The sequence below is a fragment of the Pedobacter ginsengisoli genome (assembly GCF_030244015.1).
Classification (GTDB): domain Bacteria; phylum Bacteroidota; class Bacteroidia; order Sphingobacteriales; family Sphingobacteriaceae; genus Pedobacter; species Pedobacter ginsengisoli.
The window spans coordinates 230,686-288,356 of the sequence record NZ_JASSYX010000004.1 but is presented as its reverse complement, the minus strand read 5'-3'; the positions used below and the strand labels follow the sequence as shown (position 1 = coordinate 288,356).

Here is a 57,671-nt window from a genome sequence, read left to right as displayed (position 1 = left end):
GGTAAGCTGGCGGGTATGGTCATTGGCCTGAAGGACAACATTTCGTATAAAGACCACAAAGTATCCGCTTCGTCAAGAATGCTGGAAGGATTTGTGTCGCCTTATTCGGCGACGGTAACTGAGCGGCTCCTTGCTGAAGATGCAGTGATCATAGGCAGGCTGAACTGTGATGAATTTGCAATGGGTGGCTCCAATGAGACTTCTTATTACGGGCCGGTAAAGAATGCGGCGGATACCGAAAGGGTAGCCGGCGGGTCATCAGGCGGTTCTGCTGTTGCGGTACAGGCTGATCTTTGTCTTTCGGCACTGGGCACTGATACCGGCGGTTCTGTAAGACAGCCTGCTGCTTTTTGCGGAAATGTCGGTTTTAAACCTACTTACGGCAGGATTTCACGGTATGGCGTAATCGCTTATGCCTCTTCATTTGATCAGGTGGGTACGATCACATCCTCTGTAAGTGATGCGGCTTTGCTGCTAGAAGTACTGGCGGGTGCCGATGACTATGACAGTACGGTTTCCAAGCTGCCTGTTCCTTCTTATTCGGATGCTTTGGGACATGGCGGCAAGAAGAAGATCGCTGTTTTAAAGGAAACACTAGAAAGTGAGGCGTTGGATCCGGATATTAAGACAGCCATCCTGAAAGCTATTGATCTGTTCAGGGCGCAGGGCCATACGGTAGAATATGTTTCTTTTGACCTGCTGGACTATTTGGTGCCGGCATATTATGTGCTGACGACTGCGGAAGCATCGTCTAACCTGTCGCGTTATGACGGGGTACATTATGGTCACCGCAACCTGGAAGCTACCAGCCTTAACGAGCTGTACAAGCGTTCGCGGGCAGAAGGTTTTGGAGAAGAAGTTAAGAAAAGGATTTTGCTGGGCACTTTTGTGTTGAGTGCCGGGTATTATGATGCTTACTATCAAAAAGCACAGCAAGTGAGGCAGCTGATCAGGGAGAAAATGGAACAAATGCTGGATAGTTTCGATGTGATCATAGCTCCTGTGACTCCCACCCCGGCATTTAAAATAGGCGAAAACATGCATGATCCGCTAGTCATGTATATGGCGGATATATTTACGGTACTGGCGTCGCTGACAGGAATTCCGGCGGTAGCACTTCCTTTGGGCAATAATGCTGGCGGTTTGCCGTTAAGTATTCAATTAATGGCCAGGCACTTCCATGAGGAGGTACTGTTGTCATTGGCTCATGAGTTTTTAAATGAGCCCGTAATTTAAACCAAAACCAATACCGTAATATCAGCCTATGAACAAAAAAATACGCTATGTATCCTATTGCATTCTGGCTTTAGTAAGCTTTTCGGCGGTTGCCCAGCAACCAATGCTTCCTTTGAACGATACCACTTCCATGCCGGAGGTAGTAGAACTCCCGAAGTTCAGTAACTACAATTATGTGTATAAGAACCGGTTGGATTCGATCCAAAAGACCGTGCCCCTGACCTATAATCAATATGTTCAGGATTATATAGACATCTACAGCGGCCGCAAGGACATGATGGGCAAAATGCTTGGCCTTTCAGATTACTACTTCCCAATCTTTGCAAAGGCTTTGAAGACATTCAATATCCCGGAGGAAATTAAATATCTGCCGATCATAGAGTCGTCCATGAATCCCTATGCGGTATCACGGGTTGGAGCTACGGGGCTTTGGCAATTCATGTTTGCAACGGCAAAGGGTTATGGGCTCAACATGGACAATTTCGTCGATGAACGGAAAGATCCTGTACAGGCGAGTTATGCTGCTGCTGCTTATTTTAAAGATGCTTATGAAGAGCTTGGCGACTGGCTGCTGGCCATTGCGGCATATAATTGCGGAATGGGCAATGTCAAAAGGGCGATGGAGAAATCCAATTCTATGGATTTTTGGGAACTAAGAAGGTATTTGCCAAAAGAGACCAGGAATTATGTGCCTGCTTTCATCGCTGCGGTTTATGTGATGAATTGTCCTGATCAGCATCAGATACAACGGGCACCCTCACCTTTTGAAAAATATACAGATACAATACAGGTGAACCATTTTGTGTCTATTCCTGCGCTGGCTGAGGCGCTGGACATGGATCTGGATGTGTTGTGCAGTCTCAATCCTTCTTATAAAAAGAAGATTGTGAACGGTACGGAGTCTTCGCCAAAGCGGCTGGTCATTCCGAGGATCAGTCTGGAAGATTTTACCAGTATCTATGAGATTCTGAATGAGGATAGCGGCACCGGCAGTATGCGGGTAATCCTTGCTTCAAACAGCGACAGAAAAACTGTCAAAAAACCCCGGACAAAATCCAGGCCTGCTTTCTTTTATCATAAGGTCTCACCAGGTCAGAATCTGGGTGCCATAGCGAACAAGTATCATGTGGAGGTTCAGGACCTGAAGGTTTGGAATAAACTCAGGGGGTCGACAATTGTGCCGGGGCAGAAACTGAAAGTTTATGAAACCTCGAGTGAGGACGACGACCGCGGAGCGGAAAAGGGCTGATTTATCTGCTGTTTTTTCTGTTCACTTTGTTCATTTTAGCTGTAAGGAGTAATTCTTCAGGCACATCTTCGTTCCTTTTTTTACTTTAACGGCTAATAAAAGAATTGTAACTTTGCCGCTTGACATTTGATCATTTATGAGTAAAATTAACAGGAAGCAGGATGCTTTAGATTACCACTCGCAGGGTAGGCCGGGAAAGATACAGGTGGTACCTACCAAACCTACGAATTCTCAAAGAGACCTGGCGCTTGCTTACTCACCGGGTGTAGCAGAACCCTGCTTAAGAATAGCTGAAAACAAGGACGATGTTTATAAATATACTGCAAAGGGTAACCTGGTAGCCGTGATCAGTAATGGTACGGCTGTACTGGGTCTGGGAGATATTGGCCCGGAGGCAGGAAAGCCGGTAATGGAAGGTAAGGGGCTGTTGTTTAAGATTTTTGCGGATATTGATGTGTTTGACCTGGAACTGGATACTAAAAATGTTGACGATTTTGTCAAGATTGTAAAAGCCCTGGAGCCTACGTTTGGAGGGATAAACCTGGAAGACATTAAGGCGCCGGAGTGCTTTGAAATAGAGCGCAGATTAAAGGAGGAAATGAACATTCCTGTGATGCACGATGATCAGCATGGTACTGCCATTATATCGGCAGCTGCGTTGCTGAATGCCTGTGAACTGCAGAAAAAGAAAATGGATAAGATCAGGATCGTGGTGAACGGTGCAGGTGCGGCCGCCATTTCCTGTACCCGGCTCTATGTTTCCCTGGGTGCTAAAAAAGAAAATGTTGTGATGTGCGACCGTTCTGGCGTGATCAGGGATACGCGGGAGAATCTGGACGATATTAAGGCCGAATTTGCGACATCCAGGAAACTGGATACACTGGAAGAAGCGATGAATGATTCAGATGTGTTCATTGGCCTGTCATCGGCCAATTGTGTAACTGCGGATATGCTAAAGTCAATGGCTAAGAATCCGATCGTGTTTGCCATGTCTAATCCTGATCCGGAAATAGCTTATGAACTGGCTCTGGGTTCGCGTAAAGATCTGATTATGGCTACCGGCAGATCAGATTATCCGAACCAGGTTAATAATGTACTGGGTTTTCCATATATATTCCGGGGGGCGCTTGATGTGCGTGCTACGGGCATCAATGAGGCCATGAAAATTGCCGCTGTAAAGGCGATTGCTGAACTGGCCAAAAAATCTGTTCCTGAAGCAGTGAATATGGCGTATAATCAGAATAACATTAAGTTTGGCAAGGAGTATATCATTCCAAAACCGATGGACATGCGGCTGCTGACAAACGTGTCTATCGCTGTGGCAAAAGCTGCTATTGAGTCGGGTGTTGCCCGTAAAGTGATCAACGACTGGGATGCTTATGAGGAAGAGCTGAAGCGCAGGCTGGGTAGCGATGATGCCATCATGAGGGCCATTACCAATAAGGCAAAATCTGATCCTAAACGTGTTGTATTTGCGGAGGCGGATAATTATAAGATACTGAAAGCGGCACAGATCGTTAAGGATGAAAATATTGCCATTCCTATTTTACTCGGGAACAAGATGATCATTCAGAAGATCATTGAAGAAAATGCGCTCGAGCTGGATGGGGTTGAGATCATTGACTCGTTTGAAGAGCCTGAACGCATGAATAAATATGCTGAAGCCTTGTATCAAAAAAGGCAGCGGAGAGGTGTGACCTTGTTTGAAGCGACCAAGCTGCTGCGTGACCGGAACTATTTCGGTGCGTTTATGGTGGAATTTGGTGAGGCGGATGCCATGATTTCAGGGCTGACCAAAAACTATGCAACCACAATAAAGCCTGCGTTGCAGGTAATCGGTACTGAAGACGGCGTGAACCGTGTGGCGGGTATGTACATGATGATGACCAAAAAGGGACCTGTCTTTTTTGGGGACACTACGGTGAATGTCGATCCAACCGTTGAGGAATTGGTAGACCTGACCCTATTGCTGGAGCGGGCGGTAAGCAAATTTAACATACAGCCGAGGGTCGCATTGCTTTCATATTCCAATTTTGGTTCCAACGAAGGAATCGTGCCTGAAAAAGTGAGAAAGGCGGTGAAAATCCTGCATGATAAACATCCGGAGGTCGTGGTCGACGGGGAGATGCAGGCAAATTTCGCGATCAATAATGACTTGCTAAAGGGCAATTTTCCTTTCAGCAGGTTGATCGATGCTCCTGCAAATACTTTGGTGTTCCCGAACCTCGAATCGGGCAATATTGCCTATAAGCTGCTGCAGGAACTAGGAGAGGCGGAGGCTGTGGGACCTATTTTGCTGGGATTGAAAAAACCGGTGCATATTGTGCAGCTTGGCAGTTCGGTAAGGGAAATTGTGAATATGGTGACCATTGCGGTACTGGATGTGCAGGGAAAGGCGCAGGATGCAAATCCAAAAAGAGGTAGTATATTAAGACGGATTTCTAAAAAGTAAGTTATGTACGAATATATAGATGGTAGACTGACTTTTAAATGCCCTGCATATATTGTTGTGGAGGCCGGAGGTATAGGTTATCACATCAATATATCATTGAATACGTATAGTAGCCTGGGAGATGCGGAACGCTGCAAAGTGTACGTCTGGCTGCATGTAAAGGAAGATGCCCACACGCTTTATGGTTTTGCTGATGAGGGAGAGCGGAGGTTATTTCTGCACCTGATCTCGGTATCGGGCATCGGCCCGAACACTGGCCGGATGATGCTTTCATCGATCACACCTCATGAGATCCAGACGGCAATCGTGAACGCTGATCTTCCGCTCATCCAAAGGATCAAGGGAATAGGTGCGAAATCTGCTCAAAGGCTGGTGCTGGAACTACAGGATAAATTAAAAAAAGAGGGGTCGGGATCATTGATTGCAGCACCTTTGAGAAGTACAGTAAAGGAGGAGGCATTGTCTGCTTTAATTATGTTGGGCTTTGCGAAGCCGGCGTCTGAAAAAGCGATTGATGGTGCTGTGAAGTCGGGTGGTCAGGAACTGACAGTTGAACAAATGATAAAATTAGCCTTAAAACACTTATAACTTACCCTTGAAACACTTATTAACGCTAATTCTCTTTTTACTGGTCTGCCTTGGTGGGAATAAGACCTTTTCACAGGTTGTCCCGCCGGGGAACGGTAGTGATACGACAAGAAACCCCTTTAGTCTGAAGGAAAAACAGCGTCTGGGCATCAGGTCGCTGAAAAGCCCTTTTTCTCCCCTGCCTGATAACGTAAAACGTGAGGTGGAATATGATGCCGTCAACAAACGTTATGTGATCAGACAGCTGATAGGAGACAGGATGTATGCACCGCCGCAGTATCTGACTGTGGAAGAGTACCAGCGGCTGATCAGCAGTGAGATCAAAAGAGAGAACTGGCGGCAACTGTCCGACCAGGAGATCAATGATGTGAGGCGGACCGGGATCATACCGAGTTTGCAGATCAACAGCAAGGCGTTTGAACGGATATTTGGTGGTACTACTATCAATATACAGCCGAGGGGGGAAGCAGAGCTTACTTTTCTTGGCAGGATCAACCGGAATGAAAACCCGCTGTTTAATGAACGTCAGCGTGTTCAGGGAAATTTTGACTTTAACCAGCGCATCCAGATGGATGTGATCGGTAATATCGGTACAAAGCTGAAGGTGAACATGAACTACAATACGGAAGCTCAGTTTGACTTTGAGAACCAGATCAAACTGGACTATACCGGAGGCGAAGATGATATCATCAAGAAAATAGAGGCGGGTAATGTAAGTTTGCCGCTGAATACCACCCTGATCAACGGTACACAGGCGCTTTTTGGAATAAAAACACAATTGCAGTTTGGCAAACTGATGGTGAATACGGTGTTTACACAGCAAAAATCGCAGTCCAAAGAAATCCAGATCAATAATGGCGCCCAGCAGAATGAGTACCGGATCAGTGCGGATAACTATGAGGCAAACAAGCATTATTTCCTGGCGCAGTATTTCAGGGACAACTACAACAGGGCCTTGTCAAACCCGCCTACCATTACTTCTGGTGTGATCATTACTAAAATAGAGGTATGGATCACGAACAAGGCGGGCAGTACACAGGACTCAAGAGATGTACTTGGTTTTATAGATCTCGGTGAAAATAAGCCGTTTAATACTGCGCAGATCAGTGGCGCCGGTTATTCGGCATTGCCTTCAGGTTTTGATAACCCGCAGTTTCCAAAAGCTTCCAATAATTTGCTGGAGTTACTGCCACCGGATGCGAGGCAGACCAACTCGAATGCGGTCATTTCATTTTTCCAGGCCAATAAAGGAACTGATAATTTTGCCAAGCTAACATATGCGCGGAAGCTGGCAGACAGGGAGTTTACTTTCCATCCTAAACTGGGATATATTTCATTAAACAATGCACTGAACACTGATGAGGTACTGGCAGTTGCTTACCGTTATACTTATAATGGAGTGGAATACCAGGTTGGGGAGTTCTCTACTGATGTCCCTTTTGACCAGGCTTCACCAAAAGTGCTGTTTGCCAAGTTGCTGAAGAATGAAACTACGAAGGTGAACCTGCCGACATGGGACCTGATGATGAAGAACATTTATTCGATAGGAGGTTATCAGATCAGTTCACAGAACTTTAAACTGGACATCTTCAGGATAGATGAAAAAACGGGAGTAGAAAGACCTGTAATTACCGAGGGCGAGAAACTTGATGTTTTTAAAAAGCCGCTGAGGGATAAATTGTGGATCCAGGTGGTCGGGCTGGACCGCCTGAACCAGCAGGATGAAGCGAAACCTGACGGGATTTTTGATTTTGAGGCGGAAAATAAACCTTTTGGCGTCAATACAAACAGTTCGCTGGATGGATCATCCATGAACAACGGGAATATTGGCAATAATGGCTCGAATGCCAATGCACTGCTGACCAATGCGACAAATGGTTATGTGACCATTGACCCGCTCAATGGCCGGATCATTTTGCCGCTTGTGGAGCCATTTGGTAAAGATCTGGCCGACCAGTTTTTGCCGTCGGAACAGGCGTTTAAAGACAAGTATACTTATACAGCGTTGTATGATTCAACAAAAGTGATTGCCCAGCAGCTGTTCCAGAAACAGAACAGGTACATCATCAAGGGAAGCTATCAGTCGGAGATCTCTTCTGAATTTAGTTTGAATGCAATCAATGTTCCTGAAGGTTCGGTGAAGGTTTTTGCCGGTACGATTCCTTTGCAGGAGGGTACTGATTTTACTGTAGATTACCAGGGCGGGCGTGTGAAGATATTGAATACAGGTATATTGCTTTCGGGTCAGCCGGTCAGGATCTCTACAGAAAACAATGAGCTGTTTGGTCTGCAGCAGCGCTCACTGTTTGGTACCCGGCTGGACTATAAGGTCAACAATAAGCTGAACCTTGGAGGTACGTTTATGAACCTCACAGAAAAACCGCTGACCCCAAAAGTGAATGTGGGTGAAGAACCAATATCCAATACGATCTGGGGGATGGATGTGAATTATAGTTCGCCTTCGAGGTTTCTGACGAAGCTGGTGGACAAGCTGCCCCTGATCTCTACCAAGGCGCCTTCCAGCCTGACTTTTTCAGGAGAGTTCGCCCAGCTGGTTCCGGGGCACCCCAATGCGCTGAACTTCGGCGGCAAAAAAGGCGGGGTGAGTTATCTGGATGATTTTGAAGCTTCCAGGTCTGTAATAGACCTGAAAAGTGCGGTTGCCTGGCAGCTGTCCGGAACTCCGCAATTGTTTCCTGAGTCTCAGGATATTGACAAATTGAGTTATGGATACAACAGGGCACGCATCGCCTTTTATAATATTGATCCGACATTTTACAACAGGAACGCGAGTACGCTGCCTGCCAACCTGAGAAATGACCGTACGGAATTCTCTAATCATTATGTACGCGAGATCATTGAGCAGGAGGTGTTCCCTTTTAAGGAGACCAGTACCGGACAATCTATCAGCCTGCCTACGCTGGATGTTGCTTTTTACCCGACGGTAAGAGGACCTTATAACTTTACGCCCACTGGTTTTACGGCCAATGGCGCACTGACCAATCCCAAATCCAGATGGGGAGGTTTGTTCAGACGAATTGAAACCAATGATTTTGAAGCACTGAACATAGAGTTTATCGAGCTTTGGGTAATGGACCCAAACATCTACAAGCCGAACTCTGCGGGTGGTGACCTGTATTTTAATATTGGAAATATTTCTGAAGATATCCTGAAAGACGGACGCAAATCTCTCGAGAATGGCTTGCCTGCTGATGGTGATGCTTCGAAGTATGATGAAACGAGCTGGGGAAGGGTGCCTAAGCTGCAGCCGGTTGTCCAGGCATTTGACAATGATCCGAATGCAAGAAGGATCCAGGATGCGGGTTTGGATGGCTTGTCCAATCCGGATGAGCGGGCGAAGTTTGCCGCGCAGATCAACCAGATCAAAGCCCAGCTGAATCCTGATGCTGCTGCTGCACTGGACAATGACCCGGCATCTGATGATTATTCCTATTACAGGAGCAGGGAACTGGACCAGGCAAATGCCGGCCTTTTGAAACGGTATCAGAAATACAATGGCCCGGAGGGCAACTCCAAAACACCACAGCAAAGCCAGGAGGATTTTGGTGTGGATAATTCTGCTTCGACATCCCTGCCGGACGGCGAGGACATCAACAGGGACAACAACATGACCCAGAGTGATGAATATTTCCAGTACAAAGTTTCTATGCGCCCGGCTGACCTGATGGTGGGGCAAAACTTTGTGACGGATAAGGTAACCTCCCAGGTAAAGCTGGCAAATGGCTTAACGCAGCCTGTGACCTGGTACCAGATCAGGATCCCTCTGTCTCAGTACCAGCAGAAAGTTGGAAATATCCAGGATTTTAAATCTATCCGCTTTGTCAGGATGTTCATGACAAACTTCGCGGATACTACGGTATTGAGGTTTGGAAAAATCCAGCTGGTAAGGGGGGAATGGAGACAATACAATGCCAGCAATGATGCGGATAAGGTGATCGTTGATCAGTCATTGGTGCCGGTTGGTGCAGACAACTCGACGATCGAGGTAGCTACTGTGAACATTGAGGAGAACGGGAAACGTACACCTATCCCTTATGTAATTCCGCCTGGCATTGAAAGAGAGCGGGATTTTAGCAATTACCGTGGTGATACCAGGCAGAATGAACAGTCTCTGGCGGTAACGATAAGAAACCTCCGCGATGGATACGGCCGGGCGGCGTTCAAAACTTCCATAAACGATTTCAGGTCTTATAAGCATCTGGAGATGTACATTCACCTGGAGGCCCTGGGCAATACTGTGCTGAACGACAATGATGTGAATGCCTTTCTGCGTATCGGAACTGATAACCAGGATAATTATTATGAATACACGCAGCCGCTGAAGGTGACCAATCCGGGAACCAGCGATCCGTATGCCATCTGGCCCGATCAGAATAAGCTGGATATTGCGCTTGAGGTCTTTCAAAATGCCAAGCTGGCAAGAAACAAGGCTTTGCTGAACGGTCAGCCATGGCCGGTAAATATTCCATTTGATTATATAGAGAACGGCAGGACCATTACCATAAAGGGACAGCCGGACATGAGTAAGGTGCGGGTTTATATGATGGGGGTTAAGAATCCGTTGAGGAACGGAGCCAGTCCGGGCCGTGACGATGGTTTGGACAAGAATGCTGTGATCTGGTTTAACGAGCTGCGTCTTACTGAATTTGATGAACGCGGCGGCTGGGCGGCTACGGCAAGAATGAATGCGCAGCTGGCCGATTTTGCGGACGTGAACGTTTCGGGAAGTAAATCGACTATTGGTTTTGGTTCGCTGGAGAAAAGGGTGAGTGAACGGAACCGGGCGGATAATGTTTTCTTTGACATTTCATCAAGCATGGAGCTGGGTAAGTTCCTGCCAAAGAAAAGCGGGATTAAGGTACCGATGTTTGTGAGCTATTCCAGCCAGGTCAGTACGCCGCAGTATGATCCGCGCACACCGGATATAGAATTGAAAAATGCACTGGATGCGGCAACTAAAGCGGAGAAAAAAGAGATCCTGAATTACGCACAGGACTATACGACACGAAATAGCATCAATTTTACCAATGTCCGCAAGGAAAGAACGGATCCTGATAAAAAACCACAGCTCTGGGATGTGGAAAACCTGAATGCGAGTTATGCGTATACGAAGTTCGCGCACCGGGATTTCATCAACCAGAACAACATACAGGAGACTTACAGGGCCTCACTGGCTTATAATTATTCCGGGCAGTCAAAAAGCTACCAGCCTTTTAATAAGATCATTAAATCGAATATGCTGGCCCTGCTGAAGGAGTTTAATTTTAGTTTGCTGCCGAGTTCAATCAACTTCAGGATTGACGTGGGCCGTTATTATTCGGAGAATAGCCTGAGAAATAATGATCCTAACAATTCTATCCCCATCAATACGACATTCAATAAGAACTTTTTGGTGACCAGGGTTTATGGTATTTCCTGGAACCTGACCAGGTCGCTGACACTGGATTTTGATGCGACCAATTATTCCATCATTGATGAACCCGAGGGAAGGATCAACGGAACAAAGCGGGATACGCTGTGGCAGAATCTCAAAAAACTGGGACGGACCACAGATTACAGTCACAATATGAACGTGACCTACAACCTTCCGGTCAACAAAATCCCTGGCTTGGACTGGATAAATGTGGCCACTCGCTATGGCACCAACTTTAACTGGCAAACTGAACCACTCTCTACTTTGAGAAACCCTGCCATAGACCTGGGCAATACCATTCAGAACTCAAGAATCATACAGATCAATCCGAACCTGAATTTTGCAAGCCTGTACAATAAATTTGGCTTTGTGAGAAAAGCAGGGAAGGACGGTAATGGGCCAGGTTTTCTGATCGGCCTGCTGACCGGTGTTAAGAATGTTGTGGGTGCGTATACGCAAAATAAAGGAATATTCCTGCCGGGCTTTCTGCCACGGACAAGTTACTTTGGATTGGATGAAGCAACAGGGGCTCCGGGACTCGGATTTGTTTTTGGCAGTCAGCGTGACATCAGGGACATGGCCCTGAGCAAAGGCTGGATCACAGCGGACACGCTTCAGTCCCAGCTTTATATCAATACACTTAGGGAAGATCTGAGTTTTACGAGTTTGATAGAGCCACTTAAAGACCTGACGATTACCCTGACGGCAAATAAAAACAGAACGCTGAACTTTTCTACCAATTTAAGGTATGATCCGAATGCACGCGAGTTTCAGAACCAGAGCCCGTACACTCAGGGTGACTACAGCGTGTCTTTCATTACCCTCAGAACTGCTTTCTCTGAAGGTTCCGGCAATACTGTTTCAAAACTTTACAACCAGTTTATGGCCAACAGGCAAGTGATCTCCCAGCGTTTGGGAGCGCTTAACCCCAATTCATCAGGCTCCTCATCGGGATTTGCAGATGGTTATGACAAGGCATCACAGGATGTAGTTGTTTCTTCATTTTTAGCGGCTTATTCTGGAAAGAATGCTTCGTCTGTGAGCTTAAATTCATTCCCGAGGATTCCATTGCCTAACTGGCGCATGAACTACCGCGGGTTAACCCGGATTCCATTTCTTGCTGACAGGTTCAGCTCCATTGACATCAGGCATTCCTACAGGTCGGTATATAGTGTGAATGGTTTCAATTCGCTGATCAGGTATGGTGAAACGAACGGAAAAGTAAGCAGCAGGGATGTGAATGGAAATTTTCTTCCGCAATATCAATATTCACAGGTGACCATAGCAGAGCAATTTGCTCCTTTAATTGGAGTGGATACGCGGTTTAAAAATAACCTGACGGCAAATTTCGAACTCGGCAGGTCGAGGATGCTTGGACTGAGCCTGGCCAACAGTCAGCTCGCCCAGTTGTCTGAAAATAACCTGATCTTTGGGCTGGGTTACCGTACCAATAAGTTCCGGTTTCCTTTTGGTCTGTTTAAAGGGTTGAAAACAGATAACAACATGGACTTTAAACTGGATATTGCCGTGAGGGATAACAAGACAGTGATCTACAGACCGGACATTACGGAAGCGGAAATTTCATCAGGTGCGCGGAACATCACCTTCAGGCCAAGTGTTGATTATGTGCTGAACCAGCGGTTTAACATTCGTTTGTTCTACGACTCAAACATTACCAAACCCTATACTTCACAGACGTTTAATACATCTTTCAGCAATTTTGGATTTAGTTTGCGGATAACACTGAATTAGGATTGTTATACATCTGCAGATTAATTACCTTTGACCGCGAAGAGCCGGACCTGGCTTTTGCAATGAATTAACTTAAGATAATATAAACTAGGACAAATGAATTTCCCATCAGAATTAAAGTACACTAAAGACCATGAATGGCTTAAAGTAGAAGGTAATGAAGCCTTTATTGGCATTACTGATTTTGCACAGCGCGAACTGGGCGATATTGTTTATATCGATATCAATACCGTTGGCGACGAAGTAGGTAAGGATGAGGTTTTTGGGACTGTAGAAGCCGTTAAAACTGTTTCTGACCTGTTTATGCCGGTTACAGCAACCGTGCTGGAAGTGAACGCTGCTTTAAATGACAATCCTGAACTGGTGAATTCCGATCCTTACGGACAGGGGTGGATGGTAAAAGTAACCGTTTCAAATGCAGCTGACATAAATGGCCTGCTGGATGCAGATGCCTATAAAGCACTGGTAGGAGCGTAAACTGATGAACAAAATCCAAGAATTAAAATACCAGAGCTGGGCCATATTCTGGACGGTGGTTATTTTAATACTCTGTAATATAAAAATGCCTGATTCTTCCAGATCAGGCTTTTTTTTTGAAGGTTTTGACAAAATGGTGCACCTGGGGTTTTTCTATGTGCTGACGATATTTCTTTTTTATGGAAAGATCCGGCATCAGCACAATTACAGCTTTCGCTCACTGACCATATTTAAGGTCATCCTGATCGGTGCATGCCTGGGCGGGACCATAGAATTACTGCAGTGGAAAATATTTACTTACAGGTCCGCTGAATGGTGGGATTTTGGATGTGACATGCTGGGTGTTTTTATGGGCGTATTTAGTTTTGTACTTTTACATAAGTCCAACTATAATAAACCCTGATCTAAACCGATGACCCAATGAAAAGACGATTAATAGTATTGGTATTGCTGCTTTCCGCAGGCATATTGAGTGGCTGCGGTATTTTTGGTGGCGGCTGTAAATGTCCGAAAGTCAGTTATAAGAGCTATCCTTATCAGTAAGCTCCCACTTTTTCCTGACCGGATGATATTCCTTTCTTATTTGGATTTATTATAGATAAAGGCTAACTTGCAGGCCAATTCACATCATTATATACAGATGAAACTTTCGCAGCTGAGCCCCGGACAACGGGCAACCATAGTATCGTTTACAGATTTGGATATGTCCGTTAAATTAATGGAAATGGGTTGCTTGCCAGGTGAGGAGGTAGAGGTTGAGCGTTTTGCGCCAATGGGCTGTCCTATCGCTATCCGCGTTGCGGGTTATCAGCTTTGCCTGCGTAAAAGCGAGGCATCTATTATTATAATTGAACAATAACTTGGCTGGAAATATAAAAATTGCATTAGTTGGAAATCCCAATACAGGTAAGTCTACACTTTTTAACCTGTTAACGGGATTAAATCAAAAGATAGGGAATTTTCCGGGGATCACAGTTGACAAGAAACTAGGCTACTGTAAGCTGCCCGGTGGCCGGCAGGCAGAGATCACCGACCTGCCGGGAACTTATAGCCTGTATCCTAAAAGTAAGGATGAACGCATCGTACTGCAGGTTCTCGCGGATTCAAATAATCCGAGCCGTCCCGATATCGTTGTGGTAGTAGCTGATGCGACCAATCTCAGAAGGAACCTGCTCCTTTATACGCAGGTTGCAGATTTAGGCATACCCACCATCCTGGCATTGAACATGACAGACATGGCAAAAAAGGAAGGGATTGACATCAATATCCACAAGCTATCTGAAAGACTGGGTGTTCAGGTTGTCCCTATATCCGCAAGAAGCAATACTGGCATAAATCTGCTGAAGCAGGCCATTGACAATACCACCAGCATCGCAACACAGGCTGAGGGTGCGGATCTGCACCTGATGGCACCGGAGGCTATCGAAGCTGCCAGGGAACTGTTAAAAACAAACAATAACTATCTTGCCCTGCAAATGCTTCATCAGCATGAACCGCTCAATATTTTTTCAAGCGGAGAGCATGCGGCTCTTGAGCAGATAAAGAAAACACATCATTTTGAATCTTCAAAGCTGCAGGCTGCAGAAACTATAGCCCGCTATCGTTATCTGGGAACAGTGCTGAGCGGAGTAATTGAAGACACTGGTGCGGTGAGGAAATTTGTCATCAGTGACAAACTGGATGCCGTGCTGACCAACAGGTTCTGGGGTTTTCTGATCTTCATCGCTATTCTTTTTTTTGTTTTTAACTCCATCTTCTCCTGGTCAACCTATCCGATGGATATGATTGAGTATGCGTTTGTGTGGCTTACAGAATATGGCCATCAGCATTTACCGGATGGCCTGCTTACCAATTTATTGCTGGACGGCGTGCTCGCTGGTTTGGGTGGAGTCGTCATATTCATCCCTCAGATTGCTATTTTATTTGCCTTCATTTCTATTCTTGAGGATACAGGATATATGGCAAGAGTGACCTTTATGATGGATAAAGTCATGCGGAAATTTGGCATGAGCGGAAAATCCGTAGTGCCCATGATCGGGAGCCTGGCCTGTGCCGTTCCCTCGATCATGAGTGCCAGGAATATCGAAAGCTGGAAAGATAGGATTATCACCATAATGGTGGCCCCATTGGTCAGCTGTTCGGCCAGATTGCCGGTTTATACCTTGCTGATCTCCCTGGTGGTTCCCCAGAAAATGCTTTGGGGATTTATCAATTTACAGGGGCTTACCCTGATGGGGATGTATGTGATCAGTATCCTGGCTGCGGTATTTGTCGCGTTCATTATGAAGTTTATCATCAAGGCTAAGGAAAAATCCTATTTTATTATGGAGCTGCCTGTTTACCGGATGCCGCGATGGACCAATGTGCTGTATACCATGTATGAGAAGTCAAAGACTTTTGTCTTTGAAGCGGGTAAGGTGATCATTGCCATCTCTATTGTGCTGTGGGTCCTGGCAACCTATGGGCCATCGGAAAGATTTGAAGCCATAGACAAGAAATATGCTGCTATAGAAGCAAAAAAAGACAGCTCGCAAGTAAGTACACTTGAAAGGGATAAAGCTGCTGAGCGGCTTGAGAATTCGTATGCCGGTATTTTAGGCCATGTGATAGAGCCAGCCATCAGACCCCTTGGCTTTGACTGGAAAATAGGCATTGCATTAATTACTTCGTTTGCAGCCAGAGAGGCATTTGTAGGGACAATGGCCACAATTTACAGCGTTGATAATGACGGAGAAGTAGCAACCATCAGAAATAAAATGAAAGGAGCGAGGAACCCCGACACTGGTTTGCCTGTATTTACATTCGCTACTGCATTCTCTTTAATGCTGTTTTATGCATTCGCCATGCAGTGCATGAGTACCGTGGCCGTGGTATTCCGCGAGACGAAATCATGGAAATGGCCTGTCATTCAGCTTGTATATATGACAGGTATGGCTTATGTAGCCAGCCTGATTGCCTACCAGCTTTTGAAGTAATTTCCTTATCTTGGCCATTGTGGAAAAGGAGAACATCTTAGCACAATATATGCCGGCTGTAGCAGCACCGATCATAGCGCGATGGATCGATTATTTTCAATGTGAGTTTAAAATATCCAAAAACAGGGCTACTAAATTAGGAGATTACCGGCATCCTTTTAAAGGTGCCGGCCACAAGATCTCTGTAAACAACAATTTGAATTCTTACGCATTTCTGGTGACTACTGTCCATGAGTTTGCACATTTGCTGACCTGGAATGATCACAAAAATAAAGTGAAGCCCCATGGCGAAGAATGGAAGCGGAACTTTAAGCGGATGATGGTGCCATTTATGGACAAACAGATCTTTCCGGAAGACATACACAAAGCCATCGTCAGTTACCTGAACAATCCATCAGCAGCGAGCTGTACCGATCTGAAGCTGTCCAGGGCGCTGAAAAAGTATGATCTGTCTTTTGATGTCTCCAGGCTGGAGGAGCTCCCTTTAAATACTGTATTCACCATCAGGGACGGACGTAAGTTTAAAAAAGGCGAAAAGCTGCGCAAAAGGTACAGGTGCGTATGCCTTGACAATGGAAATACTTATCTGTTTAATCCGCTGGCGGAAGTTGTCTTAGCTGCGACAGGAACATAAATAGCTTCCTTTTCACTGATTTCCCATTTCAGCTGGAGCTTAGCGTCTTTAAATAGAGAAGGGTATTGTTTGATGCTGTCAATAAGTGCATCCTCCTCCTTTACCAGAAGACTGGAACTGTAACCCCCGGGGACCTTGCTTTTGAGTAACAGATATTGCCCTTCCGGAGCAGGCATGTATTGATCGAATACAGTCTCAAATTTGTTTTGCCCAGCCAGGGCGTCATTCAGCAGTGCCAGCTTTTCTGTATAATCTTCGATCTTGCCGGAGGGCTTTACATCGGTAAAAGGCTTGGTTTGAAGTGAAGAGAAGGAGACTGCCAGGCGGCGTTCCTGCCTGAAGGGTGTGTTGTTTCTCAAATAAGTTCGTTTTTCTTCGAACACAGTTTCCTGTTCTTTAGTCCGCTTAATGCTTTCTCTGACCAGCAGCAGGCTGTCTGCCTTAAAATAATACCTGGCCGATCTGTCAGTAAATCCCTGATCTCCGGTGTGTTCTATGTATAGTGCAGGTTTGCCGTTCCAGCTTAGTTTTTCCACATATAAAGAAAAGCCTTCCAGCTGATAGATCAGGCTTACCTTTTTTTCCATGTTGCTTTGCTGGGTGTCAATAGAATCAGCGTACTGTAAAATGGATTGCTCCGTTTCCGGAATCGGGGAAGATTGGTTGACAAGGTCGGCCTGAGGATGATTTGTCTGGTTATTGCAGGCATAGAATAACATGCCTGCAAAAGGCAGCAGCAGATAAGGCTTGGTTTTCATATGGATACTACTTTATACAGTTACAGCAAGACCATTATCGTGCCAACAGCTGACATCAATAGCTCAGAAGTTTGCTGATTGCTTTCGGCAGCCTGCTTTTGGCCAGAAAACTGTCTTCCAGGATTTTATTCATAGGAATGGCGGTGTCGATACTCGCGCAGCGCATGACAGGTGCATCCAGATATTCAAAACAATGTTCAGAGATCCATGCTGCGAGTTCTGCGCCAAAGCCACAGCTGAGTGTGTCTTCATGTAAGATCAGTACCCGTCCGCTTGCTTTAACTGCGTCAGACACTGCTTCCTTATCCCAGGGCTGCAAAGTTCTCAGGTCAATTAATGTAGCAGAGATTTCCGGATGTTTTTCCAAATAGGACAGTGCCCAGTGTACACCGAGCCCGTAAGTAATAATAGCTAGCTGATCCCCGGTTTTCAGCTTACCGGCCTTCCCGATTTCAAGTGTATATAACTCATCAGGAACAAGACCGGTCAGGCTTCTGTATAGATATTTGTGCTCAAAATAGATCACGGGATTCGGATCATCTATGGCCGCAATTAAAAGGCCTTTAGCATCATATGGAAATGCAGGATAAACTACTTTTAGTCCTGGCGTTTTGGTAAACCAGGCCTCGTTGCTCTGAGAATGGAAGGGGCCGGCACCGGTTCCAGCGCCTGTAGGCATCCGGATGACGACATCGGCTTTCTCAGCCCACCTGTAGTGGCTCTTTGCCAAATTGTTCACAATCTGATTGAATCCGCAGCTTACAAAGTCAGCAAACTGCATTTCTATGACGGATTTAAAACCATTGATCGACAGTCCCAGTCCCGCGCCTACAATTGCTGACTCGCAAATGGGTGTATTGCGCACTCTTGCTTTTCCAAATTCGGAAACAAATCCATCGGTGATCTTAAATGCACCGCCGTATTCCGCAATGTCCTGACCCATCAGTATCAGGTTATCATAGCGCTGCATTCCCGATCTTAGGCCATTTGTAATGGCATCGATGTACCTGATCTCTTTTGATTCCCCTTTTGCCTCCACCGGACCAGCAGCGTAGGGAAAGTACATGTCCGCCAATTCCAGAGCTGGGTCTGCTATTGGTTCTTCTTCAGCAAATGCCGCTTCCACCTCTGTCTCGATATGCAGTTTGAACTCCTTTTTGATTTGAGCGCTGACCTCATCGTTAAGGATGTGCTGTTCGTAAAGATATTGCTCAAAATTTCTTATAGGGTCTTTCTTTTCCCATTGCTCAAATAATTCCTGAGGTACATATTTGGTTCCTGAGGCTTCTTCGTGTCCACGCATTCTGAAGGTTAAACACTCCACAAGGACCGGCCTCGGATCTTTTCTGATGCTGGTGGCAATTGAATTTAACACGTCGTAAACTTCCAGGATATTATTTCCGTCGATTTGAAAGCCTTCAATACCATATCCGATAGCCTTATCTACCAGATGCGCACATTTGTACTGTTCGCTGACAGGCGTAGAGAGGCCGTAGCCATTGTTTTCAATCAGAAAAATGACCGGAAGGTTCCAAACTGAAGCTACATTTATGGCTTCATGAAAGTCACCTTCGCTAGTCGCACCTTCTCCGGTAAATACCAGAGTCGCATTTTTCCTTCCGGCGAGCAAATCTGCAAGTGCTATCCCGTCGGCTACAGCCATCTGCGGGCCCAGGTGTGAGATCATTCCAATGATCTTATGGTCCTGGCTGCCAAAATGAAACGACCGGTCCCTTCCTTTGGTGAATCCAGTAACCTTGCCCTGCCATTGGGCCATTAATTTTTTTAAAGAAACATCCCGCATAGTAAATACACCCAGGTTTCTGTGCATTGGCAGGATATATTCAGCCGGCTGCATCGCCATTGTACTTCCTATAGCAATTGCTTCCTGACCAATTCCTGAAAACCATTTGCCGATTCTGCCCTGGCGGAGTAAAATGAGCATCTTCTCTTCGACCATTCTGGGATAAAGCAACCGCCTGTAGATTTCCATAAGAAAGGCATTACTTTTATCTTTTCGGTCAAAGGTCATGTTGTCACTTTATTTTTTTGGTTCCTTATTTTTTTCTTCCCACTGCTGAGCAAAGGACTTTTCAGATACCACAGGCATGGAACGGTATTTTCCCCATTTCTTGCGGAATAGATTTTTAAGAAGAAAGTTCTTGATCTTGCCGCTGATCATGTCCATTCTGGACCGCTTCTGCATCCCGGCTTTCCATACTTTCCAGCCTATTTCTTCAGCTTTAGTGTTCTCATGCCCAGCGGCTGCATCACGTCTGTTCAACAGCAGCATTTTGTGGATGTCTATCTTCACCGGACAAACTTCCGAACATTTACCACACAGGCTCGAAGCATAGCTGAGGTGTTTGAAATCTTTCATCCCCTTTAGATGCGGGGTAATGATAGAACCTATCGGGCCGCTATATGTGGTGTTGTAGGTATGGCCCCCTATATTTTTATAAACCGGACAGGCGTTTAAACATGCGCCACACCTGATGCAGTACAAACTCTGACGCTGTTCTTTTTGCGCGAGCAGATTGGTGCGGCCGTTGTCCAGCAGAATTACATACATTTCTTCCGGGCCATCAGTCTCGTTTGCCTGTCGGGGGCCGCTTAAAATCGTGTTGTAAACAGTCAGGTTCTGACCCGTTCCATGACTCGCTAATAAGGGCCAGAAGAGGTCAAGATCAGCCATAGAAGGAATGACCTTTTCTATGCCCACAATTGCGATGTGGATTTTGGGGAAAGTTGTGCAGAGTCTGGCATTTCCTTCATTTTCGGTAAGTGCAATGCTTCCTGTATCTGCAATCAGAAAGTTCCCCCCGCTTATGCCAATATCTGCATTGAGGTATTTGTCCCTCAGGAGCTCTCTTGCTTTTTGGGTCAGTTGTTCTGGAGTGTAGTCAAGAGGAGTACCGAACTTTTCATGAAACAGTTTAGCGATCTCCTCTTTGCTCAGGTGCATCGCCGGTGTAACAATGTGATAAGGATGCTGACCCAGCAGCTGAACGATATATTCCCCCAGGTCACTCTCTAAAGACGATATGCCATTTTTTTCAAGAAACTCATTTAAATGAATTTCTTCGGTGGTCATAGATTTTGATTTAATAACAGTCTTGCCACCGCTTCGGCTGATGATGTTAAGAATTTCTCTTTGAGCTTCGGCAGTATCATTTGCCCAGATCACTTTACCGCCCCGGCGCTGAAAATTAGACTCAAATTCGGGAAGGAATTTGTCCAGGTTTTCCATTACCCGCCACTTGATCACATGGGCTTTCTTCTTGGAGTTTTCGAGGCTTTCAAATTTGGACAAACCTCTTTCTACAGCAACGTTATATTTGCCTATGTTGTGGTTGATGGTTTTACGATGGCCTAAATCGAAAGCTTTCTCATCCGCCTTTATCAAAAAATCTTCAGCAATCTTAGTCATGTTCAAACTTAGATAAAAATTTATTTCTTTACGGTACCGTCGTCATTTTTATCTACAACAGGACGTTTCAACCCATTGGCAAGCTCCCATGCAGTAAAGTATACCAGTTTCGCCCGCTTGGCCAGCATTGGAAAATCAATCTTGCTGACTTCGTCACCTGGCTGATGATAGTCCTCATGTACACCGTTAAAATAAAATATTACGGGTATGCCATGCTTGGCAAAATTATAATGGTCGGAACGGTAATAGAACCTGTTTGGATCCGTTCTGTTGTTGTACCTCTCGTCGAGTTTTATGTTCACATAATCCGAGTTGGCTTTCTTGCCAATCCTGTCCAGATCAGAACTTAGCATATCAGATCCGATGATGTAAACGAAATTATTGTCGCTTTCATGATCTTTATCTCCGCGTCCTATCATATCGATGTTCAGGTTGGTAATGGTTTTTTTCAATGGAAATATGGGATTTTCAGCATACCACTCTGAACCTAGAAGTCCCTTTTCTTCACCCGTTACCGTCATAAATAAAATGCTTCTCTTTGGGCCCTTTCCAGCCTTTTTTGCTCTGGCGAATGCCTCTGCGATCATCAGGACACCTGTGGTTCCGGAACCGTCATCATCAGCACCATTATTGATCTTGTCATCACCTTTAGCATTGGGTGTGATTCCGATATGGTCATAATGACTGGTCACTACGAGTACTTCGCTTTTAAGTTTGGGATCAGAGCCTTCCAGGAATCCCAGCACATTTTCAGCCCTTACCGCCTTTTCGATCTTATTTGCGCATACGCTCACCGCTATTTTTATTTCCTGCGTTGCAGGCTTTCCGGTATCTGCGATTTTCCTGGTCAAAGCCTCAAGATTTGTTCTTGCACCAGCAAGAATTTTATCAGCTGTGCCGGAGCTAATGGTGATAACCGGCATAGCCTGTGCTGCATTTAAGCGTTCAGCATTCTCCTTGCTCTTCATCACCAGCTGTTCGATCTGGAGATAGGCTTTCAAATTTTCAGGCATATGTGCTACTGCCGGATCGATCACCAGTACAGCCGTTGCCTTATTGTCGTTTAGGTATTTTAATTTGGCATTTAAGGCGGTTCTCTCAGACGCCGCTGTAACAGAAGCAGTACCGGGCTCAGCTGCCTTCAGCACCATGACTACCTTTCCCGCCACATTTTGTCCGTCAAAATCATTATACCCGTCTTTTTTCAGCCCATAACCGGCAAATAATACCGACGGGGTGTTGAACGTAAAGCCTTTAACTGAAACAGCCTGTGGCATAATGTAAAAATCTTTTAATGCTTCTGCGGGCTGTCCGTCTATCGTCAGTATTTGCGAGAGGGTATAGCGGACCATGTCTACCGGCTGAAAATAATCACCCTTTACAGGTCCTTTTAGCCCGATGGCTTTAAAATGATTCCTGATGTAATCCGCTGCTTTCCAGCCTCCGGGAGTTCCTGTTTCCCGGCCCTCGTATTCGTCAGAAGCCAGTACAGACAAGTGCTTATAAGCATTATCTTTAGAAATGCCCTGGCTAAATCTTATAGCGTCTTTTTTTTGTGCTATTGCAGAACAGCCAAAAAAAAGTATAAAGCTGATGTATAAAAAATGTGTCTTCATTAGCATGACATTTTATTAACCCGGTTTTGGTGCCTTCCCCCTTCAAATGGTGTATGGAGAAACGTGGTGGTCATTTCTTTTGCAAGCCCCTCCGAAACAAATCTTGCAGGAATGCACAGTACATTTGCATTATTATGCTGTCTGGCCAGGAGCGCTATTTCATTCAGCCAGCAGATCGCAGCGCGTATCTGCTGATGCTTGTTGGCAGTAATAGCCACGCCATTGGCACTGCCGCAAACCAGTATGCCGAAGGTAAACTCCGTACTTTCTACCGCTGAAGCAACCGGATGTGCGAAATCCGGATAGTCAGCAGATTCCAGTGAATAAGTCCCAAAATCTTTCACTTCATAATCTACAAGGTATGACCTGAGTATTTCTTTATACTCAAAGCCTGCGTGATCCGAGCCAATTGCAATCTTAATCTTATCTGTTGACATCTTTAAAAATATATACAATAAACAATTTGGCCCGACTAGTTTATCTTAGTTACGCCATACAATTCTTTCTTCCTTTTGCGCTCTATACTGGCGGAAATGTAAATGCTACCCTCATACAACAAGAATAAAGGTAAAGCCACAATAAGCATGGTAAACGGATCTGCGGTAGGTGTAACTACGGCTGCGACGATAAGAATGATCACCGCTGAATACCTTCTGCTCGAACGCATAAAAGCAGGGGTCATTATTCCAAGTTTTGACAATATATATATGATCACGGGCAGCTGGAAAATAATACCCGAACCCAGTGTCAATGTCATGATTGATGAAAGATAAGAATCAATGGTGAAAGTATTCTGGATCTCCGGGCTGACCGTAAAGTTGACTAAGAAATTAACAGATAAAGGGCAGATGATGTAATAGCCGAAAATGATCCCCGTAAAAAACAATAATGAAGCAAAAGCAACAAAGCCACTTGCCGACTTTCTTTCATTTTCATGCAATGCTGGTTTGATAAAAAGCCACAGTTCAAATAACAGGTACGGAATCCCAAGTATGATCCCTGCCATTACACAGGAGTTTAGCTGGAGTGTAAACTGACCCGACATTTCTGTATTGATGATCTTTGCGTCAATTGTTCTGATACAGAACTCTTCACCGATCGAAGGAAACCGTTCATACAATTTGCACATCATCCGATAGGTCCAGAAGCTGGGGTTCTTGGGACCCATGATGATGGTGTTAAAAATAAAGTCCGTAAAATAAAATGCGCCTGCAGTAAACACCAGAACAACCGCCAAAGCACGCAGTAAATGTTTTCTAAGCACATCAATGTGGTCGAAGAAAGACATTTCAGCCTCCAGCGTTTTTCCTTTTTCTTTTATTGCACCTATCAGGTCCCTTTTTTTAGTATCACTCATGTACGTTATTTGTAAAACAAAAATACCATTCTATTTAATTCAGAATGGTATTTACGTTTTAAATCTTATAAATAGTTTTCTAATATGATTCTATTCTGAAAATTCGAAAGTCTCCATGAACTTCGTGGTAAAATTACCCGCTCTAAAGTTAGGGTCTTTCATCAGCTTTAAATGAAACGGTATCGTAGTTTTTACACCTTCTATTACAAATTCACTCAATGCCCTCTCCATGGTGCTGATCGCTTCCTCACGTGTTTGCGCAACACAGATCAGCTTGGCAATCATCGAATCATAATTAGAAGGAATCTGGTATCCCGCATAAACGTGGGTATCCACCCTAACCCCATGTCCGCCCGGCGAATGGAAGTTTGTGATCTTGCCCGGACACGGCCTGAAGTTATTGAACGGATCCTCTGCATTGATCCTGCACTCAATAGCATGCATATCCGGCATGTAGTTTTTGCCTGAAATCGGAACACCGGATGCTACTTTGATCTGCTCTTTGATCAGATCATAGTTGATGACTTCCTCTGTCACCGGATGCTCTACCTGGATACGGGTATTCATTTCCATGAAATAGAAGTTGCGGTGTTTGTCTACAAGAAACTCTATAGTACCCGCACCCTCATACTGAACTGCAATCGCACCTTTAATTGCCGCCTCACCCATTTTTTCCCTCAATTCAGGAGTCATAAAAGGGGAGGGGGCCTCTTCCACCAATTTCTGGTGACGGCGCTGTATAGAACAATCCCGTTCAGATAAATGACAAGCCTTGCCATACTGATCCCCAATGATCTGGATTTCTATATGACGGGGATCTTCAATATATTTTTCCAGGTATAAACCATCGTTACCAAAAGCCGCGCCCGATTCCTGGCGTGCACTGTCCCAGGCATTCTCAAATTCTTCATCTTTCCATACTACGCGCATTCCCCGGCCACCGCCACCGGCAGTTGCTTTTAAAATAACAGGATAACCCATGCCATTGGCAATTTTTATACCTTCTTTGACACTTTCGAGTAAGCCTTCAGATCCGGGAATAGTAGGGACGCCTGCTTTTTTCATAGTTTCTTTGGCCGATGCCTTATCGCCCATGGAATTGATCTGCTCCGGCGTTGCCCCTATAAATTTAATCCCGTAATCACGGCAAACTGAGGAGAACTTCGCATTTTCAGATAAGAACCCGTAGCCGGGGTGTATGGCATCTGCATTTGTCAGTTCCGCAGCCGAAATGATATTAGGGATGCTCAGGTAAGAATCTTTACTTGGTGGCGGGCCTATGCATACAGCTTCATCAGCAAAGCGCACATGCAAACTTTCCCGGTCAGCGGTAGAGTATACAGCGACCGTTTTAATGCCCATTTCCTTACAGGTACGGATGATGCGCAAAGCAATCTCGCCCCGGTTGGCAATTAATATTTTCTTAAACATATTTTTATATAATGTTATTTGCTTTAAGCAAATACTAAATTGGTTCTACTAAAAACAAAGGCTGGTCATATTCTACAGGAGACGCATTGTCTACCAGTACTTTAACGATTCTGCCGGAAACCTCGCTTTCAATCTCATTGAACAACTTCATCGCCTCGATGATGCAGATTACCTTGCCTGTAGAAACTTCATCGCCAACATTAACAAAAGAAGGCTTATCCGGTCCAGCAGAACGATAGAACGTTCCGATCATTGGAGATTTTATAGTGATGTAATTAGAAGTATCTTCAGCGGCAGCAGCCGGGGCCTTGGTTTCTGTAGGTGACACCGGGAGTGGAGCCGCCGCTGCAGGAACTGCAGATGTTGCAACAGGAGCTGGAACAGTGGCGTGAACAACTGTCGGAGTTTGATTCGTTTTAATAGTTATCTTGAAGTCTTTCTGCTCTATAGCCACTTCATTTACGCCCGAACGAGAAACAAATTTAATTAGTTCCTGAATTTGTTTGATATCCATTTTTTGGTGTTATTTTAAGAAAACAATGTGTTTTTAGAATTAACTAAGGTATGATTATTTATGTAAAAAACATTAGTAAGCCCACTTTAAGTAAACCGATCCCCATGTAAAACCGCCGCCAAATGCAGCCAGTATAATGTTGTCGCCTTTTTTCAACTGGCTTTCCCATTCCCATAAACACAGCGGTATCGTACCATTTGTGGTATTGCCATAACGTTGTATATTGATCATTACTTTTTCCGATCCGACACCCATTCTCGCTGCCGTAGCATCGATAATGCGCTTATTCGCCTGATGTGGCACAAGCCAGGCAACATCATCTGAGCTGAGGTGGTTGCGGTCCATGATCTCTGCGGCAACATCAGCCATATTGGTTACAGCGAATTTAAAAACAGCCTGTCCCTCCTGGTAAACTACATGTTCATTATTGTCAACAGTCTCATGTGTCGCTGGCCTTGCCGAACCTCCGGCTTTTTGGTGCAGGTACTGCCTGCCGGAGCCGTCTGAACGCAAGATGGAATCCATCACTCCAAAACCTTCTTCATTGGGTTCTAACAATACCGCACCGCAACCGTCTCCGAAAATAATGCAAGTGGTACGGTCCGCGTAATTGATGATCGAGGACATTTTATCCCCGCCCACTACCAATATTTTTTTATGCTTGCCGGATTCAATGAACTGCGCGGCAGTAGATACGCCAAATATAAAACCGGAACATGCGGCCTGAAGATCAAATCCCCATGCATTTTTAGCCCCGATCTTATCTGCCAAGATGTTGGCGGAAGCGGGAAAAGGCAGGTCCGGTGTAGTGGTACAAAAGATGATCAGTTCTATTTCTTCTGCGCTGATCCCACGCTTTTTGAGCAGCCCGTTAACTGCATGCACTGCCATATCAGAGGTTCCAAGTCCCTCACCCTTTAATATTCTTCGCTCTTTTATGCCAGTTCTGGTCGTAATCCATTCATCCGTAGTGTCTACAATAGATTCAAGTTCCTTGTTTGTCAGTACGTAATCGGGAACGTAACCATTAACAGCTGTAATAGCAGCGTGGATTTTGCTCATTTTTATCTCCTAATTATTAAATGCAGCTTGTATTTTCCCTACCAAGCCAGTAGTAATCATGTCTCTCGACTGCAGTATCATATTTTTAACAGCAGTTGGACTGGAAATGCCATGGCCGATAACTACCGGCGCATTTACGCCTAAAACGGGACTTCCGCCATAGTTTTCATAATTAAAACGATCAAAGAATTCATCTTTTAATCCTCTTTTTAAGGTCAGTACATAAAAAGATTCAGCCAGCTTAAGCATCACATTACCAGTAAAACCGTCACAAACAATAACATCAGCCTTGTCATTAAAAAGATCCCGTCCCTCCACATTACCAATAAAATTAAACAAGCTGGTATCTTTCATCAATGGAAATGTAGACATGCTTAGCATATTGCCTTTCTCGTCCTCTTCACCAATGTTCATCAGTGCAACTTTAGGGTTATTGATCTGCATTACATTTTCCGCATACAAACTTCCGAGGACACCAAATTGCAGCAACACATCCGGCTTGCAATCGGCATTGGCCCCCACATCCAGCATGAGGCCAACGCCTCCGCTAAGTTTCGGTAAAAAAGTAGATAGACATGGCCTGATAATCCCGGGTATGGTTTTTACGCTAAACACTGCGCCAACAAGCATAGCGCCTGAATTGCCTGCACTTGCGAACGAGTCCAGTTCACCGTTTTTCAGTAAATTGAAACCTATAGAAATACTTGAATTTGGCTTTTGAACAATAGCCTTTGTGGGGTGCTCGCCCATACCGATCACCTCCTCGGTATGAACATACCCGAACAGTTCCGGATCGAATCCGTTTGCTGATATAAGTGGCTTAATCTGTTTTGTATCTCCGATCAGCACTATTTGCTCATCCGGTGATAACAATGGATGGGCCGCTATTGCTCCCAAAACATTTGCTTCGGGAGCATAGTCTCCGCCCATTATATCGAGACCTATTTTCATAGTAAAAATCAGTTTGTGTATAAGGCAACCTGCCCTTGTTTCCAGTCTCTAAGGTAACCTTTCAAAGACTTAAAACACAAACTATTTTTCAGAAAATTAACCTATTGAAGTGTTTTCAATAACCAGTTTACCGTTGTAGTACAAGTTACCATCAACGTTGTAAGCGCGGTGTGGAGTGTGGATTGCACCAGTTGTTTGACAAGTAGCTAAAGAAGGAGCTTCCGCTTTATAGTGCGTTCTTCTTTTATCTCTTCTGCTCTTAGAAATCTTGCGTTTTGGATGTGCCATTGCTGATTTATTTAATTATTTTATTTTAATTTTTTTAATGCGGCCCATCGCGGGTCCTCATCCTGTTGTTGTTCTTCTTCTTTTTGTGCACCTACGGCCAGACTTTCCAGCCTGGCTATCATTTCCTGGTCACATCGTTGTCCGTTGCCGTTCTCCTCACAAATCTTAATGTAAGGAACAGAAACAGTAATGAATTCGTAAATAAGGCCCGATATGTCTATCTCACTTTCCTTCTTGCTCAAAATGATAATTTCCAGGTCATCACTTTGCAATTCATCTTCGGCAAACTTTACAATCTGCCTTTCCTGTATACTAACCGGTGAATTAAACTCAGCTAAACATTTATCGCAATCCAATACAATAGTTCCGTCTATCCGGAACTGAAGGATTAGCATCGTTTCCTGTTTGTCTAATTCAACCTCTGCTTTTAAAGTCCCTTTTTTTACCAGGGAGTACTCAAAGGCGTCAAAAAAACTGTTATCAATCTCAAAATCAAACTGATGTTTGCCAATTTTTAAGCCGGTGAAGGGGATTGAAAATTGTTTTAATGGTTTCAATTGTAACAAAATTTTAGCCCGCAAATGTAAGGATTAATTTGATAATCCTAAAATGTTATTTAAAAAATATCAACAATGTTAATTTGCATCATCTTTAAGATCAAATGCAGTTTCAATCACTTTTCCACCTGTCCTCAACTGGTTCTTGAGCAGTTCCTCCTGTTCTTTTCTGTTCCTGACGATATGCGTTGCAGCAAAAATGGCCGCTATAAACGACGATGCATCGGCTATATTCTGGCCAGCTATATCATAGCCTGTTCCATGATCCGGCGAGGTGCGCACAAACTTTAGTCCCGCAGTATAATTTACCCCGCTTCCAAAAGCAATGGTTTTAAAAGGAATCAGACCCTGGTCGTGGTACATGGCCAGAACGGCATCAAATTGTTTATAGGTGCCATTGCCAAAAAAACCATCAGCAGGATATGGGCCAAAGCAGATTACTCCTTTGTCGAACGCTTCCTGTACAGCCGGAATGATCACATCACTTTCCTCTTTGCCCAGCAATCCGTTATCTCCGGCATGCGGGTTCAGTCCCAGCACCGCGATCTTTGGCTTTTCTATCCAAAAATCCTTTTTCAGGCTTTCATTCATCAGGACCAGCTTTTTCAGGATTTTCTCTTTGCTGATGCTTGGGGCTACCTGTCCAACTGGAATATGACCTGTTACCACTCCTACCCGGAGGCCCTCACTGATCATGAACATGAGTACATCCCCCCCGCCACTTCTTTCCTGCAGGTATTCGGTATGTCCCGGGAATTTAAAGGCATCTGACTGTATATTGTGCTTATTGATAGGCGCTGTAACCAGCGCATCGATGTGACCGTTTATCAAATCGTCTGTAGCCTTTTCAAGCGAAAGCAAGGCATACTTTCCTCCAGTCTCGTTTGAGACGCCCAAATCTATTTTTACATCCTCTTCCCAGCAATTGATCAGGTTGGCTTTTTTTGGATTCGCTGCGTCCGGATTCGCAATCACATTGAAGATAAGATCAGTCATGCCCAATGCCTTGCGATGATAAGAAACTACTTTAGAATGGCCATAAACTATTGGTGTACAGTAGTCAAGGATTTGATTTTCTGACAAGGCCTTAATAATTACCTCCAGCCCAATCCCGTTAACATCACCTATACTTATCCCGATTTTAATTTTATTGCTCATATCCAATTAGAAATTTAGCGCAAATTACAGAATTTCACCATAATGTTAGTCCGATACTGGTAAAACTTTACTTATTTTGCAGCTGATAACAGATCTGGATATGAGTTTGGTAAAGGCAAAAAAGCATTTAGGGCAACATTTTTTAACGGATAAAAACATTGCGGCTAAGATCGTGAATAGCCTGGTCCATACAGACAAATACAAGCAGGTACTGGAAGTAGGCCCTGGAATGGGCATCCTTTCCGATATTCTGCTGGAGCGCAGGGATCTGGAAACTTTTCTAATCGATATCGATGTGGAATCCTATCATTTTCTAAAGGAAAAATATCCGCAGCTAGGCAGCCGGCTCATTAACGGTGATTTCCTGGCGCTTAACCTTTCTGATATTTTCCCCGGAAAATATGCCATTATCGGCAACTTTCCTTACAACATTTCTTCACAAATCCTTTTTAAGGTTCTCGAAAACCGTGCAAACGTAGTGGAAATGGTTGGCATGTTTCAAAAAGAAGTTGCAGAACGCTGCGCTTCAAAAGCAGGTACCAAAGACTATGGAATCCTGAGTGTGCTCATTCAGGCCTATTACGATATAGAATATCTGTTTTCCGTAAAACCGGGCACATTCAATCCACCGCCAAAAGTCAATTCAGGAGTCATCAGACTTAGCCGGAACAATGTCGTCACATTACCATGTGATGAAAAGTTCTTCTGGCGAACCGTAAAAGCAGGATTTAACCAGCGCAGAAAGACACTGAGAAACGCATTGTCCGGAGTAGTACCAAAAGATAAAATGGATAACCATCCTTTCTTTGACAAAAGGGCAGAACAGCTCACCGTGACAGACTTTATCACACTTACACAACACCTTACCAAACTCTCTCAATGATATAACAATGACCAAAGGAAGGATTTTAATTGTAGACGACCTGCATCCGGCATTTAAAGAAAGCGCAATTGCAATGGGCTATCTGGTAGATGACCGGCCAGACATCACCCGGGCAGAGACCATCGCCATCATCGGAGACTATGAAGGTATCGCTGTGCGCACCAAGTTTCTGATCGATAAGGAACTCATAGACGTTGCGGTAAAATTGAAATTCGTAGCCCGCGCGGGAGCGGGACTCGACAATATAAACGAAGCCTATGCCAGTCAAAAACAGATTCAATTGCTGAATGCTCCGGAAGGCAATCGGGATGCAGTAGGTGAACATGCATTAGGCATGCTGCTTGCTCTGATGAACAATTTCCAAAAAGGAGACCGGGAGATCAGGGATGGCATTTGGGACAGGGAAGGCAATAGGGGCTACGAATTAAAGGGCAAAACAGTAGGCATCATCGGATATGGTCACATGGGCAGGAGCTTTGCAAAACGGCTGCTGGGTTTTGATGTCAATGTCATCGCTTACGATAAATATAAAACCGGATTTTCCGATAACTACGCAAAAGAGGTAAGTATGGAAGAGATCGTAAAGCAAAGCGATGTACTTAGTTTACACATTCCGCTTACCTCAGAAACCCGTCAAATGGTTAATGAGGAATATTTCTTTCATTTCCGTAAACCGATATTCTTCATCAATACAGCACGGGGAGAAATAGCAAGCGTCAAAGCGATCCTGAACGCAATTAAAGAAAAGAAAATACTTGGTGCAGGACTGGATGTATTGCAAACCGAGAAATTCCCTGCACTGGCAGATCAGGAATGGTATAGCGAACTGGTAAAATCGGATAAAGTATTGTTAACCCCGCATGTCGGCGGCTGGACTTTTGATTCTTACCGCAAGATCTCAGAAGTGCTGGCAGAGAAGCTGAAAAATCTGCTCTAAAAAAAGTTCTTCTTCTCAGACTCGCACATTTTCTGAAGGGAAAATCTGCACATGTCTTCGAAAAAGAACTTTTTTTCTAATCGCAGAAGCGTGACGGCTATATAAAAGCGCTTACATTATACGCCATACTTCTGCGCCAGGAAAAATTATATGTTGTGAGACGACATGTGCTGAATTTCCCTTCCGAAATTCAGCGAGGAGGAGAACAATATATAATTTTTATTTCCAGTCAGTCAATGCAATCATTTTATTTCCCGGCTATTTTCCAATCATTATCAACCGGAGATGCATCCATAAAAATCCCTCCGTCCAGTACAATAGATTTAACAACCTGGCTGGCTTTTACTTCAACCGCAACCTGCTTTTGACCGCTTTTCCAGATGACCGGAGAAATGTGTGTCACCTGTTCCTTCCCATCACTATACACCACCTTTACATCAAAAGGCACCGCAAAACCACCAATATTCTTTACTGCAACCGTATAATTATTCCCTTTTACCGTTACCTTCTCAATCGCCAGATCGATATAATTATTGCTGAAGAACCAGTTGTTCCAGAACCAGTTCAAATTCTGCGCAGCACCCTCATTTATAGAAAAAAAGAAATCCCAGGGAATCGGATGTTTCCCGTTCCAGCGATCCATGTATACACGAAGTGCCTTCCCAAACACATCATTGCCCAGCATATCCTTCAAGGCTAAATACGCCAGAGACGGCTTTCCATACGCATTGTTGCCATACCCCGGTCCCGATACCTGGGTAGACATCGCAATGATCGGCTGATCCTGTTCAGTTGAGGCATCCCGGATCCACCTGCTTACCCGGAAATTCTTATAATTTTCAGCTGCCTTTTCTTTGCCAAGCTGATCAATCCCGATTAAATATTCAAGCGTTGTCGCCCAGCCCTCATCCATAAAAGCATACCTGGTCTCATTGGTGCCCATATAAAAAGGAAAATAAGTATGCGCTATTTCATGGTTTAAGACGAACTGGGAAAACTCCAGGTCAGGAGTACTCGAATCATTCACCATCATCGGATATTCCATATCGGCAAATCCCTGGAAGGCAGTCATCTTAGAAAATGGATAGGGCACACCCGGCCAGTTGCCGGAAAACCAGGATAAAGCCAGTTGGCCCCACTCCACCGCATGTGCAAAATCTTTTGCAGTAGCAGCATAACCTGCCTGGACACTGCTTCTTCTCCCCGTTTTTTTATCCACCACCACACTTGCCGCATCCCAGACATAGCTGCTGCTCAATGAAAAAGTGAAATCCGTGATGTGACTGGCTTCAAATCTCCAGGTGTTCCAGGCATTTTGTTTAGTAACAGCTCCCGTTTTCATCTCCTCAGCAGTCGCAATGTGCATCACCTGATCAGAGACCAGCGATCTTTTGTAGCGGTCGGCAATTTTAGTCTCCAGGACTTCATCTGCATTTAACAGATCACCGGTAGCCCATACCACATAGTTTTTCGGCGCTTTTACAGAAACCTTATAATCGTTAAAGTCATTGTAAAACTCTGTCCTGTCCGTATGCGGAATTCTATCCCAGCCATTGTAATCATCGTATACGGAGATCCTTGGATAGGCATAGGCCGCAAAAAAGGTAGTAGGATCTATCTGACCTTCTCTTCCACTCTGCTTAGATAGGGGGTAGCTCCATTCTATGTCAAATGCGGCCTTTGCGCCCGGGAGCAAAGGCGTTCCGAGTTTTACATCCGCCACAGTGCCCCAGCCCAAACTGCTGACTTCAATGACCGCACCATTAACTTTAAACGAACTGATCTTTAAACCGGCGCTGAGGAAATCAGCATCCACCTGGCCCGATCTCGGCGCCTCAGGCTTATGGATGTTATTTACAAACCGGATGGCTACTGTTTTTAGCGTGTCTTTACTGTTGTTTGTATAAATGATATTTTCATTTCCGTTTACCGTTTTAGTTTCAGCATCGACCGTAAAAGCAATGTTGTATTTACCATGATTCTGCCAGTAATTTTTACCAGGCTTTCCGTCAAATGCCCTGGTGCCGTTAGCATAAGCATTTTTTATATTTCTGGGCATATACAGATCCTGGGCTGCCGCGCCCAAAGAAACGAACAGGAAAAGGACAGTTAATCTTAAAAAATTCAATTGCATAATAAGCGGGTTTGTAATACAACGCTAAAATAGAAGCTATTTTTGTGTTTACTTCATCATTTTCGTTACAAATATTTGCTTTTATGATATTACCCAATTATCTTCGTTTTTAATGAAAACAAGACTATGTAGGTTAAAGCCGATGTAGTCTTGTTTGTTTTTTAGAGTAACTAACGAAATAAACGAGCTATGACAGAGGTAACATATTATACCCAAGATGGTTTAGAGAAGCTGAAGGAAGAACTACAGTATTTAAAAACTACAGGCAGACAGCAAATATCGAAAGCAATAGCTGAAGCCAGAGATAAAGGAGACCTTTCAGAGAACGCAGAATACGATGCCGCTAAGGAGGCTCAGGGCTTGCATGAAGCTAAAATCTCCAAGCTGGAAAATACACTTTCTACAGCCCGGCTGATCGATGAGTCAAAACTGGATCTGACCAAGGTACTGGCACTTTCTATAGTAAAGATCAAGAACGTGAAAAACGGTTCTACCATGTCTTATCAGCTGGTTGCAGAATCAGAAGCAGACCTTAAAACAGGTAAGATCTCGGTAAAATCACCGATAGCACAGGGTTTACTCGGTAAATCTGTTGGAGACAAAACTGAAATCCAGGTTCCTGCAGGCAAGATCGAATTTGAAATATTGGAAATCAGCAGATAATACAGAACCATGGCCAGCATTTTTTCAAAGATTGTAAACGGGGAGATTCCCGCGCACGTAGTCGCAGAAACGGCAGATTACCTTGCCTTTCTGGACGTGAGTCCATTGGTAATGGGACATGTACTTGTCATTCCCAAAAAGGAGATCGATTACATCTTTGATATGGACGAAGAAAGCTATTTTGGACTGACCTTGTTTGCAAAAATAGTAGCAACAGGATTGAAAGAGGCATTCCCATGTAAGAAAGTTGGCGTTGCGGTTATCGGACTGGAAGTTCCGCATGTACACATTCACCTGATTCCGATGAACAATGTGAGTGATATGAATTTTAGCCGGCCGAAACTTCAGCCAACCCAGGAAGAATTGCAGGATGCCGCCGCAAAGATTAAGACTGCACTTGCATCCGGCTAACTGGCAACAGACCAGTCAAAAAAAGCGGGGTAAGATAATTTCCCCGCTTTTTTTATTTCAGCTTTTCGTTATTCCTGTGCCTGTCCGCATCGCGGATATTCTTTTTGACCATATTTTTTTCCAGCGCTTCTGTAAGGTCAATACCAGTCTGGTTGGCCAGACAGATCAGCACAAAGAGCACATCCGCCATTTCATCACCCAGGTCCACAGCTTCATCACTTTTCTTAAAAGACTGTTCGCCGTATTTTCTGGACATGATCCGTGCAACCTCACCAACCTCCTCCATTAAAATGGCAGTGTTGGTGAGCTCATTAAAATACCTGATCCCAGTGGTATTGATCCATTGGTCTACTGTGTCCTGAGCTTCTTTAATCGTCATGTTGTTTTTCTTTTAATTCTGATTTCAGTCTTTTGTTGATATCAACCTTTGCATTTTCCAGTAAATAGACTTTTGTACCGTATTCCCTGGCCATTTTATTGTGAATATAACCGATCTGATCTACCCGTTCAAATAAAGGCCTTTCCTCCTTTCGGTCAGGATCATCATCGCCGGTATCTACCACCAGTACAACATGTTTCACGGGTTTGTCAAGCTTCATCCATGTCATATAATCCGCAGAAAATGCAACCGCATTGATGTGTTTAAACCTGGAATAATAATTAATGGCCCCTGCCTGTCCATAGTTGTCGCAAAGAACCATCACATTTTCTTTATCAGGCAACTTTGCATAAGCCTCATCAACAATTCCGGCCAGTTCTTTCCAGCCCAGCATATCTGCAAAGTCCTGTGGCAAATGATGGTTCATTCCGTCTTCCCAGCGAAGCATTCCGATTTTTTCAAATTTTTCATGCCTGGCGATAATTTCACTGGGTTCAAGTACCGGGTAGGCGAAGGGCAATACGATGACAAATGTCCCTATCGCAGCAGCCGGAGGAATGATCTTCAAATATCTTAAAAATCCGTCTTTCAATATTGCAGCAATGTAAACAGATCCGCAAGCCAGTAAGACCGGATAAAGCCCTGCTGCATAATAAGCTTTGCCCCTAAATGCTGTAAAAAGAGCAAGGGCAAACAAATAACTCCATCCAATCCACCTTGCATTTCTAAATGGCCTGTAGAGAAAGAAGGCCAGGGCCGCAGCGAATAAAACCGGCAGAACACCAATGTAATACAACAACTGTTCCTTGAGAAAATCAAAACGGTTTATATTGTCCAGCTGGGTTCTGCTCAGTTCCTTCATATGGCGGATGACCGGGAACTGATGCTGGTACTGCCAGATGAGGTTTGGCAAAACCAGGACAAAGGCCAGAGCAACCGACATATAAAAATGCTTCTGCCTGTAAATAGACCGTTGGCGTGATACGCCTAGTGCTGCACCAAGACCCAGCACCAGGAACGCGATGCTGTATTTGTTTAAAAAGCCAAGAGCGATTGCCGCTGCGGTATAATAGAGGAATCCGGGCCTCCTCGTATTGACATATCTTAATAGAAAATAATAAGTCATAGTCCAGCTGAATATATCGAAAGCATTGGGCTGGAACAGCAGATCCAGCCTTGCGATGGCGCAGCAAAAGAGCCCTATGGCACATAGCACTTTTGCATACAGATCACCCTTCAGTTCCTTTACAATCAGCCAGGAAAAAATAATGGTGCCTGCCCCGATCGCAGCGCTAACCGTGCGGATTACAAACATGCTGCCACCCAATAACTTAATGATCAGCGCAAAAACGGAAGTGACAGGTGGGACAGATTGAAAGCCAAGGGCCAAATGGCCTGCCTGATCAAGGTGCAAAAATTCGTCACGGTGCAACTCATAAGCCGGACTAACCAAAGAACAGTGCAAAAAGAGTTTCAGTATTACAAAAGCTGCCAGGACATAATATTCTGGTATTGATTTTTGAACCTGCATAAGAGGTAAATTAGCTTATTCCTTATTTTTAGTGTCGATCGCAATCGTAACCGGGCCGTCATTGACCAAACTGATCTTCATATCCGCACCAAATATGCCGGTTCGAATCTCTTTGCCTAGCAATAAATATAACTGTTTGATCATTGCTTCATACAAAGGGATTGCTTTTTCCGGTCTGGCGGCCCTCGTAAAGCCCGGCCGGTTGCCTTTCTTAGTCGATGCAAACAGCGTAAACTGGCTGATCAGCAGTATATCACCATCAACATCAGCCAGCGCTTTATTCATCTGGCCATGCCCGTCACCAAAAATCCGCATGTTTACAATTTTACCGGCAAGCCATTCCACATCTTCAGCGGTATCCGCATCCTCAATTCCCAGCAAAACCAAAAACCCAGTGCCAATTGTACCGGTTACCACACCGTCTGCAACACATTTTGCTTCTGACACCCGCTGTATGATTGCTCTCATATTTAGGCCCTGGTCTCGTTTCCGTGAAAAATGCTCAGATAACTCTCATACCTGCTCAGCTCTATTTCGCCCTCCTCTACAGCTTTAATCACTGCGCAGCCCGGCTCATTCACATGTCTGCAATTGTTAAACCTGCATTGGTTCATCAGGTTGCGCATTTCTCTAAAATAATGTCCCAGTTCCTCCGGCCTGATGTCAAAAACCCCCAGCTCCCGGATGCCGGGTGTATCTATCAAATAACCCCCAAAAGGCAAGAGGTGCATTTCCGCAAAAGTAGTCGTATGCTGGCCTTTGTCGCTCGATTCCGAAATCTCTCCCGTTTTAATTTCCCTTCCGGGCAATAATGCGTTGATCAGACTTGATTTGCCCACACCCGAATGTCCTGAAAATAAGGTTACTTTATCCTTAAGCAGCGTCTGTATAACCGGGATATTGGTTCCTTCCAGAGCAGAAACAGAATAACAGGGATAGTCTATGTTTTCATAGATTGCTTTGTATTCGTCCAGTACCGCAAGACCATCCTCATTAAAAAGGTCAAGTTTATTAAAAATCAGCACAGCAGGGATGCTGTAAGCCTCTGCAGTAGCCAGAAAACGGTCTATAAAACCTAAAGAAGTCCTGGGAGAAGCGAGCGTTACCACCAGAAAAGCCTGGTCCATATTTGCCGCAATGATCTGGGCCTGTTTGGAAAGATTAATGGACTTCCGGATAATGTAATTCTTCCGCTCCGCCAGTTTATCAATTATTCCTTTATCAGAATTCGGCTCCAACTCAAATTGTACCCGGTCGCCCACGGCAATCGGATTGGTCGTTTGAATCCCCTTGATCCTGAATTTGCCTTTGATCCTGCAATCGTAATCGGAACCATCTTCCGTACGTACCTGGTACCAGCTTCCTGTTGATTTTAATACTAATCCTTGCATATGACGGAGTAAAGTTAAGAAATAGTTCTCGTCATTGCGCAGCAGCCAGCCGCTGCATACTGCCAAAATAAATTTGGTATTTAAAAAAATATAGCTTTACTTTGGCCCTCAGCACAGTTAGTGTATAAAATACAATGTATATAAACTCATCAATTACAACCATTACTACCACAACCACCGGTATAAACCGGGGAAGGTAAGCTAATGGGGTAACTGAAAAAAGATAAAAACCACGAAAAGCACCTTCCTATAACCAGGAAGGTGCTTTTTTTTTTAACCACATACTATGAACATTTTAAAATTTGGAGGTACATCTGTTGGTTCTGCTGAAAGCATAAGCACACTCATAGAAATACTGAAATCTGAAAGGGAACAGCAAAACCCGATTGTAGTTTTGTCAGCCATGGGCGGGGTGACCAATATCCTGCTGGAAATGGCAGAGCATGCCCGCAACCTTCAGGATTACAGCGAACAGCTGAAAAAGGTCGAAGAAAAGCATTTCCATGTCATCCGTACGCTGCTTCCAGCCGGTGCCCAAAACCCTGTACTTACCAAACTGAAAATTTATTTTAACGAACTGGAAGATATCCTCCAGTCGGTTTATAACCTGCGGGAACTGAGCCCCCAGACCAAAGACCTGATCCTGAGCTATGGTGAACGCTGTTCGACCGCGATGATCAGTCACATTGCCAAACAGCAATTCCCGGACGCCCTGTATGTCGAAGGCGCCCAGCTGATCAAGACCGACAACAACTTTGGGCAAGCCAAAGTAAACACCAACCTTACCGAGATGCTGATCAGAGACTTCTATGAAGACAATAAGGACAAGCTGCTTTTCGTTACCGGTTTTGTATCCAGCAATGATGAAGGCCGGGTCACTACCCTGGGCCGAGGCGGGAGTGACTATACGGCAGCCATTTGGGGCGCCGCTTTAAACTCGGAAGAAATCCAGATCTGGACAGACGTTGACGGCATGCTTACAGCTGATCCGCGTATTGTCAAAAAAGCATTCTCATTGCCTGAGCTCAGCTACACAGAAGCAATGGAGCTTTCTTATTTTGGGGCAAAGGTGATCTATCCGCCGACCATGATCCCGGCATTTTTAAAGAAGATCCCTATCGTCATCAAAAATACTTTTCATGTAGATTTTCCGGGCACTTATATCAAACATGGCATCAGTCCTTCTACATTACCTATTAAAGGCATCTCCTCCATAGACGAGATCAGTGTACTCAACCTTTCCGGTAGCGGAATGGTCGGCAAAGCAGGATTTAGCGGCCGCTTATTTTCGATGCTTTCACGCGAACAGGTAAATGTAGTGCTGATCACCCAATCCTCATCAGAGCACAGCATCACCTTCGCGGTTAAACCTTCCGATTCGCTAAAGGCGCTGTCGCTGATCAATAAAGAATTTGAGCTCGAGCTGCAGGCCCGGAAACTGGAGTATCCGGAAGTAGAGAACGGACTGTCCGTATTGGCCATAGTAGGCGAGAACATGAAACGTACCCCGGGGATGTCAGGCAAACTGTTCAGTGCATTGGGCCGTAATGGTGTCAATGTTAGGGCCATCGCACAAGGTTCTTCCGAATACAACATCTCCGTGATCATCTCCAAAACAGACCTTTCCAAGGCAGTTAACGCCGTGCACGATGCATTTTATGCAGACCTGAAAAAAACATTACACATCTTCTGCCTGGGCACCGGCAATATCGGTAAAACACTGTTTAGTCAGCTGCAGGATCAAATGCCTTTTCTGGCCGACAACAACGACCTGCAGGTCAAAGTAATGGGTGTGAGCAACACGCGTAAAATGTTGATGAGCCCCGATGGAATTGACCTGGCCAGTTGGGAAGCCGAACTGGAAAGCCAGGACATCAAAGCAAGCCTGCCGGATTTCATCAAGAAAATGAAGTCCATGAACCTGCCCAACTGTGTGTTTGTAGACAATACGGCCAGTCACAACCCGATCGAGTACTACCTGGATATCCTGCAGTCCAGCATCTCCGTGGTGACCTGCAATAAAATCGGAAACTCTGCCGAATATGAGCAATACGCCGCCTTCAAGCAGGCCGCCAGGACCTATGGGGTAGATTTTTTTTACGAAACCAATGTAGGCGCCGGTCTTCCGATCATCCGCACCTTAAAAGACCTGATGCTGAGCGGAGACAAGATCAAACGGATTGAAGCCATTCTTTCAGGTACCATCTCCTACATCTTCAACAATTACAAAGGCGGAACACGCTTTCATGAAGTCGTAAAAGAAGCCCAGGAAAAAGGCTATACTGAACCAGATCCGCGTGATGATCTCAACGGTAAGGATTTTATGCGAAAAATGCTCATCCTCGCCCGTGATGCCGGCTATCCTCTGGAAGAAAAAGATATAGATCTTGAAAACATGCTGCCTGCCTCCTGTATGGCTGCCGAAACTGTTGCCGATTTCTACAAAGAGCTGGAAAACAATGCAGAATATTTTGAAGGTTTGAAAAACAAGGCTGCCGCAGACAGTAAAGTACTGAGATACATTGGAAAAATGGAAGATGGCAGGGTATCCATCAACCTGCAGATGGTCGATGAAAACCATCCCTTCTTTACCCTGTCCGGAAGTGACAACATCATTTCATTCACCACCAACAGGTACAAGGACCGCCCGCTCGTAGTAAAGGGGCCGGGCGCAGGCGCAGAGGTCACTGCAGCAGGTGTATTTGCTGACATCATAAACGTAGGTAAAAGATAATCATGAAAGATTCCGTTAAAGTTTTCGCTCCGGCCACAGTGGCCAATGTGGTATGTGGTTATGATGTATTGGGATTTGCTGTAAACCAGCCCGGCGATGAAGTGGTTATGCGCCTTACAGGCAAAACAGGCATCACCATCTCCAAAATAACAGGTGATGACGGCAAGCTGCCCCTGAACCCTGCGAAAAATACAGTGAGTGCCAGCGTGCAGCACTATTTGGACCATATCGGCAAACCGGATCTGGGCATTGGTATCGAACTTCACAAGAAAATGCCGATAGGCAGCGGACTGGGATCCAGCTCCGCAAGTACTGTGGCAGGGCTGTTTGCCGTCAATACGCTGCTCAACGACCAGCTGACCAACAAAGAACTGGTTCCCTTTGCCATGAAAGGCGAGGAGCTGGCCTGCGGTTACGGCCATGCCGATAACGTGGCGCCGGCTTTAATGGGCGGCTTCGTGCTCATCAGGAGTTATGAACCGCTGGACATCATCAGCCTGCCTTTTCCGCAGGACCTGCATGCCGCGATTGTATACCCTGAGGTAGATGTCCCAACTAAAGATGCGCGGCAGATGATCCGTTCTAAAGTCCTGCTTAAAGATGCGGTGACCCAGTGGGGCAATGTAGCCGGATTGGTAAGCGGACTGTTCATGAACGATTATGGGCTGATCGGTAGGAGCATGACCGACATCCTGGTCGAGCCGACGCGGTCCATTTTGATCCCTGATTTTGCAATATTAAAATCACTGGCGCTGGAACACGGGGCACTGGGCTTCGGAATTTCCGGTTCGGGACCATCAGTTTTCGCTTTGACCAGAGATGCCGGCACTGCAGCAAACATTACCCAAAAACTTCAGCAGCACCTGAAAGGCCTGGCCATCAACAGCCTATCTTTTGTATCTGAAGTCAATAAAAGAGGACCGATTATTTTAGATTGACACATCAATGAAACTATACAGTACCAACAACCACAATTTAAAAGTAGACTTTGCAACCGCTGTATTCAACAGCATGCCATTAGACAAAGGCCTTTATATGCCGGTCAGTATTCCTGAACTGGATCAGGAATTCATCAGTAACATAGAGCAATATACCCTGCCAGAGATCGCCTTTAAGGTCGCTTCTGAATTGCTTCAGGGTGCCGTTCCTTCAGATGACCTGAAAAACCTGATCGACGATGCCATCAACTTTGATGCACCGGTAGTTGCCCTTGATGACCACACCTATGTACTGGAACTGTTCCATGGCCCGTCTTTAGCATTTAAAGATTTTGGCGCAAGGTTCATGAGCCGTGTAATGGCTTATTTTCTAAAGGACAATGAAAAAACACTGGATGTCCTGGTCGCCACTTCCGGCGATACCGGCGGCGCAGTCGCCCTTGGGTTTTTAGGCGTGCCGCATACCCGTGTTACGATTTTGTATCCGAAAGGAAAGGTCAGCGACATACAGGAGCTGCAGCTGTGTACCAACGGCCGGAACATCCATGCCATCGAAATAGAAGGAACATTTGATGACTGCCAGGCCCTGGTAAAACAGGCCTTTGCCGATGAACAGCTGAACGATAAACTGAGGCTGACCTCTGCAAACTCCATCAATATATCACGATTGATCCCGCAGACTTTTTATTACTTCAATGCTTATGCACAGTTAAAAAGACAGGGAAAAACGGAACTTGTATTTTCTGTGCCAAGCGGAAACTTCGGAAACATTGCAGCAGGCTTACTGGCTTATAAAATGGGTCTGCCTGTTAAACAGTTTATTGCCGCCACCAATGTAAATGATACCGTTCCGCGTTTCCTGGAGACAGGGGTATACGAAACCAAACCTTCCGTACAGACTTATGCCAATGCGATGGACGTAGGGGCACCCAGTAATTGGGTGAGGATCATGGACATGTTCGGAAACGACTTCAAAGCCATCAGCAACATCATAAAGAGTTACAGGTTTACCGATGAAGAGACTTTAGCCGGAATAAAGGCGATTTACAACCAGTTTGACTATATTGCCTGTCCGCATACGGCCATCGCCTGGCTGGCACTTGAAAAGTACAGACTGGAAAACAAAGGTGACTATACAGGTGTGTTTTCATCCACTGCACATGCCTGCAAATTTCCGGATGTATTTCCTGAAGAAATAAAAGATAAGATTGAAATCCCCGCACAAGTGGGAGCGCTGTTCAACAAAGAAAAGCAGGCCACTAAAATGGATACCAGTTTTGAGTCGTTTAAGGCTTACCTGAACAATTACTAGCGACTATTTCTTCGTAAACCGCATAATGGCAATATCCCCCATCATAAAGTTCAGTGTAGTGTCACTTGTAATGGCATAATGACTTACTTTCTTCAGTGTCTGCACAAAAATGGCTTCTCCTTCACCAGGACAGGCCATTTTTGTCATTATCATAGGCCCGGTAAAGTTCACTGTAGAATCATCAGCGATCAGTGCCCCCGAAAAAGAATTACAGCTGGTATTGCCGCTAAATCTTTTTTCAGTGATGTCAAACTTGATTGTAGGCTTTTTGGCAGGATATAAACCATTGAATGCAATTCTCGGCCCCGAAATGTAATTCAATTCCCAGGTACCGCTCAGACCTGACAGGCCGCCATTTCCAATAGTTCCCGGTTTCATAGTGGTACAGGCTGTAAAAGCCGTCGTAGCAATAAAAGCAAGTATGATCAGTTTTTTCATGGCGTTACTGTGTTAGTGAGAGCTGAAAGATACAAAGAGTATTCCAAAAACAAAGAGAAAATAGCATGCTATTGTAACATCGTCATTGCAGGGAGGTACCTCCCCGCAATGACGGCAAGCATTAAAAAATTGCCTGTGCGATCCTTTTTGTGGGCTCCGGATTTCCCATCGTATAGAAATGCAGTACCGGTGCACCCATGGTTTTCAATTCCTTACACTGGTTGATCATCCACTCAATACCCACTTCCTTCACCTCTTTTTCCGATTCGCAGGCTTGTATGGCTTCACTCAGTTCCAAAGGAATATCCAGGTGAAAGATCTTTGGCAGGCTGATCAGCTGTTTGCTGCTGGTAATTGGCTTCAGGCCCGGGATAATAGGTACATTGATGCCATTGCTGCGGCACTTTTCTACAAATGCCTGGTAAGCTTTATTGTCAAAGAACATCTGGGTCACGATGAACTCCGCACCCAGATCAACTTTATGTTTCAGGTATTTGAAATCTGTATCCAGGTTTGGAGATTCAAAATGTTTTTCAGGATACCCGGCCACACCGATACAAAAATCTGTTTTTTCATTGGCCATATCATCATGCAGGTATTTGCCCCGGTTCATATCAGACACATGCTGTACCAGTTCCGAAGCATAGGCATGTCCGTCGGGAGTAGGAACAAAAGAACTGTCACTTTTGCGTGCATCACCCCGTAATACCAAAACGTTATCTATCCCCAGAAACTGCAGGTCGATCAGCGCGTTTTCAGTTTCGTCTTTGGTGAAACCACCGCAGATCAAATGAGGGACTGCGTCTACTTTATATTTGTTCATAATGGCCGCGCAGGTTGCCACAGTACTCGGGCGTTTGCGATAAGCCACCTTTTCCAGCAAGCCATTGGGATGCTGCTTGTAAATGTAATCTTCACGCAGATAGGTAACGTCTATAAAAGGCGGGTTGAACTCCATCAGGGGATCAATGGCATTAAAAATACCCTGGATACTTTGGCCCTTGATAGGCGGTAGAAGTTCGAACGAGAACAACGTTTTGCCGTTCGCGTTCTTTATATGGTCTACAATTTTCATTGTTTGGTTTGTTTAATTTATTAATAAGCAAGATTCGGCCCCAGCCATCTTTCCACATCATCAACGGACATGTTCTTTCTGACCGCATAATCTTCTATCTGGTCCTTGGTGATCTTGCCCAGACCAAAATATCTGGACTGAGGATGTGCAAAATAAAACCCGCTTACCGCTGCGGTAGGGTGCATGGCATAGCTTTCAGTCAGGTGCAGGCCAATCTTTGCCTCTGCATCCAGGAGCTCAAACAAAGTACCTTTTTCAGTATGTTCCGGACATGCCGGATATCCCGGCGCCGGACGGATCCCCGCATATTCCTCCTTGATCAGCTCCTCATTGCTCAGCGACTCGTCTTTCGCATAGCCCCAGTAATCTTTGCGTACCAGCTCATGCATTTTTTCTGCGAAAGCTTCGGCAAGCCTGTCTGCCAGCGCTTTGACCATAATGCTGTTGTAATCGTCATAGTTTTTCTCATATTCCGCTACCAGCTCATCACAGCCAATACCCGTAGTCAGGGCAAAACCGCCAAAATAATCAGGTACACCTGTTCCTTTTTGGACAATGAAATCTGAAAGCGCATAATAAGGCTGATCAGCAGTTTTTTCCGCCTGCTGACGCAGGGTATGGATCACCACTTCCTTACCTTCCACATCAAGCACAATGTCATCGCCCACAGCCTGCGCCGGCCAGAAGCCGATGACGGCTTTGGCTGTCAGCAATTTTTCATCCACGATTCTTTGCAGTAAAGCTTTAGCATCAGTAAAGAGTTTGCGTGCCTCATGACCAACTACCTTATCCTCCAAAATACGCGGATAGCTTCCCCTGAGCTCCCAGGTTTGGAAAAACGGTGTCCAGTCAATATAAGGCACCAGTTCCTCCAGCGGGTAATTTTCAAAAACCTTTGTCCCCAGAAATTGAGGGGCAGGAGCAACCAGTGCGGTATCTATCTTGAAACTATCCCTGCGGGCCTCTTCAAGTGTTTTAAAACGCTTGTCAGACCGCTTATTTAAATGCGCTTCGCGTGCTTTATCATATTCGGCCCTGATGCCGGCAATGTATTCGTCCCTGGTGTCCTTGTTCATCAGCGTACTCGCTACCGTCACGCTTCTCGATGCATCCAGCACATGTATTGCCGGACCCGAATAATGAGGCGCCACTTTTACCGCCGCATGAATGCGGGAAGTTGTAGCTCCGCCGATCATTAACGGAATGGTGAATCCTTCACGCTCCATCTCCTTGGCAAAATGCACCATCTCATCCAGTGAAGGCGTGATCAGCCCGCTCAGTCCGATAATGTCTGCATCGATCTCTTTGGCTTTTTTGATGATGTCCTGTGCAGGCACCATCACACCCATATCAACGATCTCGAAGTTATTGCAAGCCAGTACCACACCTACAATGTTTTTGCCGATGTCATGCACATCACCCTTTACGGTGGCCATCAATATCCTTCCTGCGGAAGAGTTTTGGTCCTGACCGGGGTTATCCAGCTTTTCCTGTTCAATAAACGGCAGCAGATAAGCCACCGCTTTCTTCATCACACGGGCAGATTTTACGACCTGTGGCAGGAACATCTTACCGGCACCGAACAAGTCACCCACGATGTTCATGCCGTCCATCAGCGGGCCTTCGATCACCTGTATAGGTCTGGCATATTTTTGCCTCGCTTCTTCCACATCAGCATCCAGGTATTCAATGATCCCTTTTACAAGGGCATGCGATAACCTTTCTTCAACCGTGCCCTGACGCCATTCTTCATTACGAACGATTTCTTTGCCCTTGGTTTTGATGGTATCTGCAAATTCAACCAATCTTTCAGTGGCATCGTCCCTGCGGTTCAGCAATACATCCTCGACCAGCACCAGCAGTTCCGGAGGAATCTCCTGGTAAACCTCAAGCATGCCCGCATTGACGATCCCCATGTCCAGACCGGCCTGTATAGCATGGTATAAAAATGCTGAGTGCATCGCTTCCCTCACCGTATTGTTTCCCCTGAAAGAGAAGGAAATGTTGGAGACACCGCCGCTCACCTTAGCATGGGGCAGGTTTTGTTTGATCCAGCGGGTAGCATTGATGAAATCTACCGCATAATTGTTATGTTCTTCGAGTCCCGTAGCGACGGTCAGAATGTTAGGGTCAAAAATGATGTCCTGAGGCGGGAATCCCAGCTCATTCACCAATATGTTGTACGATTTGGCGCAGATCTCTATCCTGCGCTCATAATTGTCTGCCTGGCCCTGCTCATCAAAAGCCATCACCACTACAGCCGCGCCATATTTCATGATCTTGCGTGCACTTTCCCTGAATTTCTCCTCACCTTCTTTCAGGGAAATCGAGTTGACGATACCTTTACCCTGCAGGCACTTCAGTCCGGCCTCTATGACTGTCCATTTAGACGAATCGACCATGATCGGCAGTTTGGAGATATCCGGCTCGGAAGCGATGAGATTGAGGAATTTGGTCATCGAGGCTTCCGAATCGATCATTCCCTCGTCCATGTTCACATCTATGACCTGCGCGCCGCCCTCTACCTGCTGTCGGGCCACAGCCAGTGCTGCTTCAAAGTCACCGCTCAGGATCAGTTTAGAGAATTTTGGGGAACCGGTAATGTTCGTACGCTCACCTATATTTACAAAGATGCTCTCCGGAGTGATGGTTACAGGCTCCAGTCCGCTCAATCTCATGTAAGGCTCCAGGACAGGTATTTTTCTTGGCGCCACACCTTTTGCCTTTTCGGCGATACAGCCAATGTGCTCCGGAGTAGTCCCGCAGCAGCCGCCTACGATATTGACAAAACCATGCGCTATGAAGTCTTCTACCAGGTGGGCAGTTTCATGCGGCATCTCATCATAAGCGCCAAACTCATTGGGCAGTCCGGCGTTGGGATAGGCCGAAACATAACAGCCCGCCTTGGCAGACAGCTCCTCGATGTGGGGCCTCATGTCTTTGGCGCCCAAAGCACAGTTAAAACCAATGCTCAGCGGATTGGCATGGATGACCGAGTTCAGAAAAGCTTCAGCCGTTTGCCCGGACAAGGTTCTTCCTGAGGCATCGGTAATCGTGCCTGAGATCATGATCTCTATTTTGCGGCCGATGACTTCCTCGTAATTTTTAATCGAGAAAATGGCCGCTTTCGCATTTAATGTATCAAAAATGGTTTCGATCAGCAGCAAATCGGCACCGCCATCTACCAAACCGCGTACCTGCTGGTAATAAGCATCGACCAGCTCATCAAAAGTAAGCGCCCTGAAACCAGGATCGTTTACATCCGGAGAGATGGACAAAGTCCTGTTGGTAGGCCCTACAGCGCCGGCTACGAAACATTTGCGGTCAGGATTGGCCGCCATAAACTCATTTACAGCTTCTTTGGCAATTTTAGCCCCTTCATAACTCATTTCATAGTCGAGCTCTTCCATCTGGTAATCGGCCAGGGAAATGCGCTGCGTGCTGAAAGTGTTGGTTTCAATGATATCCGTACCAGCCTTTAAATATTCGGTATGGATGGCCTTGATGATATCAGGGCGTGTGATGTTGAGCAAATCATTGTTGCCTTTTACATCACAGGGGTGATCCTTAAAACGTTCTCCTCTGAAATCCTCTTCAGTCAGGACATATCGCTGGATCATGGTGCCCATCGCACCGTCGATAATTAAGATACGTTTCTCTAATTCTTCTCTAATGTTCATTTAATGGTTACACAATATGAGTATGCAATAAGCTATTTTTGATAGAGGCCGGGGCCTAAACAAGTGCCGAACCTATTACATACAAAGCTCAAGGGAAAGTCGCGGGTCTAGCTATGTGAACAGCTAATGCTACCTTTAACTTATCTTTCGGGAACCAATGGCTCCGGTAGAATGTAGCACCTTGTAAGCACAGGTTGCTAAGACTTCGCAGGGTCTAATCCCTCCGTCTTTCTCTATAAGCACTACAAAAATGCAACAAAGAAAAATCAATTCCAAAAAAACAGTGATTTAAGCGCATTAAATTGTAAAAAAAGGGATTTATAAGGGCGGGTTAAGAATTAAATTCTGAATGAGGTTCTAAATCTCTTTGCCATGGTCAAACTCCCACCCAAACACTATTACTCACATTCAACCGGTCATCTGCAATGAAAGCAATATAGGCCTGGAACGGCTTCGCTAGTTCCTTTGCACTTAGTGCCATAAAATCCCGGCACTCGTGCCTTCGGGTGCCGCTCAGTTCCATCGCTGCTTTAGGGATACCTGTTGCGTCAACCCCCTCCGGAAAATAAATCACCAGCATCACCCGGTTGTTCAGGCATTGCGGAGCAATGTTGCTTTGCATTTCCCAGCTAAACTCGATACCGTTCGACAAAACATTGAGGGCAGGAGAAAGTGCCGGAGGCAGATCACCTTTGCTGACCATTGCTTTGCTGTAGTCCATATTGATATTTGGATAGGCACCCTGCAAAGCATATTTTTTATTAAAAGACACCGCCTCGTTGTAAGGATTCCGGTCTGTGTCCTCCACAGCTTTAGCAAAACCGAGATTTAAAAAAGCCAACATAGGTTTCAAAAATGCATTGACCACTTTCATGCGCTGATAATTGGCCAGCCTGGCAAGAGTTGGAGGCTTGGTACTTTTACCGGCAGCACGAACCACGTTCTTGCCTTTTAATGTGTAGCTCACCAGATTGCCGACGCGGCCGTTCAAATGGCCAAAAGGCCCGTTATTTAATGTTCCCATAGATTTTTATAATTTATATAAGTCAAAATTATAACGACAGCAGGAAATGAAGTTTGCGATTCGTGAACTGGACCTGACGCAGCAGGCTTGTGTTTCCTTACTGCCGCTGTTTTGATACTACAATCCTGCATCCTCCAAAACAACACCAGGAGGACGTCCTGACAAGGTTTCATAATCCGCCGGACCATCCAGCCACCTTGCAACCATCTAGGGAGGATGTTAAAATCATGTCAAATAAATAGGAACAAGGCGAAACCATAACAGCATCATAGCCCGGGCAAAACGAAGTTAAAATAATTTAATATTTATTTAGATTAAATATAAATAATATTAGTTTTGCATAATTTTAATTTATATCCACATGAACACATCTTTACAAAAAACATTGCTCAACACGTTTTTTGCGCTCCTCACCCTTATTTCATTTATCGCGAAAGGCCAGAACCTGGCTTCGCTTAATGGTACTGTCAAGACATCGGACGGAAAGCCCGCTGAATTTGTTACTGTTTTGATTACCCCACTCAACCGGAAAGCGATGACCAATGAAAAAGGGGATTTTCGCTTTAACCGCCTTCCTGCCGGAACGTACAAGGTCACAGTTGCGCCCATTGGCCTGCAGCCGCAGGAAAAAGAAGTGACATTGACCACTGGTCAGAGCACTTCATTGGCCTTTGAGCTTCCGGAAAGCTCAAAGGATCTGGAAGAGGTGCATATCCTGGCTAGCAAATCCAAAAAATTGGCCAGCAAGAAAACTGAGTATGTAGCCAGGATGCCGCTGGAGAATCTGGAAAATCCACAGGTATATAGTGTGGTGAGTAAAGAACTGATGAAAGAGCAGGTGGCAATCGATATTAAAAGTGCCGTTCTCAATACACCTGGAGCGGTGGCCTATAATTATCCTGCGGGCGGCGTTGGTATTGCTTTTAGGGGTTTTATGTCATCGCCCAATGCCAGGAATGGTATGGAAACTACGGCAACCCGTTCATCACTTGATCTTTCAAATGTGGAACGGATTGAAGTACTGAAAGGCCCGTCGGGAACCTTATTTGGTGCTTCTGTGTCTTCTTTTGGAGGAGTCGTAAATCTGGTTACGAAAAAGCCTTTTGATACGACCGGTGTAGAACTGTCATATACAGGAGGCAGTTACAACTTGAACCGGCTTGCTGCTGATGTAAACACGCCGCTAAATAAAGATAAGTCGGTCTTGTTCAGGGTCAATGTGGCAGTGAACAAAGAAGCCAGTTTTTTGAGTTATGGGTTCAACAATACCTATACGATTGCTCCGAGTTTGACTTATAAGTCATCGGACAAACTTACTTTTAATTTTGATGCGGAGCTTTTTAACGCCAACAGCACCCGCCGTACTTACAATACCTATAAATTAAACACCGGGCCAACCAACCCCGCAGAACTCCAGCTGGATTATAAAACCTCCATGTTCCATGATGACAACGACGGTAAAACTTCAGCTTCTAAAGTTTTCGCACAAGCAGAATATGAAATTTCAGACAACTGGAAGTCAACAACCTTGTTCTCGTTTGTAGGGGAAGATGTAGACCGCAGTTACCAGTCTTATGCCGAGTGGCTGTCGCCTGTTAAAATGGTCAGGCAGGTGGGTCTTTGGGGGCCTATTTCCAATAATTACACCAATATTCAGGAGAATATCAATGGCCAGTTCTCAACAGGAGGTATCAAACATAAATTCCTTGCCGGCGTAACTTACAGATTTTATGACGGCAGCCGTCGTGCAGGAGGAAATGTGGTTACGCTCGATACGCTTGCGGACGTCACAAAGACTTTTGCTCCGATCAGAAGAAAAGCAGTCGATGCGAAGATGCCACTTTATACTTCTGCAATTGCAGACCAGGAAACAATAAGCGCCTATGCTTCTGATGTGGTGAGTGTTACTGACAGGCTTTCGGCAATGTTGAGTTTGCGCCTGGACAGGTTTGAGCGCAGAAAAGTTGGGAACACTGCCGGGTTTAAACAAACGTCCTTATCTCCAAAATTGGGTTTGGTGTACCAGGTGATTAAGGATCAGGTTTCCCTGTTTGGAAATTACATGAACGGCTTCCAGAATCTTGCCCCTGTAAATCAACCCGATGGCAGTGTGCTGGTCTTAGACCCTGTTTATGCAGTGCAATATGAAGGTGGCGTAAAAGCAGAACTCATTGATAAAAAGCTGAGTGCTACGGCGAGTTATTACAACATCGAGATTGACAATGCTACCCGAACTGAAGCAAATTTCACTTTTCAGGATGGAAAACAAAGAAGTAAAGGTATCGATCTTGAGTTGATCGGGAATCCTGTCGCTGGTTTAAGCATTGTGGCAGGATATGCTTACAATGACAACCGCATTGTGAAATCATCCAATCCTGCTATTGAGGGTAATAAGGCTACTGCTTCTCCGGAGAGTGTCGCAAACTTTTGGGCCAGCTATACTTTGCAAAATAACCTAAAAGGTTTGGGTTTGGGGTTTGGAGCGAATTATGCTGACAAGAACTTTTTCACTGCCGACAACAAAGTATTTATACCATCTTACACGGTCTACAATGCTACTTTGTTCTATGATCAAAGTAAATGGAGAGCGGGCTTGAAGCTAAACAATATCAGCAATGAAAAATATTGGGATATTGGCGGCAACGCTCAAACACCAAGAAGTGCAATGGCAAGTTTATCGTTTAGATTTTAAATTCAATGAGGGAGGGGGTTAAAAAATCTACATTCAGACGAGTTTCTGAATGGCTGCACCTCTGGCTTGGCCTGATTTCCGGGATTATTGTATTTGTGGTCTGCCTGACCGGAGGAATTTGGGTATGGCGTCATGAAGTCTGGTATTTTACTGAAAAATACCAGCGGGTGCCGGTTCAGGAGAAGCCTTTTCTGCCTCCCTCTGTACTGATTGCCAAATCGAAAGCTTATCTGGAAGCAAAGGGCCAAAAGGAGTTAAGTTTAGGTGATATCACCTATTTGAAGCCGGGTAGGGCGGCAAGCTGCACATTCCACCTGCCCGGTGAAGAACACGCATCTATTTACCTCAACCCCTATACAGGAGAAATTCTGGAGGATAAACGAGATAGAAGTGCAGCCGAGAAGTTCTTCATTTTTGTGAGGGCCGGGCATCGTTTTTTCTGGCTTCCTCAAAAAATAGGAAGCCCGGTTGTTGGCTCTGCCTGTATTGTGTTTCTGGTCATTCTGATCACTGGCCTGATCTGGTGGTATCCAAAGAAGTGGACCGCCAAGACAAGGGAAAAGAGCTTTAAGATCAAATGGGCTGCTAAATGGAAAAGGCTGAACATCGATTTACACAATGTCCTTGGTTTCTATAGCTTCATTTTTGTGATTCTGCTTACGGTCAGTGGCATTGTGTTTACGTTTGAGTGGTTTGAAAATGGCATTTATCGTGGCCTCACCTGGAAGGAAAAATTAGCAGCGGAAAAACCGCCGCTTTCTGATACGACCATTACACAGGTACACTATAAGCAGCCTGTTGATTTGCTTTGGAGCAGGATGAACACCAGGTATGGTACCCAGAAAATAGGCAGCCTTTGGATCAGTGTCCCGGAAAAAGCCAGGGAGGCTTACCGCGTATCGATTAATTTTGGCGATGGAACAACACTGTATAATGCCCGGATTCATTACTATGATGGCAAAACATTAAAAGAACTGCCCTGGAAGAGTGAAGAGGCGATTGATTACAACATGCTCTCGGTGGGAGAAAAGATATTCCGGATGAATTTTGATATCCATACGGGTCAGATCCTGGGACTACCGACCAAAATCCTGGCTTTCATTGCCTGCATCGTTGGAGCAAGCCTGCCCGTAACCGGGGTAATCATCTGGTACAACCGCAGATGGGGCAAAAAGAAGACTCCCTCTTTTTTATCTGCCGATTAACGTTGGTAGTAAAAATTTATATAAACTTGCCATAACTTATTGTTAACTTTAATTCAGGGAAAACTTAACATCATGGCGGGTTACAGCGCATATTCTGATCAGGAGCTGGTTGCTTTATTGAAGCAAGGGGATGAGCATGTCTTTAATGAGATCCATGACCGGTGCTTTGATGCCTTGTTTCGCTCTGCCTACAATGTACTTCGGGATAAGGATGCATGTATGGATATTGTGCAGGAAGTCTTCGCCTGGTTTTGGGAGCACAGGGAGCAGCATAAGATGAGCAGCATTAAGGGCTATCTGCTGATGGCGGTGAAATATCAGACGGCCAATTATATCCGCAGCAGTAAAGTGAGGGAAAACTACCGGCTGGCGCATGTGGAAGAGGGCTTTTCATTTAATGAGGAAAGCCTGGAGCTTCAAGAGCTGCAGGCCGTTATCAAAAGCTTTACCGAACAACTGCCAAAGCACTGCCGCGAGGTGTTTAAAATGAGCCGGGAAGAGCACCTGAGCAATAAGGAAATAGCGGAGAAACTGGGGATATCTGAAAAAACAGTGTCCGTACAGATCATGAGGGCGCTGAGCAAATTGCGTGGGGAGCTTGGGAAAATGTATTTCTGGGTTAATTTCTTTATGTAAAGGGGAATAATTTTTGTAAGCAAATTTGTTTATATTTGTATATGACTAAAGAGTTCGAAAGATATAAAGGTATTCACCCCGGAGCGGTAATTGAACGTGAGCTGAATAAAAGAAAGCTGAGCCAAAGACCTTTTGCCCTTTCACTTCCTGAACATCCGCAAACTTTCAACGCAATAACAAAGGGCAAAAGAGATTTGAATACCGCTCTGGCACTTAAAATTGAAAAAGCATTGGACCTTGAAGAAGGGACTTTAATGATTCTTCAGGTTTATCATGATATCCGGAAAGAAAGACAAAAGAAAAATGCTTTGGTTCATCCTGATTTTTCGATTGTTAATAAAGTACTCTTTTGGGATACTGATATCAACAAGATTGATTGGGAACAACATTATAAATTTGTTATTAAAAGGGTTTTTCAGCGAGGTGATGAAGCTGAGAAGCAGGAAATTCTCCGGTTTTATGGCAAAGAAAAAGTAAAAGAAGTTACAGGCAAATCCACGGTAGCTAATAATAGCCTTCCAATTATGCCGCATCTAACAACGAGATAATGTTATATTGGAATACAGTAAATGAATTGCTAAAAGAAAGCTTGCTGACATTAATGCAAGCTGAAGAGTTGAAAGAATTTCGATTGGTAGGCGGAACCGCCCTGAGCTTGCATTTGGGGCACAGGATGTCTGTTGATATTGACCTTTTTACAGATGCACCTTATCGTAGTGTAGATTTTGATGCCATTGAAAGGTTTCTAAAAAGTACTTTTGGATTTGTAAAAGGAACATTTGGAGGGATTGCGGGAATGGGAAAATCGTATCTAATAGGTACTGACAGTAAGAATGCAGTCAAGATTGATATATTTTATTCGATGGATCCTTTCTTCCAGGACCTGATTGAGGAAGAGGATGTAAGGATGGCTACAGTTGAGGAAATTATAGCGATGAAGCTGGATGTCGTACAGAGAGGTGGAAGAAAAAAAGATTTCTGGGATTTGCATGAACTGCTTGGTGCTTACAGTATTAATGAGATGATATTACTTCACAATCAACGTTTTGAATGGACACATAATGGTTCTGCAATACTTGAAAACTTTACAGATTTTACTGAAGCTGATATCGAACCTGACCCCATCTGTCTATTGGATAAACAATGGGAATTTATAAAAGCCGATATTGAAGCGGCGGTGTTTGATAGACAGCAATAAAAATATTTTAATTCCTTGTAAGTAATGACCCTACCTAAGGTTACTTACATATATAAAGGGATTAAAAATGACTAACGAAGAATTCATAAGTCTGGCAGAGAAGGTGGCTGAAGGGAGCGCAAGCCTTTCAGAGATTGCATTGTATCATGCAAGTTATGAAAGCTTTCAGCAGGATCCGCAGAGCCTGACAGCTGATGGTCTTGATTCAAGGGAGTTGAAAAAGGAATCGCTGGCCAGGTTCTGGAAAAATAATAGTCATTCAAAACCAACAGTCAAACTATGGCCGAAGATAGCAGTGGCTGCTTCCCGAAGTAAATTCGGGACTTCGCTAATCGCTGCGGCTGTGGTAGGAGCGATAGTGATTGGGGTTTATTTCTTTAATGCTAACCGTCATGCTAACACACCTCCCCGAAATGAATTCGGGGCAGGCTCTCAAGATATAGCTCCGGGTAAGAATGGTGCAACGATTACGCTGGGTAATGGGAAGGTGATCGCGCTGAGTGATGCGAAGAGCGGGGTAGTAGTGGGTAACGGAAAGATATTCTATTCGTCATTGCGAGCCAGCGAAGCGGCGAAGCAACCCCATGATGAGATTGCTTCGATTCCTCGCAATGACGGGGTGGGAGAGAATAGCATGATCCTGACCGCTAGCACAGCCAAAGGCCAAACGTACCAGTTCACTTTACCCGACGGAACTAAGGTTTGGTTGAATGCGGACTCAAAGATTAGTTTCCCTTCTCAGTTTTCCGGAAAAGAACGCAAAATATTGTTAAATGGTGAGGGGTATTTTGAAGTGGCGAAAGATAAGGCGCATCCTTTTATGGTGGAGACAGATCAGCAAATCGTAGAAGTGCTGGGTACGCATTTTAATATCAATGCTTATCATAACGAAAAGAGTGTGCGGACCACCTTGCTGGAGGGCTCTGTGCGTGTGGCCCTAATTACCTCGTCATTGCGAGGAACGAAGCAACCCTCTAATGAGATTGCTTCGGAAGCTGCGCAACCTCGCAATGACGGCATAAAAGCCAATGCAATAGTTCTCAAACCCAATCAGCAATCTACCCTGGTTGATGGCGGTGTTATCAGAATTGAGCAGGTAGACGTAGAAAATATCATAGCCTGGCAGAAGGGATATTTTATGTTCAACAATGAGACTTTAGAAAACATTATGAAGCGGGTAGCGCGCTGGTATGATGTAGAGGTAATCTACGAGAATGATCAGACGAAGCGTGTGACCTATTATGGTACGGTGAGCAGATTCGAAAACATATCTAAAGTATTGTCGAAGCTGCAGGCTACCAGTAATGTGAAGTTTAAAATAGAAAGTAAGAAAATTTATATATCTGAATAAAAATTAGCGACAATCATCTCCCTATGAGAGCAACTAATAGAATTGTAAACTAAACAAACAAGGAGATGACTAAAGATCTACGAACGAGAAAATAACAAAAAAAACCAGGTCCTAAGATATCAGAACCTGGTTGAGTTTGGCATCAGCCAATAAGATATCAACTGTTTAACCGCAGTGTGCCGCCGCTTCGAAACAATGGCATCCTGCATAAGACCAAACCAAGACAAATGTATAAAATTATACAACTAATCGGTATACCCGACAGGCTATACCACAAATTACTGCTGATTATGCGATTGACCACCGTAATATTGATAGCATCCCTGGTGCAAGTAAGTGCATCAACTTTTGCGCAACGCGTCAGCCTGCAGCGCAAGGGCATTACCCTGGAGCAGGTATTTAAGGAGATCAGAAATCAGACTGGTTATGACATTTTACTTTCCACCAACGAGGTAAAAGTAAGCAGCACGATCGATGCTAACTTTAAAAATGAAACCATAGAAGAGGTGATGAACCGAATTGTATCCGGAAGAGGGCTGACTTATTCTATAGAAGACAAGACCATATTACTCAAGAAAAAGGAGCCTTCCTTTCTGGAGCGCCTGGCTGAGCGCTGGGCTGCTATTGATGTGCGGGGCGTGGTACGTAATGAAAAGGGCGAAGCGCTTGAAGGGATAACTGTGGTGATTAAAGGTGCTAACAGGGGTACAACTACCAATGCCAAAGGGGAGTTTTTTTTAAGCAATGTAGATGAAAGGGCAACGCTGGTATTTAGCGGAGTAACTATTGAAACTTATGAGGTGAAGGTAAAAGGTAAGGAAAGCATGGAAGTAAATGTGCGGACTAAACAGGTACAGCTGGAAGAGGTGGCAGTGGAGTATAGCACAGGTTACCAAAAAATACCGAAGGAAAGGGCTACAGGAAGCTTTGTGTTTATTGATAGTACAATAATAAATAGAAGGGTTGATGGGAATATTTTGGCAAGGTTAAAAGATCTGGTGCCTGGATTGCTCTTTGATAAAAGAAGAGATGGAGGAGGAATTGGCGAAAGACTTCAGCTTCGAGGAATGTACTCATTTACTGAAGACTTAGCAGTTCCATTGATTGTTGTAGATAATTTTCCTTTTGAAGGGGACATTA

47 protein-coding genes and 1 riboswitch (2 of these 48 only partly in view) are annotated in these 57,671 nt (G+C 44.9%); of the genes, 25 read left to right on the top strand and 22 right to left on the bottom strand.

What is annotated here, in order from left to right; all coding sequences use genetic code 11:
• From gatA to QEP08_RS18455, 11 genes are all read left to right on the top strand, one after another.
• Positions 1–1,236, top strand: partial view of an Asp-tRNA(Asn)/Glu-tRNA(Gln) amidotransferase subunit GatA gene (gatA, locus tag QEP08_RS18505; RefSeq protein ID WP_285060133.1) — the 3' portion only. Its footprint begins 195 nt before the window's first position; 1,236 of the gene's 1,431 nt are visible here — the last part of the coding sequence; its start codon lies off the left edge, out of view; it ends in the stop codon at positions 1,234–1,236.
• A 28-nt stretch (positions 1,237–1,264) separates the two neighbouring features.
• Positions 1,265–2,485: a lytic transglycosylase domain-containing protein gene (locus QEP08_RS18500; protein ID WP_285060132.1), complete on the top strand. Its 1,221-nt coding sequence runs from the start codon at positions 1,265–1,267 to the stop codon at positions 2,483–2,485.
• 136 nt (positions 2,486–2,621) lie between these two features.
• A complete protein-coding gene (locus tag QEP08_RS18495) occupies positions 2,622–4,937 on the top strand; it encodes an NADP-dependent malic enzyme (RefSeq protein ID WP_285060131.1) in 2,316 nt (771 codons plus the stop codon).
• Between the two features lie 3 nt (positions 4,938–4,940).
• Complete coding sequence (gene ruvA / locus QEP08_RS18490) at positions 4,941–5,525, top strand: Holliday junction branch migration protein RuvA (RefSeq protein WP_285060129.1); 585 nt, start codon at positions 4,941–4,943, stop codon at positions 5,523–5,525.
• A 7-nt stretch (positions 5,526–5,532) separates the two neighbouring features.
• A complete protein-coding gene (gene sov / locus QEP08_RS18485) occupies positions 5,533–12,711 on the top strand; it encodes a T9SS outer membrane translocon Sov/SprA (protein ID WP_285060127.1) in 7,179 nt (2,392 codons plus the stop codon).
• A 96-nt stretch (positions 12,712–12,807) separates the two neighbouring features.
• Positions 12,808–13,188 (top strand): glycine cleavage system protein GcvH, encoded by a 381-nt coding sequence (gcvH, locus tag QEP08_RS18480; RefSeq protein WP_285060125.1) that lies wholly within the window; start codon positions 12,808–12,810, stop codon positions 13,186–13,188.
• A gap of 4 nt (positions 13,189–13,192) precedes the next feature.
• Complete coding sequence (locus QEP08_RS18475) at positions 13,193–13,591, top strand: VanZ family protein (protein ID WP_285060124.1); 399 nt, start codon at positions 13,193–13,195, stop codon at positions 13,589–13,591.
• A gap of 17 nt (positions 13,592–13,608) precedes the next feature.
• Positions 13,609–13,731, top strand: coding sequence for a hypothetical protein (locus tag QEP08_RS18470; protein ID WP_285060123.1), 123 nt, complete (start codon positions 13,609–13,611; stop codon positions 13,729–13,731).
• Between the two features lie 97 nt (positions 13,732–13,828).
• Positions 13,829–14,047, top strand: a complete 219-nt coding sequence (locus tag QEP08_RS18465) for a FeoA family protein (protein WP_285060122.1) — start codon at positions 13,829–13,831, stop codon at positions 14,045–14,047.
• Between the two features lies 1 nt (position 14,048).
• The gene (feoB, locus tag QEP08_RS18460) at positions 14,049–16,163 is read left to right on the top strand and encodes a ferrous iron transport protein B (protein ID WP_285060120.1); all 2,115 of its coding nucleotides are present in this window, start codon (positions 14,049–14,051) and stop codon (positions 16,161–16,163) included.
• Positions 16,164–16,182: 19 nt separating this feature from the next.
• Positions 16,183–16,797 carry a SprT-like domain-containing protein gene (locus QEP08_RS18455; RefSeq protein ID WP_285060119.1) on the top strand — a complete coding sequence of 205 codons (615 nt, stop codon included), beginning with the start codon at positions 16,183–16,185 and terminating at the stop codon, positions 16,795–16,797.
• On the opposite strand, the gene QEP08_RS18450 is transcribed toward QEP08_RS18455, so the two are convergent.
• The 13 genes from QEP08_RS18450 to pdxA form a co-directional block, all read right to left on the bottom strand.
• Positions 16,746–17,555 carry a hypothetical protein gene (locus QEP08_RS18450; RefSeq protein WP_285060118.1) on the bottom strand — a complete coding sequence of 270 codons (810 nt, stop codon included), beginning with the start codon at positions 17,553–17,555 and terminating at the stop codon, positions 16,746–16,748. The two genes, QEP08_RS18455 and QEP08_RS18450, sit on opposite strands and share 52 nt — an antisense overlap.
• Positions 17,556–17,610: 55 nt before the next feature.
• Positions 17,611–19,548, bottom strand: coding sequence for an alpha-ketoacid dehydrogenase subunit alpha/beta (locus QEP08_RS18445; RefSeq protein ID WP_285060117.1), 1,938 nt, complete (start codon positions 19,546–19,548; stop codon positions 17,611–17,613).
• 48 nt (positions 19,549–19,596) lie between these two features.
• Positions 19,597–20,985, bottom strand: a complete 1,389-nt coding sequence (locus tag QEP08_RS18440; protein WP_285060115.1) for a LutB/LldF family L-lactate oxidation iron-sulfur protein — start codon at positions 20,983–20,985, stop codon at positions 19,597–19,599.
• 20 nt (positions 20,986–21,005) lie between these two features.
• The gene (locus tag QEP08_RS18435) at positions 21,006–22,601 is read right to left on the bottom strand and encodes a M28 family peptidase (protein ID WP_285060113.1); all 1,596 of its coding nucleotides are present in this window, start codon (positions 22,599–22,601) and stop codon (positions 21,006–21,008) included.
• Positions 22,601–23,038, bottom strand: a complete 438-nt coding sequence (gene rpiB / locus QEP08_RS18430; protein WP_285060112.1) for a ribose 5-phosphate isomerase B — start codon at positions 23,036–23,038, stop codon at positions 22,601–22,603. The genes QEP08_RS18435 and rpiB overlap by 1 nt, the downstream gene beginning before the upstream one ends.
• A gap of 35 nt (positions 23,039–23,073) precedes the next feature.
• Entirely contained in the window at positions 23,074–23,958 is an 885-nt protein-coding gene (gene tatC, locus QEP08_RS18425) for a twin-arginine translocase subunit TatC (protein ID WP_285060111.1), read from the bottom strand.
• Between the two features lie 90 nt (positions 23,959–24,048).
• Positions 24,049–25,389 (bottom strand): acetyl-CoA carboxylase biotin carboxylase subunit, encoded by a 1,341-nt coding sequence (gene accC / locus QEP08_RS18420; protein ID WP_172661931.1) that lies wholly within the window; start codon positions 25,387–25,389, stop codon positions 24,049–24,051.
• Positions 25,390–25,423: 34 nt separating this feature from the next.
• Complete coding sequence (gene accB, locus QEP08_RS18415; RefSeq protein WP_285060110.1) at positions 25,424–25,903, bottom strand: acetyl-CoA carboxylase biotin carboxyl carrier protein; 480 nt, start codon at positions 25,901–25,903, stop codon at positions 25,424–25,426.
• 72 nt (positions 25,904–25,975) lie between these two features.
• Positions 25,976–26,965, bottom strand: coding sequence for a beta-ketoacyl-ACP synthase III (locus QEP08_RS18410; RefSeq protein WP_285060109.1), 990 nt, complete (start codon positions 26,963–26,965; stop codon positions 25,976–25,978).
• A 9-nt stretch (positions 26,966–26,974) separates the two neighbouring features.
• A complete protein-coding gene (plsX, locus tag QEP08_RS18405) occupies positions 26,975–27,916 on the bottom strand; it encodes a phosphate acyltransferase PlsX (RefSeq protein WP_285060108.1) in 942 nt (313 codons plus the stop codon).
• A 96-nt stretch (positions 27,917–28,012) separates the two neighbouring features.
• The gene (gene rpmF, locus QEP08_RS18400) at positions 28,013–28,204 is read right to left on the bottom strand and encodes a 50S ribosomal protein L32 (protein WP_048903635.1); all 192 of its coding nucleotides are present in this window, start codon (positions 28,202–28,204) and stop codon (positions 28,013–28,015) included.
• Positions 28,205–28,224: 20 nt separating this feature from the next.
• Positions 28,225–28,761 (bottom strand): YceD family protein, encoded by a 537-nt coding sequence (locus QEP08_RS18395; protein ID WP_285060107.1) that lies wholly within the window; start codon positions 28,759–28,761, stop codon positions 28,225–28,227.
• A 78-nt stretch (positions 28,762–28,839) separates the two neighbouring features.
• Positions 28,840–29,919 carry a 4-hydroxythreonine-4-phosphate dehydrogenase PdxA gene (pdxA, locus tag QEP08_RS18390; protein ID WP_285060106.1) on the bottom strand — a complete coding sequence of 360 codons (1,080 nt, stop codon included), beginning with the start codon at positions 29,917–29,919 and terminating at the stop codon, positions 28,840–28,842.
• 100 nt (positions 29,920–30,019) lie between these two features.
• Between pdxA and rsmA the strand changes: the two genes are divergently transcribed.
• Both rsmA and QEP08_RS18380 read left to right on the top strand, forming a co-directional pair.
• Positions 30,020–30,802, top strand: a complete 783-nt coding sequence (gene rsmA / locus QEP08_RS18385) for a 16S rRNA (adenine(1518)-N(6)/adenine(1519)-N(6))-dimethyltransferase RsmA (protein WP_285060105.1) — start codon at positions 30,020–30,022, stop codon at positions 30,800–30,802.
• A gap of 7 nt (positions 30,803–30,809) precedes the next feature.
• Positions 30,810–31,739, top strand: a complete 930-nt coding sequence (locus tag QEP08_RS18380) for a 2-hydroxyacid dehydrogenase (RefSeq protein WP_285060104.1) — start codon at positions 30,810–30,812, stop codon at positions 31,737–31,739.
• 247 nt (positions 31,740–31,986) lie between these two features.
• Here the strand turns inward: QEP08_RS18380 and QEP08_RS18375 are convergent, their stop codons facing one another.
• Positions 31,987–33,873, bottom strand: a complete 1,887-nt coding sequence (locus tag QEP08_RS18375) for a M1 family metallopeptidase (protein ID WP_285060103.1) — start codon at positions 33,871–33,873, stop codon at positions 31,987–31,989.
• A 189-nt stretch (positions 33,874–34,062) separates the two neighbouring features.
• On the opposite strand from QEP08_RS18375, the gene greA reads away from it, so the two are divergent.
• Together greA and QEP08_RS18365 are read left to right on the top strand one after the other, a co-directional pair.
• Positions 34,063–34,536 (top strand): transcription elongation factor GreA, encoded by a 474-nt coding sequence (gene greA / locus QEP08_RS18370; protein ID WP_285060102.1) that lies wholly within the window; start codon positions 34,063–34,065, stop codon positions 34,534–34,536.
• Positions 34,537–34,545: 9 nt separating this feature from the next.
• Positions 34,546–34,947 carry an HIT family protein gene (locus QEP08_RS18365; protein WP_285060101.1) on the top strand — a complete coding sequence of 134 codons (402 nt, stop codon included), beginning with the start codon at positions 34,546–34,548 and terminating at the stop codon, positions 34,945–34,947.
• A 52-nt stretch (positions 34,948–34,999) separates the two neighbouring features.
• Here the strand turns inward: QEP08_RS18365 and QEP08_RS18360 are convergent, their stop codons facing one another.
• Genes QEP08_RS18360 through rsgA form a run of 4 tightly spaced genes read right to left on the bottom strand, consistent with a single transcriptional unit; the run spans position 35,000 to position 38,248 of the window.
• The gene (locus QEP08_RS18360; protein WP_285060100.1) at positions 35,000–35,326 is read right to left on the bottom strand and encodes a nucleotide pyrophosphohydrolase; all 327 of its coding nucleotides are present in this window, start codon (positions 35,324–35,326) and stop codon (positions 35,000–35,002) included.
• Positions 35,316–36,857, bottom strand: a complete 1,542-nt coding sequence (locus QEP08_RS18355) for a glycosyltransferase family 39 protein (protein WP_285060099.1) — start codon at positions 36,855–36,857, stop codon at positions 35,316–35,318. Before QEP08_RS18355 ends, QEP08_RS18360 begins: the two co-directional genes overlap by 11 nt.
• A gap of 15 nt (positions 36,858–36,872) precedes the next feature.
• The gene (gene dtd, locus QEP08_RS18350; protein ID WP_285060097.1) at positions 36,873–37,325 is read right to left on the bottom strand and encodes a D-aminoacyl-tRNA deacylase; all 453 of its coding nucleotides are present in this window, start codon (positions 37,323–37,325) and stop codon (positions 36,873–36,875) included.
• A gap of 2 nt (positions 37,326–37,327) precedes the next feature.
• Entirely contained in the window at positions 37,328–38,248 is a 921-nt protein-coding gene (rsgA, locus tag QEP08_RS18345) for a ribosome small subunit-dependent GTPase A (RefSeq protein ID WP_285060096.1), read from the bottom strand.
• A 286-nt stretch (positions 38,249–38,534) separates the two neighbouring features.
• Between rsgA and thrA the strand changes: the two genes are divergently transcribed.
• From thrA to thrC, 3 genes are read left to right on the top strand one after another with little or no spacing between them, the layout of a single operon-like run.
• Positions 38,535–40,982, top strand: coding sequence for a bifunctional aspartate kinase/homoserine dehydrogenase I (thrA, locus tag QEP08_RS18340; RefSeq protein WP_285060095.1), 2,448 nt, complete (start codon positions 38,535–38,537; stop codon positions 40,980–40,982).
• Positions 40,983–40,984: 2 nt separating this feature from the next.
• Positions 40,985–41,920, top strand: coding sequence for a homoserine kinase (locus QEP08_RS18335; RefSeq protein ID WP_285060094.1), 936 nt, complete (start codon positions 40,985–40,987; stop codon positions 41,918–41,920).
• Between the two features lie 7 nt (positions 41,921–41,927).
• Positions 41,928–43,232, top strand: a complete 1,305-nt coding sequence (gene thrC, locus QEP08_RS18330; protein ID WP_285060093.1) for a threonine synthase — start codon at positions 41,928–41,930, stop codon at positions 43,230–43,232.
• 3 nt (positions 43,233–43,235) lie between these two features.
• Here thrC and QEP08_RS18325 read toward each other — a convergent pair whose 3' ends face one another.
• From QEP08_RS18325 to QEP08_RS18310, 4 genes are all read right to left on the bottom strand, one after another.
• A complete protein-coding gene (locus QEP08_RS18325) occupies positions 43,236–43,670 on the bottom strand; it encodes an META domain-containing protein (RefSeq protein WP_285060091.1) in 435 nt (144 codons plus the stop codon).
• 121 nt (positions 43,671–43,791) lie between these two features.
• Complete coding sequence (gene metF / locus QEP08_RS18320) at positions 43,792–44,745, bottom strand: methylenetetrahydrofolate reductase [NAD(P)H] (protein ID WP_285060089.1); 954 nt, start codon at positions 44,743–44,745, stop codon at positions 43,792–43,794.
• Positions 44,746–44,765: 20 nt separating this feature from the next.
• A complete protein-coding gene (metH, locus tag QEP08_RS18315) occupies positions 44,766–48,425 on the bottom strand; it encodes a methionine synthase (RefSeq protein ID WP_285060088.1) in 3,660 nt (1,219 codons plus the stop codon).
• 137 nt (positions 48,426–48,562) lie between these two features.
• Positions 48,563–48,667, bottom strand: a riboswitch (SAM riboswitch).
• Between the two features lie 134 nt (positions 48,668–48,801).
• Complete coding sequence (locus QEP08_RS18310) at positions 48,802–49,449, bottom strand: DUF6266 family protein (RefSeq protein WP_285060087.1); 648 nt, start codon at positions 49,447–49,449, stop codon at positions 48,802–48,804.
• Between the two features lie 361 nt (positions 49,450–49,810).
• On the opposite strand from QEP08_RS18310, the gene QEP08_RS18305 reads away from it, so the two are divergent.
• The 7 genes from QEP08_RS18305 to QEP08_RS18275 form a co-directional block, all read left to right on the top strand.
• Positions 49,811–52,141 carry a TonB-dependent receptor gene (locus tag QEP08_RS18305; protein WP_285060086.1) on the top strand — a complete coding sequence of 777 codons (2,331 nt, stop codon included), beginning with the start codon at positions 49,811–49,813 and terminating at the stop codon, positions 52,139–52,141.
• 5 nt (positions 52,142–52,146) lie between these two features.
• Positions 52,147–53,346, top strand: coding sequence for a PepSY-associated TM helix domain-containing protein (locus tag QEP08_RS18300; protein WP_285060085.1), 1,200 nt, complete (start codon positions 52,147–52,149; stop codon positions 53,344–53,346).
• 72 nt (positions 53,347–53,418) lie between these two features.
• A complete protein-coding gene (locus QEP08_RS18295) occupies positions 53,419–53,982 on the top strand; it encodes an RNA polymerase sigma-70 factor (RefSeq protein ID WP_285060084.1) in 564 nt (187 codons plus the stop codon).
• Between the two features lie 41 nt (positions 53,983–54,023).
• On the top strand, positions 54,024–54,530 hold the full coding sequence (locus QEP08_RS18290; RefSeq protein ID WP_285060083.1) for a helix-turn-helix transcriptional regulator: 507 nt from the start codon (positions 54,024–54,026) through the stop codon (positions 54,528–54,530).
• Positions 54,530–55,180, top strand: coding sequence for a nucleotidyl transferase AbiEii/AbiGii toxin family protein (locus QEP08_RS18285; protein ID WP_285060081.1), 651 nt, complete (start codon positions 54,530–54,532; stop codon positions 55,178–55,180). The genes QEP08_RS18290 and QEP08_RS18285 overlap by 1 nt, the downstream gene beginning before the upstream one ends.
• Before the next feature lie 67 nt (positions 55,181–55,247).
• The gene (locus tag QEP08_RS18280; RefSeq protein WP_285060080.1) at positions 55,248–56,531 is read left to right on the top strand and encodes a FecR family protein; all 1,284 of its coding nucleotides are present in this window, start codon (positions 55,248–55,250) and stop codon (positions 56,529–56,531) included.
• Between the two features lie 227 nt (positions 56,532–56,758).
• On the top strand, positions 56,759–57,671 hold the beginning of the coding sequence (locus tag QEP08_RS18275) for a SusC/RagA family TonB-linked outer membrane protein (protein WP_285060079.1). The gene runs 2,639 nt beyond the window's last position; 913 of the gene's 3,552 nt are visible here — the first part of the coding sequence; its start codon is at positions 56,759–56,761; its stop codon lies beyond the right edge, outside the window.

Coding starts and splice junctions, on each gene's coding strand:
- QEP08_RS18440 (WP_285060115.1), bottom strand. CDS start 20,985: ATGACTAAGATTGCTGAAGATTTTTTGATAAAGGCGGATGAGAAAGCT.
- metH (WP_285060088.1), bottom strand. CDS start 48,425: ATGAACATTAGAGAAGAATTAGAGAAACGTATCTTAATTATCGACGGT.
- accC (WP_172661931.1), bottom strand. CDS start 25,389: ATGTTTAAGAAAATATTAATTGCCAACCGGGGCGAGATTGCTTTGCGC.
- metF (WP_285060089.1), bottom strand. CDS start 44,745: ATGAAAATTGTAGACCATATAAAGAACGCGAACGGCAAAACGTTGTTC.
- QEP08_RS18360 (WP_285060100.1), bottom strand. CDS start 35,326: ATGACGATTAAAGAAGCTCAGGACACAGTAGACCAATGGATCAATACC.
- QEP08_RS18335 (WP_285060094.1), top strand. CDS start 40,985: ATGAAAGATTCCGTTAAAGTTTTCGCTCCGGCCACAGTGGCCAATGTG.
- QEP08_RS18290 (WP_285060083.1), top strand. CDS start 54,024: ATGACTAAAGAGTTCGAAAGATATAAAGGTATTCACCCCGGAGCGGTA.
- QEP08_RS18450 (WP_285060118.1), bottom strand. CDS start 17,555: ATGAAAACCAAGCCTTATCTGCTGCTGCCTTTTGCAGGCATGTTATTC.
- rsmA (WP_285060105.1), top strand. CDS start 30,020: ATGAGTTTGGTAAAGGCAAAAAAGCATTTAGGGCAACATTTTTTAACG.
- thrA (WP_285060095.1), top strand. CDS start 38,535: ATGAACATTTTAAAATTTGGAGGTACATCTGTTGGTTCTGCTGAAAGC.
- QEP08_RS18325 (WP_285060091.1), bottom strand. CDS start 43,670: ATGAAAAAACTGATCATACTTGCTTTTATTGCTACGACGGCTTTTACA.
- QEP08_RS18380 (WP_285060104.1), top strand. CDS start 30,810: ATGACCAAAGGAAGGATTTTAATTGTAGACGACCTGCATCCGGCATTT.
- QEP08_RS18435 (WP_285060113.1), bottom strand. CDS start 22,601: ATGAAGACACATTTTTTATACATCAGCTTTATACTTTTTTTTGGCTGT.
- QEP08_RS18375 (WP_285060103.1), bottom strand. CDS start 33,873: ATGCAATTGAATTTTTTAAGATTAACTGTCCTTTTCCTGTTCGTTTCT.
- tatC (WP_285060111.1), bottom strand. CDS start 23,958: ATGAGTGATACTAAAAAAAGGGACCTGATAGGTGCAATAAAAGAAAAA.
- greA (WP_285060102.1), top strand. CDS start 34,063: ATGACAGAGGTAACATATTATACCCAAGATGGTTTAGAGAAGCTGAAG.
- QEP08_RS18355 (WP_285060099.1), bottom strand. CDS start 36,857: ATGCAGGTTCAAAAATCAATACCAGAATATTATGTCCTGGCAGCTTTT.
- QEP08_RS18280 (WP_285060080.1), top strand. CDS start 55,248: ATGACTAACGAAGAATTCATAAGTCTGGCAGAGAAGGTGGCTGAAGGG.
- QEP08_RS18285 (WP_285060081.1), top strand. CDS start 54,530: ATGTTATATTGGAATACAGTAAATGAATTGCTAAAAGAAAGCTTGCTG.
- QEP08_RS18365 (WP_285060101.1), top strand. CDS start 34,546: ATGGCCAGCATTTTTTCAAAGATTGTAAACGGGGAGATTCCCGCGCAC.
- QEP08_RS18470 (WP_285060123.1), top strand. CDS start 13,609: ATGAAAAGACGATTAATAGTATTGGTATTGCTGCTTTCCGCAGGCATA.
- QEP08_RS18295 (WP_285060084.1), top strand. CDS start 53,419: ATGGCGGGTTACAGCGCATATTCTGATCAGGAGCTGGTTGCTTTATTG.
- rpmF (WP_048903635.1), bottom strand. CDS start 28,204: ATGGCACATCCAAAACGCAAGATTTCTAAGAGCAGAAGAGATAAAAGA.
- QEP08_RS18465 (WP_285060122.1), top strand. CDS start 13,829: ATGAAACTTTCGCAGCTGAGCCCCGGACAACGGGCAACCATAGTATCG.
- QEP08_RS18300 (WP_285060085.1), top strand. CDS start 52,147: ATGAGGGAGGGGGTTAAAAAATCTACATTCAGACGAGTTTCTGAATGG.
- QEP08_RS18475 (WP_285060124.1), top strand. CDS start 13,193: ATGAACAAAATCCAAGAATTAAAATACCAGAGCTGGGCCATATTCTGG.
- dtd (WP_285060097.1), bottom strand. CDS start 37,325: ATGAGAGCAATCATACAGCGGGTGTCAGAAGCAAAATGTGTTGCAGAC.
- rpiB (WP_285060112.1), bottom strand. CDS start 23,038: ATGTCAACAGATAAGATTAAGATTGCAATTGGCTCGGATCACGCAGGC.
- QEP08_RS18445 (WP_285060117.1), bottom strand. CDS start 19,548: ATGGAAATCTACAGGCGGTTGCTTTATCCCAGAATGGTCGAAGAGAAG.
- QEP08_RS18500 (WP_285060132.1), top strand. CDS start 1,265: ATGAACAAAAAAATACGCTATGTATCCTATTGCATTCTGGCTTTAGTA.
- QEP08_RS18305 (WP_285060086.1), top strand. CDS start 49,811: ATGAACACATCTTTACAAAAAACATTGCTCAACACGTTTTTTGCGCTC.
- rsgA (WP_285060096.1), bottom strand. CDS start 38,248: ATGCAAGGATTAGTATTAAAATCAACAGGAAGCTGGTACCAGGTACGT.
- ruvA (WP_285060129.1), top strand. CDS start 4,941: ATGTACGAATATATAGATGGTAGACTGACTTTTAAATGCCCTGCATAT.
- plsX (WP_285060108.1), bottom strand. CDS start 27,916: ATGAAAATAGGTCTCGATATAATGGGCGGAGACTATGCTCCCGAAGCA.
- QEP08_RS18410 (WP_285060109.1), bottom strand. CDS start 26,965: ATGAGCAAAATCCACGCTGCTATTACAGCTGTTAATGGTTACGTTCCC.
- QEP08_RS18310 (WP_285060087.1), bottom strand. CDS start 49,449: ATGGGAACATTAAATAACGGGCCTTTTGGCCATTTGAACGGCCGCGTC.
- QEP08_RS18495 (WP_285060131.1), top strand. CDS start 2,622: ATGAGTAAAATTAACAGGAAGCAGGATGCTTTAGATTACCACTCGCAG.
- accB (WP_285060110.1), bottom strand. CDS start 25,903: ATGGATATCAAACAAATTCAGGAACTAATTAAATTTGTTTCTCGTTCG.
- gcvH (WP_285060125.1), top strand. CDS start 12,808: ATGAATTTCCCATCAGAATTAAAGTACACTAAAGACCATGAATGGCTT.
- pdxA (WP_285060106.1), bottom strand. CDS start 29,919: ATGAGCAATAAAATTAAAATCGGGATAAGTATAGGTGATGTTAACGGG.
- thrC (WP_285060093.1), top strand. CDS start 41,928: ATGAAACTATACAGTACCAACAACCACAATTTAAAAGTAGACTTTGCA.